General features: G+C 41.0%; 35 protein-coding genes and 2 pseudogenes. 33 read left to right on the forward strand and 4 right to left on the reverse strand.

Annotation, left to right across the window (positions count from 1 at the left end; all coding sequences use genetic code 11):
- The first annotated feature begins 1,044 nt into the window (after window positions 1-1,044).
- From ABHC48_RS17840 to ABHC48_RS17940, 21 genes are all read left to right on the forward strand, one after another.
- Entirely contained in the window at window positions 1,045-1,614 is a 570-nt protein-coding gene (locus tag ABHC48_RS17840; RefSeq protein ID WP_272067041.1) for a hypothetical protein, read from the forward strand.
- Window positions 1,615-1,631: 17 nt separating this feature from the next.
- Window positions 1,632-3,983: a leucine-rich repeat protein gene (locus tag ABHC48_RS17845; protein WP_195700026.1), complete on the forward strand. Its 2,352-nt coding sequence runs from the start codon at window positions 1,632-1,634 to the stop codon at window positions 3,981-3,983.
- 67 nt (window positions 3,984-4,050) lie between these two features.
- The gene (locus ABHC48_RS17850; RefSeq protein ID WP_195700025.1) at window positions 4,051-9,291 is read left to right on the forward strand and encodes an Ig-like domain-containing protein; all 5,241 of its coding nucleotides are present in this window, start codon (window positions 4,051-4,053) and stop codon (window positions 9,289-9,291) included.
- Window positions 9,292-9,562: 271 nt separating this feature from the next.
- Window positions 9,563-11,173 carry a hypothetical protein gene (locus tag ABHC48_RS17855; RefSeq protein WP_195700024.1) on the forward strand — a complete coding sequence of 537 codons (1,611 nt, stop codon included), beginning with the start codon at window positions 9,563-9,565 and terminating at the stop codon, window positions 11,171-11,173.
- A gap of 163 nt (window positions 11,174-11,336) precedes the next feature.
- On the forward strand, window positions 11,337-11,858 hold the full coding sequence (locus ABHC48_RS17860) for a DUF4430 domain-containing protein (RefSeq protein ID WP_195700023.1): 522 nt from the start codon (window positions 11,337-11,339) through the stop codon (window positions 11,856-11,858).
- Window positions 11,859-12,194: 336 nt separating this feature from the next.
- A complete protein-coding gene (locus tag ABHC48_RS17865) occupies window positions 12,195-13,079 on the forward strand; it encodes a leucine-rich repeat domain-containing protein (RefSeq protein WP_177968197.1) in 885 nt (294 codons plus the stop codon).
- Window positions 13,072-14,112: an energy-coupling factor transporter transmembrane component T gene (locus ABHC48_RS17870; RefSeq protein ID WP_243284564.1), complete on the forward strand. Its 1,041-nt coding sequence runs from the start codon at window positions 13,072-13,074 to the stop codon at window positions 14,110-14,112. The genes ABHC48_RS17865 and ABHC48_RS17870 overlap by 8 nt, the downstream gene beginning before the upstream one ends.
- Window positions 14,109-15,869 (forward strand): ABC transporter ATP-binding protein, encoded by a 1,761-nt coding sequence (locus ABHC48_RS17875; RefSeq protein ID WP_195700022.1) that lies wholly within the window; start codon window positions 14,109-14,111, stop codon window positions 15,867-15,869. Before ABHC48_RS17870 ends, ABHC48_RS17875 begins: the two co-directional genes overlap by 4 nt.
- Window positions 15,848-16,753 carry an ECF transporter S component gene (locus ABHC48_RS17880; RefSeq protein ID WP_243284563.1) on the forward strand — a complete coding sequence of 302 codons (906 nt, stop codon included), beginning with the start codon at window positions 15,848-15,850 and terminating at the stop codon, window positions 16,751-16,753. Before ABHC48_RS17875 ends, ABHC48_RS17880 begins: the two co-directional genes overlap by 22 nt.
- A 52-nt stretch (window positions 16,754-16,805) precedes the next feature.
- Window positions 16,806-17,783 (forward strand): prenyltransferase/squalene oxidase repeat-containing protein, encoded by a 978-nt coding sequence (locus ABHC48_RS17885; RefSeq protein ID WP_195700021.1) that lies wholly within the window; start codon window positions 16,806-16,808, stop codon window positions 17,781-17,783.
- Window positions 17,784-17,835: 52 nt separating this feature from the next.
- Window positions 17,836-18,774, forward strand: coding sequence for a MoxR family ATPase (locus ABHC48_RS17890; RefSeq protein ID WP_187564947.1), 939 nt, complete (start codon window positions 17,836-17,838; stop codon window positions 18,772-18,774).
- Complete coding sequence (locus ABHC48_RS17895; protein WP_187564946.1) at window positions 18,771-19,937, forward strand: DUF58 domain-containing protein; 1,167 nt, start codon at window positions 18,771-18,773, stop codon at window positions 19,935-19,937. Before ABHC48_RS17890 ends, ABHC48_RS17895 begins: the two co-directional genes overlap by 4 nt.
- Complete coding sequence (locus ABHC48_RS17900) at window positions 19,862-22,195, forward strand: transglutaminase domain-containing protein (RefSeq protein ID WP_195700020.1); 2,334 nt, start codon at window positions 19,862-19,864, stop codon at window positions 22,193-22,195. The genes ABHC48_RS17895 and ABHC48_RS17900 overlap by 76 nt, the downstream gene beginning before the upstream one ends.
- A gap of 18 nt (window positions 22,196-22,213) precedes the next feature.
- Complete coding sequence (locus ABHC48_RS17905; RefSeq protein ID WP_195700019.1) at window positions 22,214-23,611, forward strand: DUF4430 domain-containing protein; 1,398 nt, start codon at window positions 22,214-22,216, stop codon at window positions 23,609-23,611.
- Window positions 23,612-25,453 (forward strand): hypothetical protein, encoded by a 1,842-nt coding sequence (locus ABHC48_RS17910; RefSeq protein WP_195700018.1) that lies wholly within the window; start codon window positions 23,612-23,614, stop codon window positions 25,451-25,453.
- A 24-nt stretch (window positions 25,454-25,477) separates the two neighbouring features.
- Window positions 25,478-29,440: a cadherin-like beta sandwich domain-containing protein gene (locus ABHC48_RS17915; protein WP_195700017.1), complete on the forward strand. Its 3,963-nt coding sequence runs from the start codon at window positions 25,478-25,480 to the stop codon at window positions 29,438-29,440.
- 93 nt (window positions 29,441-29,533) lie between these two features.
- Window positions 29,534-30,277 (forward strand): sugar phosphate isomerase/epimerase family protein, encoded by a 744-nt coding sequence (locus ABHC48_RS17920; RefSeq protein WP_187564942.1) that lies wholly within the window; start codon window positions 29,534-29,536, stop codon window positions 30,275-30,277.
- Window positions 30,278-30,637: 360 nt separating this feature from the next.
- Window positions 30,638-31,099: a hypothetical protein gene (locus ABHC48_RS17925; RefSeq protein WP_195700016.1), complete on the forward strand. Its 462-nt coding sequence runs from the start codon at window positions 30,638-30,640 to the stop codon at window positions 31,097-31,099.
- 24 nt (window positions 31,100-31,123) lie between these two features.
- Window positions 31,124-31,408, forward strand: a complete 285-nt coding sequence (locus ABHC48_RS17930) for a hypothetical protein (RefSeq protein ID WP_147422319.1) — start codon at window positions 31,124-31,126, stop codon at window positions 31,406-31,408.
- A gap of 138 nt (window positions 31,409-31,546) precedes the next feature.
- Window positions 31,547-32,110 carry an RNA polymerase sigma factor gene (locus ABHC48_RS17935; protein ID WP_118580693.1) on the forward strand — a complete coding sequence of 188 codons (564 nt, stop codon included), beginning with the start codon at window positions 31,547-31,549 and terminating at the stop codon, window positions 32,108-32,110.
- A complete protein-coding gene (locus ABHC48_RS17940) occupies window positions 32,100-33,170 on the forward strand; it encodes a DUF4179 domain-containing protein (RefSeq protein ID WP_195700015.1) in 1,071 nt (356 codons plus the stop codon). The genes ABHC48_RS17935 and ABHC48_RS17940 overlap by 11 nt, the downstream gene beginning before the upstream one ends.
- Before the next feature lie 134 nt (window positions 33,171-33,304).
- On the opposite strand, the gene ABHC48_RS17945 is transcribed toward ABHC48_RS17940, so the two are convergent.
- The 3 genes from ABHC48_RS17945 to mobC form a co-directional block, all read right to left on the reverse strand.
- A complete protein-coding gene (locus tag ABHC48_RS17945) occupies window positions 33,305-34,513 on the reverse strand; it encodes an IS110 family transposase (protein WP_195700014.1) in 1,209 nt (402 codons plus the stop codon).
- A gap of 253 nt (window positions 34,514-34,766) precedes the next feature.
- Complete coding sequence (locus ABHC48_RS17950) at window positions 34,767-34,931, reverse strand: hypothetical protein (RefSeq protein WP_330634160.1); 165 nt, start codon at window positions 34,929-34,931, stop codon at window positions 34,767-34,769.
- Window positions 34,903-35,340 (reverse strand): plasmid mobilization relaxosome protein MobC, encoded by a 438-nt coding sequence (gene mobC, locus ABHC48_RS17955; protein ID WP_195589465.1) that lies wholly within the window; start codon window positions 35,338-35,340, stop codon window positions 34,903-34,905. The genes ABHC48_RS17950 and mobC overlap by 29 nt, the downstream gene beginning before the upstream one ends.
- Window positions 35,341-35,761: 421 nt before the next feature.
- Between mobC and ABHC48_RS17960 the strand changes: the two are divergent.
- From ABHC48_RS17960 to ABHC48_RS17970, 3 genes and pseudogenes are all read left to right on the forward strand, one after another.
- Window positions 35,762-35,961: pseudogene (locus ABHC48_RS17960) on the forward strand (DUF5348 domain-containing protein).
- 306 nt (window positions 35,962-36,267) lie between these two features.
- Window positions 36,268-38,439 (forward strand): extracellular solute-binding protein, encoded by a 2,172-nt coding sequence (locus ABHC48_RS17965; RefSeq protein ID WP_195589462.1) that lies wholly within the window; start codon window positions 36,268-36,270, stop codon window positions 38,437-38,439.
- An 84-nt stretch (window positions 38,440-38,523) separates the two neighbouring features.
- Window positions 38,524-38,754: pseudogene (locus ABHC48_RS17970) on the forward strand (ISNCY family transposase); the annotation flags it as partial.
- A gap of 329 nt (window positions 38,755-39,083) precedes the next feature.
- Here ABHC48_RS17970 and ABHC48_RS17975 read toward each other — a convergent pair.
- Window positions 39,084-39,992: an AraC family transcriptional regulator gene (locus ABHC48_RS17975; RefSeq protein WP_195589454.1), complete on the reverse strand. Its 909-nt coding sequence runs from the start codon at window positions 39,990-39,992 to the stop codon at window positions 39,084-39,086.
- Between the two features lie 172 nt (window positions 39,993-40,164).
- Here ABHC48_RS17975 and ABHC48_RS17980 point away from each other — a divergent pair, with 172 nt between their 5' ends.
- From ABHC48_RS17980 to ABHC48_RS18020, 9 genes are all read left to right on the forward strand, one after another.
- Window positions 40,165-41,094, forward strand: a complete 930-nt coding sequence (locus tag ABHC48_RS17980; RefSeq protein ID WP_195589452.1) for a sugar phosphate nucleotidyltransferase — start codon at window positions 40,165-40,167, stop codon at window positions 41,092-41,094.
- The gene (locus ABHC48_RS17985; protein WP_195589450.1) at window positions 41,095-42,195 is read left to right on the forward strand and encodes an aminoglycoside phosphotransferase family protein; all 1,101 of its coding nucleotides are present in this window, start codon (window positions 41,095-41,097) and stop codon (window positions 42,193-42,195) included.
- 58 nt (window positions 42,196-42,253) lie between these two features.
- Window positions 42,254-43,270: a UDP-glucose 4-epimerase GalE gene (gene galE / locus ABHC48_RS17990; RefSeq protein WP_195700013.1), complete on the forward strand. Its 1,017-nt coding sequence runs from the start codon at window positions 42,254-42,256 to the stop codon at window positions 43,268-43,270.
- A gap of 499 nt (window positions 43,271-43,769) precedes the next feature.
- Complete coding sequence (locus ABHC48_RS17995) at window positions 43,770-44,798, forward strand: extracellular solute-binding protein (protein ID WP_195589448.1); 1,029 nt, start codon at window positions 43,770-43,772, stop codon at window positions 44,796-44,798.
- A gap of 35 nt (window positions 44,799-44,833) precedes the next feature.
- Entirely contained in the window at window positions 44,834-45,838 is a 1,005-nt protein-coding gene (locus tag ABHC48_RS18000; RefSeq protein ID WP_195589447.1) for an ABC transporter ATP-binding protein, read from the forward strand.
- A gap of 14 nt (window positions 45,839-45,852) precedes the next feature.
- A complete protein-coding gene (locus tag ABHC48_RS18005; protein ID WP_195589446.1) occupies window positions 45,853-47,604 on the forward strand; it encodes an iron ABC transporter permease in 1,752 nt (583 codons plus the stop codon).
- Window positions 47,601-48,425, forward strand: a complete 825-nt coding sequence (locus ABHC48_RS18010) for a glycerophosphodiester phosphodiesterase family protein (RefSeq protein ID WP_226855062.1) — start codon at window positions 47,601-47,603, stop codon at window positions 48,423-48,425. The genes ABHC48_RS18005 and ABHC48_RS18010 overlap by 4 nt, the downstream gene beginning before the upstream one ends.
- Window positions 48,426-48,433: 8 nt before the next feature.
- Complete coding sequence (locus tag ABHC48_RS18015; protein ID WP_195589445.1) at window positions 48,434-49,141, forward strand: MBL fold metallo-hydrolase; 708 nt, start codon at window positions 48,434-48,436, stop codon at window positions 49,139-49,141.
- A gap of 120 nt (window positions 49,142-49,261) precedes the next feature.
- Entirely contained in the window at window positions 49,262-49,951 is a 690-nt protein-coding gene (locus ABHC48_RS18020; RefSeq protein WP_195589444.1) for an MgtC/SapB family protein, read from the forward strand.
- The last annotated feature ends 301 nt before the right edge of the window (window positions 49,952-50,252 follow it).

The raw sequence follows: 50,252 nt of genomic DNA on the forward strand, positions 1-50,252 counted from the left end.
AATTGTTTTGTTGATGAATTCATTTTTTTCATATGAGCCCTCTCTTAATTAATTATAGCAGATAATTAAGAATTATCCTGTATTCAGTTCCAAAATATAAAGTATTATGAATTTTGAGGAGAAGTAGACGAAAAACGATCAAAAAAGTCAGAAGGTGAATTATAAAAAAACAGCACAAATTTTCATTTCTCCATATAAACTACATAATATTGTCAGGGAAATCCTGGAGCAGCATAATGCCTGGTATGAAATGACGAATACAAAGGAGGGCGTTTTGTTCCAGTTTAAAATAGAAAACGGAACCTGCACTTTATAAAAAGCAGAATTTGATAAATTGTTTTATATTATCAGAAGAATACGGAAATTATAGGATAATCGGTTTGATAAAATGGTGGATAAGCCCCCGATAGTATGGATCTATATAACTATGCTGTCGGGGCTTTTGTAGTTGCGGATGTATATAAGACATTAAGATACAGATTATAAAATATTTTATCAGATATGCAAATGGTTATTTAGAATTACAGGATCTAAGTAGATTACGAAAAAATGAATCAATAGGTTAATCAAACAAGAAAGTGATTTTCATTTATATGTAAAAATTACTGAAAAGTAAATTAGAGATGTTATAAATATAATAAATTTTTAAAAAATCTTTTAGAATGATTGACAAAATTATAGATAAATGTTATGATTTTAACAACAAGAGAATAATTATGTGGTCGGCTCCTAAAGAGCCTGTTTAAGACAATCCAGTGGAATTCTGGAACTAGACCTTTGTGTTTACCTGTGTATAGCATTTTGTATCATGAGTGCTTAAGTCAGACCATACTACACGTAGCGAAGACTCCTATATCTATTTATAAGGGGACTTCGCTTTTGTTATCTAAATGTGATTTTTCACGGTCAAGATCTGAGTTATAGGCAGACCTTGATTTGGAGAATAAAGAAACAGGAAGGAGGGCCACAGGTCGGATTAGCAACAAAATGATAACTAAAAATTACAAAAAGAAAAATGGTTTTAAATTGAAAGGAGACAACACCATGAAAAAGAATTTTAAACGAGTATCCGCTATTATCTTAGCAGCAGCAATGTCAATGAGCTCAAGCGTAATCGCTTCCGCAGCAAAGATGAATATCTATGTTAGAGATTACGATCAGAAAGTAACAAATATTTATCAGGAAACTTCAACTACCCCAACAATTGTACTTGATACGAATCCTGGTGAGTCTATCTATGAAGCTATTGCAAAAGGAAAAGTAGCAAGCGATTCTAATAATGCGTTAACAGCAAGCATTAGTTCTGATTGGAATAAAGTAACCAATAAAGATGGCTCAATTGACTGGTATTTGATTTCTATGGGAATTAATAATCGTGCTAAGACATCGTTTGCTACAAAAACAAATGACAATAACTATTCAGATTTGGAATACGATGATGAAGGCAATATCATTCATGGCGTATGGAGCGGACATTCTTGGATGTGGCTGGAAGGTGGTATGGAAAGTATTAACAGTACAGCGTATCCGGAATATACAATGAGTGATGCTGTGTGCCCGGCAAGTGATTTTTCAATCATCTTAAGCTATGATCATTCTGAATTAAAATGGTAAGTAGGTGACAGTGAGAGATGAAACGTAAACAATTTTTTTTCATTCTTTCTACTTGCTTAGCCTTATCTGCATATAGTCCAGTAAGTGCAGCAGAAGCTACATTTAGTAGTTTTGAAGAAGATGAGACATTTGTATCAGAAGATGAGGACTCTTTTTGGGATGAAAATTATGATATTATAGATGATGAAAATGATGACTATAATTTCGTTGATTCTGAAGAATGTGGAGAGACTGAACAGGCTGAAATATTTGCTGATGAAGCTGATACAGGATATACAATAGTAAAAAATGGGGTACCAATCGAGTTTAAATATGATGGGACAACATTATATTTTAGGCTAACGGAGGGTGCAACAGAAGGAAAATTACCAGATTGGGGATCTGTTGCTGGAGCAATGTGGTGTCGTGGCAAGCTACAGACAAGTGCACAGAACGTAACGAAAATCGTTATCGGTGAAGGAATAACAGCTATTGGCAAGAATAATTTTTGCAAAGGCGGAAATAAGTTATTTGAAAACTTAACAGAGGTTGATGTGCCGTCAACACTTTCTGAAATCGGTTTCGGAGCATTTCAGAATGACACTAAATTAGTGAAGTTTGATTTTAATAATATAAAATCAATTGGTGATGTTGCGTTTGCTGGCACTGGATTTACTGACGTTACAATTCCTTTAGATGGTGTTATTCTTGGAAGCAATGCTTTTTATAATTGCAAGAATTTATCATCAGTTTCCATTGGTGATTCTGAATTATCAGATGGAATATTTTCAGATTGTAATTCTTTAGCTGATATTCATTATGCGAGTAAATTAGTGAATATTCCAGCAAATGCATTTCAAAGAACTGCACTATCCTCTTTTAATTTTGATGGAGTTGAATCTATCGGTAAAACAGCATTTCAAGGAACAAAATTAGAAACAATTAGTCTGCCAAATGTAAAAGATATTAGTTCTTATGCATTCTTAGGATCATCGGTGAAAAAGATTTCATTCGGCAATGCAGAAATAAATGTTGCTGAAGATGCATTCTCTAATTGTAATGATTTGACAGCAATTTGTTATGTTGGAAGCAGAGAACAGTGGAAAAATCTAGCAATCAGCGCATCAGTTTCTGAGAATGTTCAAATTCATTGCAAGGCAGATAGTGTAGAACCTAAAGTTGCTACTTGTACCGAAACAGGATTGAAAGAGGTTGGTGTTTGCGAAGTATGCGGTGATCATTATTCATATGCAGACGATGAAAACGTACTTCCTGTAGACACTGTGAATGGACACAACTGGTCAGAGGATTATGTGGTGGATCAGGAAGCAACCTGCACAGAGCCTGGCTCCAAGAGTAAACATTGTACAAGAGAAGGCTGCGATGCGAAAAATGATACCCAGGAAATTAAAGCTCTCGGACATGATTATGTTTCCAAAGTAACAAAAGAAGCAACCTGCACAGAGAAAGGAATTCTTACTAAGACTTGTAGCAGATGCAACGACGTTGTAACAGAGGAAATTCAGGCACTTGGTCATGATTTTGCGAAAGACTATACCGTAGATGTGAAAGCTACTTGCACAACTGACGGTAAGCAGAGCAAGCATTGCTCCAGATGTGATGCGAAAACAGATGAGCAGAAAATTCCAACACTTGGACATGATTTTACATCTAAAGTTACCAAGGAAGCTACTTGTACAGCTGATGGCGTGATTACCAAAACCTGCAGCAGATGTGATGCAACTGAAACAGAAGCAATCAAAGCAACTGGACATAAGTTTGGTGACTGGAAAGTAGCTGCTGACGCAACTGTTTTCGTACCAGAGCAGCAGGAGAGAATCTGCGAGACTTGTGGAGAAAAGGAGACAAAGACAGTAGGAACTGCTTTAAAAGCGACAGCCACTGTAAATGCTTCTACATTAAAACTGAAAATAAAGCAGTCCACATCGGGTCTTAAAGTTACTGGTCTTGCAAAGGGGGATTCCGTAAAGACATGGAAATCCACCAATACTAAGATCTTTACTGTAAAGGGAAGTGCAAACGGTACCTGCAAGCTTACAGCAAAGAAGGCTGGTACTGCAAAACTTCAGATCACTCTTGCAAGCGGCCTGAAAAAGACTGTAACTGTGAAAGTGCAGAAAGCTGCTGTAAAGACTACAAAGGTTACTGTAGCAAATACAAAAGTAACAGTTAAGAAGGGCAAAAAAGTTACCCTGAAACCAGTGGTAACTCCATTTACCTCCAAACAGAAGGTTACTTACACAAGTTCCAATAAGAAAGTGGCAACGGTTTCCACTAAGGGCGTTGTAACTGGAAAGAAAAAAGGAACAGCAAAGATCACAATTAAATCTGGTTCCAAATCAGTAAAAGTTACTGTTCGGGTAAAATAAGTATTAGGATCAAGGCTCTTCTTCCGTGAGAAAGGGGAGCCTTTTTTAGAAGGAGTGGCTGAAAAAAATGAAAAAAATAGGACTATGGAAAAAAATAGCCAGCTGGCTGCTTGTTTTTTTATTGGTACTGCAAATTCCAACCGACGTATTCGCAGAAGGTTGGATCAGTGAGAATGATATTTCTATATCTGTAGATTCTGTAGAGAATGAAGACGCTGATTATAATGAAGAGGAAGAAAACACTGATTTTTATAGTGATGAAAATATAGAAGAATCAGAAGGTGATAGTTTTACTGATTCAGAAGAGTTGTCAGAGGCAGATATTGCTTCCTTTAGTGATGAAACCAGTCTGTCTGAAGATACAGAGACACAGGAAATTCAGGTTACTGTGAGTGTAAGCAAAGACGGTAAATTTTTAAATGACAAAGACGGTAAGCCTATGGCTGGCCGTACCGTATTGCTTAGTGGCAAGGCGTCTTACACTATGGATGATGCCCTAAAACTAGCGCACGACTTATATTATCCAGGTGGTTCTGAAGCGGGATATGATTATCATGCAGATGATAGTGGTTTATATTATGGGCTTATTTACAAATTATGGGGAATTAATCGCGATGCTGTTCCGTTTATAAAATCGGTATTAAACAATGATAGCGCAAATTATCAAACTTCTTTAAATAGATTGATTCATGACGGTGATGATCTTTGTTTCTTTATTCAAAAACGAAAAAGTGTGGATTCTTATGCATATTTTACAAGGAAAACACAAACGGTTTTTGCAGGGCAGGATATAACGTTACAGCTGAAAGAAACAAGTGATGCACATATTTATAGTAATTGCCAAAGCGCATCTATTTATATTGACGGAGAAAAGGCAGAAGGTTTAATTACAGATGAACAGGGTAAAGTAACTATATCAGGATTGGAATCACGGGAGAAACCATATTTTATTACGGCAGAGAAAATGGAAGAAACTGCTGATGGTGATAGAGCTACTTTAATATCAGCAGCTTATTCCTATATAACAGTTATTCCAAATGAAAGTGTTAAACAATCTTGCATAGATACAGTAACACTTCATTTTGAGACGGAAGAAAAAGAAAAAGATATTGCTCTTAGTGTATTAGATGGAAGCCAGGCATTTATTGTTCCAGCGGAAATGACATATGTAAATACGCATACTAACAAAACCGATATGTATGTTAATGTAGGCATGAAAGATGTAGTGAGTGATGACTGTCATGTTTATGCTGTTTATACAAGTCCGCGAGATCAAGCGGAACATAGAGTAAGCTTAATCCAAAATAAATATGTATATTTAAGCCAGGCAATTTCTAAAGATGCTATATTGGATCAAGGAAAAGGATATAATTTGGCTATTCGATCAATACGGATAGAAGTAAGTAAGAATGGCAATGTTATTGATTCTTGCGATCTTGAAATTCGTTATCGTAATCATTTAAAAGAAATAAAAGTTATTGACCCAAAAAATCACGAAATCCCGTCCAATCTAGAAGATTCATTGGATAACCAAGAACTTATTGTCAATATGCCAGAGAATATTGAACATATTAATCTTGAACTAGAAGCATACGGATATAACTCTTCTCTTAAAGTAATGTTGGAGAAAGAGGAAATTAAACCGGATTATTTAGGCAAATACTGTATTGTACCAAATTGGGATAATAAAGAAGAGTATATAGCGACAATAGAAATTATTGAGGGTAGCGACGTATATTGTCAGGAAACAGCCAAATACTCTTTGATTATAAAAAAGAGTGGAATTGACTATACTCCAGATGTTACATTTAAAGAACCATTTACTAATATAAAAACATTACATTTGGGAGATACACCTTTAACGATAAGTGTGCAAGCGTCAGTGCCAGGCAATGGAGAGGGAAAATTTACTTATCAATGGTATTATTTACAGAGTACAGAGCGGTATTTTAGAGCATGGAATTATCCAAAAACAGCTTGTAAAATCATAGAAGGGGCTACAGAACCTACTTATACTGTAGATACAAATGAAGCTAGTTCAGAAAAATGTTATTGCTGTGAAGTTACTTATGAACTGAATGGAAAAAAATATAGTGAATGGAGTTCGTTTGGTCAGTATGAAGTACTTCCGGAAACTGTTTCTTCCCCTGTAATAACAAAGCAACCTGAAAGTATTATATATGTAAAAGGTAAGCCGATAACTTATCAGCTCAAAATAGAGACGGAAAAATCGCAATGGTTTACAGAAGACACTTTATATCAATGGTATAAAAACACTGAAAATAATTCCGAAAATGGAACTTTGATTCCAGGTGCTACAAAAGATTCTTATATCCCACCAATTCCAGACGATGGCACGATGTACTATTACTGTAAAGTAAAAACAAAAAGACTGGAAAATTGGTTTGACTCGTTTTATAGTGAGGAAATCTGCTCTGATGTTGCAGCTATGACTGCAGTGGATGAACCACTTCCGTGGGAAGGAAATGGCACTGAGGAGTCTCCTTATCTAATTCAAAATCTGTCTGATCTGGAAGCTTTGCAAAAGAAAGTCAATGTAGATGGATTTGATTTTTATGGAAGCTATTTTTCTTTAAAAGAAGATATCAATCTTCCGTCAGACTGGAAACCAATTGGTACAATCCAACCTGGAAATACCAGCACAGGGAATGGAAAATATATTTGGCCATTTTCTGGCATCTTAAATGGCGAAGGTCACACGGTCACAGTCGCGACTAATGGAAAGCCGCTGTTCAATTATGTCCGTGATGCAGTGATTGAAAATCTCAATCTTTTGGGAGAACAGATTAATGGATATGGTCTGGTTGACCGTTATACGGTTGACTATGGTCCTGATGGTGTCTATAATACAGGATGTCCGGATGCAGTTACGATTCGGAATGTTACGTTAAAATCTGGCATGAGTACCAAAAAGGCAGGACTGATTGGAGGATATGCTTCCGGAGCCAACTCAATTGTAATTGAAAACTGCAAAGCAGAGAGTGGTGTCCTGATCGGATATACAGGTCAGGAATCCAGTATTGGAACTTTTGCTGGTACAATTAATGGAATTATTCGTAACTGTAGCAGTTCAGCAACTGTAAGAGGATTAAACAAAGCCGGAGGGTTAGCAGGTGCTAAAGGCCAATCTATGGGTTCCTGTACCATTGAAAACAGCAGCTTTACTGGAAGGGTAAACGCTACTGGCAAATGGGTAGGAGGAATCCTTGGAAGCGGCTATGAGGCAGATTCTGCTCCGAATACTCCGGTTGCTTCCGTGAAAAACTGTTATGTAGCAGGAACCATCAGTGGTGTATCAAACGTTGGCGGAATCTTTGGTGGGGAGCCAAGCTGCATGCAGTGCTGGGGAAATGGAAGCGGATCCGTTTCTAACAACTTCTTCTACGGGACTGTTTCTGGAAAATCAAATGTAGGGGCTATTGTCGGATATTTAAAGAGCTTCGATAAATTCCAGGGGATTTCAAACAACTATTATTTGGATTCCTGTGGGGCATCTCAGGGAATCGGTGAAGTAGAAAACATCCTGACCGTAGAAAATGATTCCAAATATGGAATCGACTACGAGTTTAACCAGAGCGATTACTGCTTTGCAAAAACCGCCGGGGAATTCGCCGATGGCACCGTAAAGGATGGATTAAACAGCGGCAATTACCATAACTGGGAGCAGGGAGAGCGTTATCCGGTTTATGGAGCTGGCGCTTACCCGACAGGACTTACCCTTACCGGAGATTACAAAACAGAGTATTACATCGGAGAAGAATTGGATCTTTCCGGCGGTATCTTTACCGTTACCTGGAGTGATGGAAGCAAGACCAATCCATCTTTTGAAGAGATTACAGTGATCGGTTATGATCCCCAGACCAGGGGTAGCCAGATGCTTCAGTTAAAGTATGGGGCTGTTGAAACAACTATTACGGTGAAGGTTTTGGTAAAAGCAGAGAAGATCACCGTTTCCTTTAAGCTCCTTGGAGATAAGGCCCATGACAGTGATTCGGACGGTGAGGTGCATACCTTAAAGGCAGGAAACCTGGAGACCTGGATCCAGGAGACCAGTGTAGATACTGACAGCAACGCAACGGTACTGGATGTACTGGAAAAAGTGCTTGCAGACAATCAGCTTGAATACAGCAATCCCAAAGGCAACTATATTGATTTTATCACCAAAGATGGGGAAAAGCTTGGAGAGTTCACCAATGGAAAGAATTCCGGCTGGATGTACACCTTAAACGGAATCCATTCCGATCTTGGTGTCAGTGAGCAGTTTTTAACAGATGGAGATGAAATTGTCTTCCATTATACCGATGATTACAAACAGGAGCACGACCATAAGTGGGTGGAAGGCTGGACTTCCGACGCAGAAGGCCATTGGCATGAATGCAAATCTGATTATGGAACCTGTGATATTACCGATAATACGAAAAAGGGCGGTTATCAGAATCATACCTACGGAGATGGAAAGGTAGTAACCGCAGCCACCTGTAAGTCAGAAGGCCAGATGGAATATACCTGTCTGGTGTGTGGCTATACAAAGACAGAAGTTATTCCAAAAACCAGTCAGCATTCTTATGATACTGGAACCATCACTAAAAAGGCCACCTACACCGCTGCCGGGGAGAAGGTTTATACCTGTACTGTATGCGGGGCAACCAAGACGGAAGTGATCCCGATGCTTACTCACGCCCATAACTTCACCTGGACGGTCATTTCCAAAGCGACTGTTTTTTCACCAGAGAAACAGGAGGGAATCTGCTCCATCTGCGGTGCGAAACAGAGCCGTGATAACGGAAGCAAGCTCGTCGCAACCATGAAGTTAAATGTAACCTCCATCAAGCTTCAGAAGAAGCAGACTACAACGAAAGTAAAGGTTACTGGTCTTGCAAATGGCGATTCCGTGAAGTCCTGGACTTCCAGCAACAAGAAGATTGTGACCGTGGATAAAAACGGCAAGATCAAGGCTGGTAAGAAAACTGGAAGCGCGAAGATTACCATCACCTTAAAGAGTGGCAAAAAAGCAACCCTGAAGGTGAAAGTACAAAGCGCGAAAGTAAAAACGACTAAGATTACCGGATTAAAGACGAAGCTCACCCTGAAAAAGGGCAAAAGCCTTACCTTAAAGCCTGTGGTTGCGCCAATCACCTCCCAGGAGAAGGTGACCTACACCACTTCAAATAAGAAAGTGGCAACCGTTACGAAAAAGGGTGTGATAAAAGCCAAGAAAAAAGGTACCGCAACGGTCACAGTGAAATCTGGAAAGGTTACAAAGAAAATAAAAGTAACAGTGAAATAGCAATCGGAACATCCACCAATGCCGGACAGAGATTATCTGGTGTTGGTGGATCTTTTTATAGGAAAACACAGAGTTCATCCTCACATTGGAATTGCCGCAAAGAAAAAAATGTCTTAAAATATGGGAAAATGTAAAGTTTTGTTATTGCATGAATATAATAGAAATGCAAACACATTATCACTTTTTTATACTGCTAGGTTATGAATTTAATTTGTGCGGAGGGAAAAGAAGCCGCTCATATATTTTGGGTAGAGAAAGAGAGGAAATTTACATGGAACCAGAAAAGATGGTTTGGGATTTTAAAACTAAAATCATAAATGAAGCCAGTGAGAGTAAATGTCCGGAAAAACTGCTTAGTAGGCGTTCTCTAATAACTGCTTTTTGGCGATTTGCAAGAACGTGGGGAAAAGAAGAAACCGAATACTATTTAAGACAATACGAAGAAAAAAGCAAACATGATAGAACATTAAAAAGGAGTGATTATACATATTACTTTGTTTTACATTTTGAACATAATAGTGATGTGGCAAAAGAATATCTGAAGCTGAAAGCGGCTAAGGAAATGAATGAAAGAACGTTACAGGATAATCAAAGAAAATTCGAGGAAAAATTACAACAAATAGGTGGAAATAGAGAGCAGAAGAAAGATAATAAAACTGTATATTTAAAGAACAGAAATAAAGACAAATTAAAAGCTCTGAAGGAAAAAGATAACAGATTTTTAATAAAAGCAGCATGGGAAAATTGTGATGTTTTATGTTGGCCCTCATTTTTTAAATTTCTGTTTCCGATATATATGGCTTGGGAGGAAAATTCACTTATGGACGAAGTGGACAAGATTCTTTTATCGGAACTGCCGGGAAGGGAATTTGAAAACAGGCTGTTGTTGAAAGAAGAACATGCAGATGAATATGCAAGAGCTTTAATGAACGATGTTATGAATTTACATATTGCAGAAAATGTTTTGAAAATTGTTAGGGAAAATATATATGTAAACGATAGATGGAAAATTATATCTACAGCAATTGAATTATTCAAAAAAGGTGAATATTTTCTTTTTGTGTATTTGATTACCCCACAAATTGAAGGACTTTTTAAAGTTTTATTGAGATCTGTACTAAAAGATAATTCAAAGAAAACTGATTTAAACAATATAGTAAAAGAGATAAATAAGAAAAAGGAACTGTGGGAATATGCTTATTTCGCATATGATTTTCCACAGATTAGAAATCATATTGCACATGGAGACATAATCGAAGTGGATACAAAGCTCGCCTGTGAGATCCTGATGGACCTTAACTGGGTTTTGAAAGTAATTGATTCAGAGGAACAGGACTACAAGAAATTTATGGCGTTTTTAAATGATGTCAGTACAGCTGAGTTGGAAACTCTGGCAAGTAGATTAAATTATTACTTCAGTTTCCTAAATAATGAAGAATATTGTGGCTTGTTTGAACGATATTTAAAAGGTGAGTTTGATGATGTTATTCAATGGTACCAGCTTTCTGACAAAGATTGTGAATTTAAGAAAATCATTCAATTGGATGAATTTTATCAATCCATATGGAACGAGGATCCTCTGTTTACTACGACTGTTGAGAAAGTACAGGTACTGGACGGATCTGTAAAAGATATAACGGTAAATCATTATTCGGAGTCTTTACAGTATGAAGGAATGGTACAGTTATTATATAGGCTTTTGAATGAGAGGGGTAAAAGCCATAAATATAAGCCCGTTCCGTTGAACTGGTATGAAAAATACAGTGCGTTTGTTAAGCAGGCGAATGAGGCAAAACACGATACTTTGAAAAAAGTCGGAATTGATCCGGATGCAATAGAAGCAGAAGTTGACAAATTAATGGAGCAGAAGCCAAAAGATTAAATCTACTTAGTGTCTGTGTAAGCGTGTGTGTTTGTAGGGAAACAGGATTAAGGCATAAAATTAACTTCCGTTGGTGGCTGATCGTTCCTTTGATTCCAGATGACAGTCCCCAAAAACAATGCTACAATACCTGTAGAGAAAGAATAAAAAGAAAGGAAAGCGTATGAATCCAAAACGAAAAAAGTGGTTGACCTTGTTATTAAGTCTGTTACTGCTTCTATGTGGCAGCGTGTTTACTGGCTGTGGGGGAGAGTCCTCTTCCGGGGAGACTGCGACCTGTACGATCGAGATCTCCTGTGAGACGATCCTGGATCACATGGAGGAGTTAAAGGAAACCAAAAAAGAGTTTGTCCCGAAGGATGGACAGATCCTAAAAAAGACAACGGTCTCATTTACCACAGGGGAGAGTGTCTTTGATATTTTAAAAACTATCTGTGGGGAAAAGGGGATTCAGATTTCTTCGAAATACACCCCATTATATAACAGCTACTATGTGGAAGGAATCAACCAGCTCTATGAGCTGGACTGCGGAAAAAATTCTGGCTGGATGTATAGTGTCAATGGGACATTTCCAAATTATGGGGCATCTGCGTACAAGCCAAAAGACGGGGATGTGATCTTGTGGGTGTACACCTGCGACCTTGGAAACGATGTGGGAAATCCCTACCAGGAAGACGAAAAATAGTAAGGTAAGCCCACCTGGTTCTAAACCACTGATCATGCAAAAATATTCATAGATTGCCAAAATTTGACAGATGCCATTTCAAATGCTATAATACTAATATTTGATATAGGTAGAAATATCAGAGAACGAAAAATCAAATAACCAGACATGGTTCAGCCAGATAAGGCTGATTTAGGAAAATTCGGTGCGATTCCGGAACCATAATCACTGTATGAAATCAGCGGTACATAACAGCGCATTTTAAGTCAGCATATTCCACTTGTCGTAAAGGACGGAGGCTCATCGAAGTAATGGGGCTCTGTTTTTGTTACCCTAAAAAGCGGAGGAAAGAAAAGAATGCGTGTTTATAAAGATGAAGAAATGCGCTGGAGTATGTTGCGGTATGACAGCCGGACATTTACAGCACAGCAGGCAAAAATGTTAAAGGGGGATGTTACAAGGAAGGAGATCCCGGAAAAATATATCTACATTGACGATGGCTGTTTTCGGGCAGATGGACGGATGCGGGAAGTCATTCTCCCGCCAAATTGTAAGATCATTGGACGGGAAGCCTTTTTCCAGTGCCAGATCCGAAAGGAAGTTGTTCTTCCTAAGACAATGAAGGAAATTAAACGGCGGGCGTTTTCAGAAAATCACAGCCTGCGTGCAGTCCATTTTCCAGCGTCTTTAAAAACCTTAGGACCAAAAGCTTACCGTGATTGTACCAATCTATTAAGAGCCGTGTTTGCAAAAGACTCAGAGTGCCGGGAAATTCAGGAGGGAGCATTTGATTCCTGTTCCAAGCTAAAAAGACTGGTGCTGCCAGACCACGTTGAAGTGATTGGAAGTAAAGCGTTCTTTCGGTGCAAGGAGTTAAAAAAGGTAATTTTCCCAGATACCTTGAAGGTAATCGAGGCAGAGGCGTTTCGGTTTACAGGCCTTGAGGAATTAAACCTTCCGGAAGGTTTAGTAGAACTTGGCGATAGTGCCTTTTTCAAATGCAACAACTTAAAACATGTTGTGATCCCGGAGAGTGTGGATGTGATCGAACGCTGGGTATTCCATGGCTGCAACCGGCTGGAAAGTGTGGAAATCCGTCACGATCCGGAGTATGTCGGTCCGTGGATCGTTAATAAGAGCTGTACCATTCGCTGTTATAAAGGCAGCAAGATGGATGCCTATTGTGATGAGTATGAACTGAAGAGGGAGTATATCGGTGCCGAGAGTGTTGTCAATGAATAAAGAAAATAACAACAGAACGTGTGCAAACCTTACGGTGATGGATACTTTTTCTGCCTGCCATCCTTTTTTGAATTTTTTCTATTTTACAGTGGTACTTTTTTTTACCATGTTCAATCAACACCCGGTGTTCATCGGGATCTCTTATATTGGAGCATTTTCCTATTCGTTTTTGCTAAACGGATGGGAAAAGACTCTGAAACAAAGCTTTCTTCTTACTCTGCCAGGTCTTCTCATTGTGGCACTATTAAATCCCATGTTTAATCATTACGGGGTTACCATGCTGTATTATGTAAAAAGCAGCGGCAACTGGATCACCCTGGAAGCACTTGTGTACGGCGTGGTGCTTGGCGCTGTGATGTTCGTGGTCATCCAGTGGTTTTCCTGTTACAACAAGGTTATGACAACGGATAAATTTATCTATCTGTTTGGGCGGATCATTCCGGCGCTTTCCCTGATCTTATCTATGGCGCTTCGGTTTGTGCCAAGGTTTACCGCGCAGTTAAAAGTGATCCGAAGCGGGCAGAAAGCCATGGGACGGGATGTATCAGAAGGGAGCCTTTTTGCACGTATCCGCCATGGGCTTAACATGCTCTCCATCCTGGTTACCTGGGCGCTGGAAAATGCCATTGAGACCTCTGATTCCATGCGAAGCAGAGGATATGGTCTGAAGGGAAGGACTGCGTTTTCCATTTACCGTTTTACAAGAAAAGATAAGTATGTCCTGGGACTCATGACCGGACTGTTTGCCATATTTACAGGGGGGTGTATCAAAGGGGCTGCCTATGCAAGTTATGATCCCAGAATCCTGTTAGCTGGCTTTACCATTCAGGGATACGCGGCACCTGTTTCGGTTTCCCCGTTACTTGCCCTGCTTACCTATCTTTGTTTTGCAGCCTTTTGTTTTCTTCCGGTGCTGCTGGATGTGACAGAAACCATCCGCTTTTCCTATAGCAGGAGAAAAGAAACGACAGACCTTGAAATGACGTATCAAAAAATTTACCAGACGCTGGAACAGGAAGGAACAGACAGATGAATCTTGTAGAAATAAAGGATTTCGGGTTTTCCTATCCGGAAAGTTCCAGAAAAGTTCTGGAGCATGTAAACCTGAACATAAAAGAAGGAACCTTAAATGTCATCATGGGAAGGAGCGGCTGCGGAAAAAGCACCCTGCTTCGCCAGTTAAAAAGCGTGCTTGCACCAGCTGGAGAAAAAGAGGGGGAGATCCTCTACCGGAATATTCCGCTTAGGGATACCGACCACCGCACCCAGAGCCAGGAGATCGGGTTTGTGATGCAAAATCCGGACAACCAGATCGTGACCGATAAGGTATGGCATGAGCTGGCGTTTGGACTGGAAAGCCTTGGGTATGACAATGCCACCATCCGCCTTCGGGTGGCAGAGATGGCAAGTTATTTTGGCATCCAGAAGTGGTTTTATAAAAATGTATCGGAATTGTCAGGTGGGCAAAAACAGCTTCTAAACCTGGCTTCCGTGATGGCTATGCACCCGTCTTTACTGATCCTGGACGAGCCAACCTCCCAGCTGGATCCCATTGCAGCCTCCGATTTTTTGGAGACCGTGAAGAAGATTAACCGTGACATTGGAACCACGGTTTTACTGACGGAACACCGCCTGCAGGATATCATTCCGTATGCAGACCGGGTGTTTGTCATGGATGAGGGAACCTTGTTTTTGGAAGGGACTCCCAGGGAGATTGGAACCAAATTAAAGGAACAGCACCACGGTATGTTTTTATCCATGCCGGTTCCCATGCAGATTTATGCAGGGACAGAGAGCGCCCTTACCTGTCCCCTTACCGTAAGTGAAGGCAGACAGTGGATCCGGGAATATATAGAAGAAAAAGGAATAAAAAAAGAACAGATCCAGCAGGCCAACCAAAGGTTGGAAAGACAGGGGGAGAAAAACAAAAACGAAACGGCAGGGCTTTTTGGGCATTTCAAGCGCCAGAAAGAAAATACGCCCCCAGCCATCCAGATGAAGGATGTCTGGTTTCGGTATGAAAAGGACAGCCCCGATGTCATTCAGGATCTGTCACTGGAAGTAAAAAAGGGAGAATTCTATGCCCTGGTAGGGGGAAACGGAACCGGAAAGAGTACCACCTTATCCTTACTTGGACGAGTACACCAGCCGTATAGCGGCAGAATCTACCTGGATGGAAAAGATCTTCGTTCCTTTTCCGACCGGGAGTTATACTGCGGGTATCTAGGTGTTATGCCGCAGAATCCCCAGAGCATCTTTTTAAAAAAGACGGTACTAGAAGACCTCTATAGCGTGGTCGGCGGAAAAAAAGAAAAGCCTTCCAGCGAGTATCCCATTTCCATGAAAAAGGAAAAAGCCATTGAGGGGATTGTAAGCCTTACCCATTTGGAGGGGTTGCTTAACCGCCATCCCTATGATTTAAGCGGCGGGGAACAGCAGCGGCTTGCCCTTGCAAAAGTGCTTCTTCTTCGTCCGAAGATCCTTCTTATGGATGAACCGACCAAGGGAATGGATGCGGAATATAAAGAAGAGCTTGGGAGCATCTTAAAGAAGCTGCAATCCCATGGAATGACGATTTTCATGATTTCCCATGACGTGGAATTTGTAGCCGAGTATGCGGATACGACAGGCCTGTTTTTTGAGGGAAATGTGGTGACAAGTAAAAAGACAAGAGACTTTTTCGCTGGAAATAACTTTTATACCACTGCTGCAAACCGTATGGCAAGAGGGCTGTTTCCAGAGGCAGTTACCGGAAAGGATGTGGTGTCATGCTTGACGAATCCCAGTTAGATGAATTTCTGGACGAATTCTTTGGGGAAGAAGCAGCTTCGGATGCCGTCCGTTTAAAGAATTCGGGAAAACAAAATCCTTTCCATCGAAAAGAAGTTCCTTCTGAAGAACTGGAAGAATACACCCTTCCGTCCGACGGAATGATTATCCGCCAGATGGAACGCCAGGGAAAGGTAAGCCGCCGTACCTGGTTTGCATTTGCGGTCATGCTGATCGTGGTACCAATCCTTCTATTCTTCTCGGTGAAGATATGGGGAGGGCGAAAATACCTGTTCTGCAGCCTGATCGTGGTAATGGCAGCCATGCTTCCCTTTTTTATGATGTTTGAGGGCAGGAAGCCAAAGGCAAGGGAGATCATGGTGATCTCCGTATTAGCTGCCATTGGCGTAGCAGGACGCGCCGCCTTTTTCATGGTGCCAAGCTTCAAGCCTGTGGCTGCCATCGTGATCTTAACCGGGATTTCCTTTGGCGGCGAGGCTGGATTTTTAGTTGGCAGCCTTACCATGCTGATCTCCAACATGTTTATGGGGCAGGGCCCCTGGACACCCTGGCAGATGTTTGCCTTTGGCATGATCGGATTTCTGGCAGGGATCCTGTACCAGAAGGGGATTTTAAAAGCCAGGAAGTTCGATCTTTGTATCTACGGATTTTTAAGTGTCTTTTTAATTTATGGAGGCATTATGAATCCTGCCAGCATCCTGATGTCCTACGGATATATTACAAAAAGCAGCCTGATCGCCTACTACATTTCAGGCGCCCCCGTGGATCTGGTACATGCAGCTTCCACCGTGATCTTCCTATGGCTGCTTAGCCGCCCGCTTCTGGAAAAGCTGGAGCGGATCAAGGTGAAATATGGGCTGATACAGGAATCAGAGAACCGGTAATAGAAAATAGATGTAAGTGGAATTTGATTTTTAAAAGAAGGAGAAACGAAAAATGTTAAATCCCAAAAAGAAAAGGACTGGATGCTATCTTGCCGGAATTCTGGCGGCGGCAGCAGCCATCAGCCTGTTATCTGGCTGCGGTGGTGGGACACCGTCCTTAGAGGAAGCATTAAAGAAAACTGCTTCCTATGAACAGACAAGTATTCCCTCCCCAGCTTCCGATTCCCTCGGCGGAGAGTGGACGGTGATCGCACTGGCACGCTCCGGGAAAGCGGCAGAGGACGGCTATTACGAAAAATACAGGGCAAACTTAGAAAAGCGCGTCAAGGAGCAGGAAGGGGTATTAAGTGAAAACCGCTATACCGAGTATGCAAGGGCTGTCCTGGCTTGTAAGGCCATCGGGATCGATCCTTCCGATATTGGAGGGTATGACCTTATAAAGTCCCTGGAAGATTTTGAGGCTGTAACCGCGCAGGGGTTAAATGGAGCCGTGTATGCCCTTCTTGCCTTAAATGCGGACCGCTCGGATGTAGACGGGGAGCTGGAACAAAAGTATCTGACCTACATTGTGCAGCAGGAAAAGCCATCCGGCGGATTTTCCTTAGATGACAGCTCTGATACCGCAGATGTGGATCTGACTGCCATGACCTTACAGTGCTTAGAGCCCTATGCCACAGAGGAAGAAATCAGTGCCATCATTGACAGAGGCGTGGAATTTTTAGCGGATGCGCAGGCAGAGGATGGCGGCTATGAGGCGTATGGAGATAAAAGCTCGGAGTCCATTTCCCAGGTAATCCTTGCGCTTAGCACGTATGGGATTGACTGCAATAAAGATGAACGTTTCCAGAAAAAGGAAAAAGGGCTTTACGACAACCTGATGGAGTATTATAAAAAAGATGGAAGCTTTTCCCATCTATTAGACGGGGACAGCGATCCCATGGCTACCGACCAGGCGTTTTGTGCAATGGCGGCATACAGCCGGTTTTTAAATGGCAAAACCAGTTTTTATGATATGAGCGATACCAATTGACACATAAGAAAAAGAATCTGGATCAGCCAGTAAAAAGGGCAGGAGGAAAGAAATGGCAGATAAGATCACACAGCTTCAGAGGGAGCTTGGAACCATTATAAAAGGAAAAAAAGAAGTTACGGATAAGATTATCATGGCAGTGCTGGCAAGAGGACATGTGCTTTTGGAAGACGTTCCTGGTGTTGGAAAGACAACCACAGCTTTGGCACTTTGCCGTCTTATGGGAATGGATTTTAACCGGATCCAGTTTACGCCGGATGTAGTTCCTTCCGATGTAACCGGATTTACCATGTACGAAAAACAGACGGGCAGATTCATCTACCGCCCAGGCGCGGTGATGTGCAACATGCTTCTGGCGGACGAAATCAACCGTACCTCCAGCAAAACCCAGGCAGCCCTTCTGGAAGTCATGGAAGAGGGAAAGGTAACGGTAGATAACGAGACACATCCGGTTCCGCAGCCCTTTGTAGTCATTGCTACAGAGAACCCTACCGGCTCTTCCGGAACCCAGATGCTGCCGGAATCCCAGTTAGACCGATTTATGATAAGCCTTTCCATGGGCTACCCGGATCACGAAAACCTGGTAGAGCTGCTTCGGGACCGGCAGACAAAAAATCCGTTGGAGAACGCGAAAGCAGTTATTACCAAAGAAGAAGTTGTTATGCTTCAGGATCAGGTACAAAAAGTATATATGGCAGATTCCATCCTGAACTATATTGCAACCCTTGCAGAGGCAACCAGAAACCATCCGATGATCACACTTGGTCTTAGCCCCCGTGGAACCCTGGCTTTATGCCGTATGACAAAAGCGGCAGCATTCATGGAAGAACGGGATTACGTGATCCCGGAAGATGTAAAAAGAGTATTCACAGATGTAACCGCACACCGCATGATTCTGGATTCCAGAGCCAGATACCAGGAACAGAGTGCGAAGGATATTTTAGAAGAGATTTTAAAGGATACAGAGGCACCGAAGGTAGAGGGAGAATGAAAAACAGGATTTTACTACTTATATGGTTCATACTGCTTGCCCTGGCTGCCATCTTTACTGGAGCCTGGGTATATGCCGTCCTGTTGCTTTTATCTGCCCTTGCGGTAGTGGCTTTTTTGCTGCTTGGTTTCTTTTGTGGAAAAAAGGTCACCATGAAGCTAAAGCTCCCCAAAGCTGCGGAACAGGATGGAATCTGGAAAGGAAAGCTGCAGATCGTAAATGACTCTGTCCTTCCGGTATTTCTTGGAAAAGGCAGCCTGCATTTGGAAAATCATTTTACCGGGGAGCAGATGGAGCTTCCGTTTTCGTTTTCCCTTAAAGGAAGAGGGAAAAAAGCCATTGACTTCCAGGGAAAAAGCCAGTGGTGCGGCTGTATTTACGCCACCTTACACACCTGGCGCTCCTATGATTTTTTCGGTATCATAGGGCAAAAGAGGAAGGTCAGGCTGTCCGCTTGTACGGTGGTGATGCCCTGTGAGCAAAAGGAAGATTTTCAGTTTCTCACAAAAGAGGGCTTTGACATGGAGAGCTTCCGCTATTCGGGAGCCCGTCCTGGGGATGATCCGGGGGAGACCTTTGATATCCGGGAATACCAGGAGGGGGACAGCATTCGTCAGATCCACTGGAAGTTGACCGGCAAGTTAGATAAAATGATGATCCGCCAGAGAAGTTTCCCGGTGGATGATACGGTCCTGATCCTGGCAGAGCCCTATTTAAAGGAAAAAGCTCCAGCCGTAGCACAGACGCTTGGTGAAGTGTTTGCCGCAGTTTTAAATAGTTTTATGGAACAGGGCATTTCCTGTCAGGCAGGCGTGTTTGACCACAGCACCGGACATTTTTACATTGAAAAAATACGCACCCGCGAGGATTATGAAAATATTCTCTATTTATTCCTCCGCCACGGAGGGGAGGGGGAAAAGCCCTGCACCATCACAGAATATCTTCACACTCCGGGACAACAAAGATTTGCAAATTATATTTATATTACAGGCACCCCAGAAGAGGAAGATCTTAGAAGCCTTCGAACCCGGGGCGAGGTAACCGTTGTAGGCTGCGGAATCGCAGCGGATAAAGGAGAAACCATCACATGGAAGTATGGATCACAAGACAAGAAGAAAAACATAGAAGATACCTGCCCGGTATCCTGCTGGAAAGTATCCTGATTTTTCTGGTAAACGGCGTTGGGACCTTTGCGCTTTTGCATACCCTGATTCCGTCTGTGAATGGGATTCCTTTTTTGGTGAGCGTCGCTGTCACCGCCCTTTTCTGTGGCTTTCTTTTCAGGCTTCGGGAACATTTGGTTGCTGCGGTTTTCTCGTTAAGTGCAGCTGCCGGGATCTGCCTGTTTGCATTTTCTGGCATGCTCTTAAATGGATTCCTTTCGCTCTGGAACCAGCTTGCAGAAGTTCTTGGGAAAAAAGCAGGGATTTATCTTACCATCTACCAGCTGAAGGATTCTGGAAAAGCAAATGGGGAGCTGGCTGCTTTTATTTTCCTTGGCATTGCATGTGGGCTGCTTGGCTTCTTAATCCTGAAGCTTCGGTGGTATGTGCTGCTCCTTCTTTTTGCGGCAGTCCTTCCGGTGGTTCTGGTAAAAACCAGCCTGCTTCCAGATACCAGGCTTTGTCTTTGCTTTTACGCTGGAACCCTGTTAGAATTAAACTACATGACGAAAAATAAAGGGGGAAACTTAGGTAACGCTGCCGATGTGTCCGCTTTTATTGCCGGGGCATTTGGTCTTCTTCTGGTTTCCGTTTTCGGGGGTGTGTTCCTTCAAAGCCTGGTGCCAAAGAATGAGTACCAGGACTCCCAGCTTGTGGCAAATGCCAAAGAAGAGGCATTAAGTGGACTTTCCAGGCTCCGCTACAAAGGGCAGGGGGCAAATTCCCTTCCAGATGGAAAGTTAAAGCAGACCGGAGCCTGGAGTGCGTCATCGGATACGGCACTTGAAATTACCATGGAGCATCCGGCTTCTTTGTATCTGCGTGGCTTTGTGGGAAGCGTTTATGACGGCTCTTCCTGGACGGAGATTTCCACGGAAGAGGCCTATGAAGAAAAAGACTTGTATTACTGGCTTCACCAGGAGGGCTTTTATGGAGAAACCCAGCTTCTAAATGCAAGAAATCTGATCCAGGACGATTCCCTCTCCAGTGAAAAAGGAATCATTTCGATAAATAATAAAACGGCAAGCAGTAAATACCTTTATACCCCGTATGAGCTCTCAGGTCTGCCAGACGGCTACACAGGCGAAAACGCCCAGGCGGACAGCACCCTGTACGCCAGAGGACTGTTTGGAGAAAGAACCTATCGTTTTTCCTCCCTTGGAAATCTGGTAAGTGATTTTACCACCCTTGGAGCAAAGGTCTATCAGACATTGACCGCTGGAAATAATGCAGGGGATGGCGGCGCGGATGCCGTCAGTTCCTACCGAAGCCAGGAGAGTTATTACAATACCTTTGTTTATCAGGAAGATACCGCTCTTCCAGCGTCCTTAAAAACCCTGTTTCAAAAGGAACTTGGAGACGGCGGAAACCGGGAGGAAGGACATACCGATTACTACACGGCAATCACCAGGATCCGCTCCTATCTGGAAAAGAACATGACCTACAGTTCCCAAACGGATGTCTTTTCTGAAGACGGGGATTTTACAGAGAATTTTTTAACCACCTCTAAGATCGGGCACAGCGTTCATTTTGCAACAGCGGCGACGCTTATGTTCCGCTATTATGGCATTCCCGCCCGGTACGTGGAAGGGTATCTGATCACCCCTCAAGATGTAGATGGGAAAACAGATGGCGAAACTATCGAAATCCCGGGAACTAACGGACATGCCTGGACAGAGATCTACATTGATGGACTTGGATGGGTTCCGCTTGAAATGACACCTTCCTATTACGGTATCATGGAAGAAGCCAATTTAAAAACAGGGCTGGAAGCAAAAGGAAAGCTGGCTGCTTCAATCCCAGAGACAGAATCACAGCCGCCAGTGGAAGAGAACATCCGTACCAATTTCAGCCTGAAGCTGGCATTGTTTGGAATCGAAAAATTCCTTCTTCTGTTTTTGATCGTATTTGATACGTTTATGTTTCTGTTTATCCTGACGGTGATATTCTTAAGAGCGTTTACAAACCGAAAGAGAAGAAAGTGCTTTGCCTCCCAGGACACCAAACTGGCAGTGAGGGCCATGGCTGGTTATGCCAGAGCGTTATACGAGCATGGCACACAGTATTCAGATGAGACCACATTACTCTATGAAAGAGTAAGAAAGATTGGACAAAAGGCAGCGTTTAGCCCCCATCCGGTATCGGCCTCCGAACGCCATGATACGGCAAGCTGTATCCGGCATTTAAAAAAGGAATTAAAAGCATCTGCAAGCTGGTATGACAGATGGATCATGAAATACATTGAAAGACTTTATTGACAGGAAAGGAGGCTGTTTATGAAAGAAAAAAAGAAAAGAAAAATACTGGCAGCGCTCATTCCTGTGGCAGTGCTTTTTCTGGCTGCTGTCGTTTTTGCACAGGGCGTATTAAAAAGTGAGTCCGAGGCAGTACCAAACCCGGTTCAGGGAATCAGTGCAGACAGCTCCTTAAAAGGGTATCTGGGAACCGGTTTTGCCTATGCAGGATCTAAGACAGATGGAAACGGCGAGGAAGCGGAAGAGCAACAGGAACAGGCACAGCTTCTTCCGGAAGAGACACCGACTCCTACGATTACGCCAGAGCCGACAAAGGAACCGGTACCCCAGACGGTGACACCAACGCCTAAGCCGGAGGAAAGCGTAACGCCCACCCCACAGGCAACTGTGACAGAAACGCCGCCAGAAAATAATAACAATACAAACCAAAATCAAGAGAATCAAAGTAATACGATTGAATATGATAACCAGGATGAACCAGACAATTCCGAACAGCCATCGGAAACACCAGATGCGGATGATAACCGGAACCAGGACGGGGCGCAGACTCCGGATGAGGATCTGCCACCTGTTACCCCGGCACCGGAAGAGCCGCAGATCACTGCGACACCTGCCCCTACGGAAAGTCCAGAGGAACCGGTAGAAGATAATTACCCGAAGATTGCCACAGACCTTACCGATGGGGAGACGGTCAATGCTTCTTACCGTACCTTTTACATCCAGGCAACCGACCATTATGGAAACAGTCTGGGCGCAGCTGCCCTTACGGTAACCGGAAATGGGGAACGGCTTTCCTGCCAGGGAGAACCGGCTGCTGGAATCCTGGCATATCGCCTGGAACTGGCAGAAGGTGCCAACACCATAGAAATCAAGGCGACAGACGAAGAAGGCTATGCCACTACCTTACCTCCTTTTACCCTGTATAAAGGAGAAGACGCAGGTCCACAGGTGGCAGGTTCTATCACCATCAGCATTGAAGCGGGTACGGTAGGGCTTGGAACCATCCTTCCGGCAACCTCTATTGAATATTACCAGGGAGAACAGTTATCTTCTGTGCTGCTGCGGCTTTTGCAGAACACAGGCTTTGACTGGAGAAACAATGGGGATGCCACCAGCGGCTTTTATTTAAAAGCAATCGGAAGGGGCGGCATTTCCGCAAATGCAGCTATTCCGGATGACCTGATGGCGCATTTGCAGGAAGTAAACTGTCAGTTATCCGATCACGATTCCAACTGGCTTGGAGAGTTTGATTTTACCATGGACTCCGGCTGGCTGTATTCCGTGAACGGTGAATACATGAGTGTTGGAATGTCTTCCTATTTCCCGGCGGACGGGGATGAGGTAAGGCTTCGATTTTCCCTTTATTCCGGTGCCGACGTAGGCGGCGGAGTAAACGGCGAGACATGGGGGGACTGGTAAATGAAAAAAAGATTGGTAATGGGAACCCTAACGGCAGCTCTGATTGCTGGAAGTGTTCCTTATGAGATACATGCACAGCAAGAAGTGATGATACAAAGCGAAGAAGGAGGACCAGAAGAGCCTTCGGAACCGGAACAGCCAGAGCCTGCTCCAAGTGAGGAACCACAGCCGACCATGGAGCCAGAGCCCACTGTGGCACCACAGCCGACCGTGGAGCCAGAGCCTACACAGGCACCAGCTCCAACTGAGACTCCACAAGAGCCGACTGCAACACCGGTTCCGGAGCCAACTACGGCACCAACAGAAACTCCGGCTCCAACCGAGATTCCACAGCCGACTGCGACTCCAACCCCGGCTTTGGTGAGCGTGGGACTTCAAATTGAGCCGGGAGATGCCAGTGTGGTGATACTGGATGCAGAGGGAAACCCGGTTTCTGCAGAAGAAAATGGACGGTATTCTCTTTTACAGGGACAGGCGTATGAACTTTATGTCCGTAAAGAAGGGTACCAGGAATTCTACCAGAAGATCACGGCAGATCCTGCGGTGACGGAATATACTATCACCCTTCTTAGCGGCAACACAGCCTTAAAGGGCTTGTATGTTTCCAGTTCCGACAAGTACGGAAAAGGAATCTTAAAATTAAGCCCGGATCTGGATCCAGATAAGGAAAAATTTGAGGCTTCCTACGATGGCGAACGGCAGAGCCTGAACATCTGGCCAGAAGTAGAGGATGAAAAAGCTTCTGTTAAGGTTTATGCCATCAGCGGTATCAAGGCAGGAACTGTAGAAAAAGATGAGACCATCACGGGAACGAAAGACAACAAAGACCGCCTCTACTGGAAGATCTTTTTTGCCGACCAGGAAAAAGAGGCGAAGGTCCGCCTGGAGGTAAAAGCAGAGGACGGGACAACCAGAGACTATTATATTACCCTGAAACTTACCGATACTACAGCTCCGGTACTAAAAAAAATCAGTGCCAGCCGTATCTCCACGGACACTGCTTCTGCTGTCTATAAAACTTCCGAAAAGGGAACCTGTTATTACCAGGTGATTGAGGCAGGGGCAAAGGTACCCGCCCTAGATACAAGTGGGAAAGGAACAGAAGTATTAGCCGGAACCAATACCATTACCCTGACTGGATTATCCTCCGGGGAAAAAGACCTGGTGATCGTGGTAAAGGATGCAGCGGGAAATGTAAGTGATTCTTTAGTCATGGGGATCCCGGATATAAAAACAGCCGGTACCCCTGGAAACCTGGTACATGGCTCCGACCATGGCGGAAATAAGTCCCAGGCCACTATCCCAGGACAAAACGGCGAGGGTTCCTTATCCAATTTAAAACAGGTGGAGGGAAGCAAAGCTGGAGGCAAAGAGGGGGAGAAAACCACTGGGGAGATTAAGGCTTCCTTAAAGCTCCAGGGGGAGAAACAGACTTCTTTGTTTGGAAATATGAAGACAGCTGACACCAAAAAAAATGAGTCCCCGAAGTGGACAGACCGGACAGGGAAGAAATATGCAAAGGATTTAAAGCCTGGCTATACCATAGCAGGGGAGAAGGTGATGGAAAAAGCCACTCCCTCCCCGGTGGTAGAAGAAAAAAGTGAGGCGTCAGATGGTTTTACAGAAGAAACGAAAACCACAGTTACAAATACAACTGGAAAGAACCAGGATCAGGAGGAATCTTTTGCAGGAAGTGTGACAAGAGGAATCCAAAAAGCAAGTCTGACAACAAAATTTCTTCTGGTGATTGCGGTATTGGAAACTGGTTTTGCTCTCTTTTTTGTAACGGCAAAGAAAAGGTTTAAAAAAGAAAGCAAGAAAAAGCCCAAAATAACGGCGTAAGCAAAGAAAAGAAGGGAGAACTGAATGAAACCAACAATGAAAAAATGGCTGACCGGACTTTTGTCTGCGGCCCTGTTAGCTGGAAATCTTCCGGTGTATGCGTTAAACACCGCTTATGCCGCAGAAGAGGATGGATTTTTTACAGATGAGACGGATTCTTTTGAGGGTGGTTCCCAGGAATCCGAAGACACACAAAGTGAGGATTCTTTTGCAAGCGTTTCTGAATTTACCGGGTTTACCTCCGGGGAAGCAGAAGAAGATTTTTCAGGAGAAGAGGACTTTGAAGCCTCTGATTCCCAGGAGGGATTTGAAGGGGAGACAGATCCTATCATCATGCCAGAAACCGATGCGCAGGATGAGGGTGGCTACCTTCAGAACCTGACCTTATATACCAGCCAGAGCGGTGCTTCTACCGTAGGATTAAAGCGTATGTCTGATCTTGATGCAGAGTTTGGTGGTAAGGTTTATGTGGCAGAATATGGTTCCAACATGGATTCCGCATCCTTCTGGATCACAGCGGATCTGGCAGGGAATGCACCGGAGGGATCCGTCCTTCAGCTGGAAACCACGGGACTGGACGGAGAAAAACAGAATGCGGAAATGTCAAAAAGCGGATACACAGATGGTATCCGTTACAATATAGCTGCCTCCGTTTTTGCAGCCGGAGAAAATGGCTCCAAAAGAGCACTTTATACTATCACCGCAGGAACAGAAGGGGACAAGCAGGTTTACCAGATCCTGGTAGAACGCCGTCTTGACCTTTCCGATCTCAAGGCCTGCCTGCCGGATGACAAGGACCTGGCAAAAAATATCCTTCCGAAATTTGACACCACAGGAACTACAAGGGACTACGAGGCAACGGTAGTAGTTTCTACTGCTTCTTTACAGGTGGTTCCAAAAGCGTTTTCCGGCAACTGGTATCAGCTTGCCATTTCCAGTGAAAATGTAACCACAGGCGAAGTAAAAGAGGTTCCGTTTTCTTCTACAGATACGGCTGTGAGCGTTCCACTGGCAGACACCGGTGATACCAAAGTGACGCTCTCCATGTCAGAGGCAAACACCTATGCGGATCCTGCCCTGGCAGAGAAAACCTATACCTCCACAGGAACTTATACTATCCTGGTGCATAAAAGTACAAGCGACAAGGTAAGTTTTCAAATTACTCCGGAGGATGCGGTCATCAGCGTATATGACAAAGATGGGGAGCGCCTTACCCCTTCTGTAGATTCCCTGATGGTTTATGAAAACATTCTCCAGGGAGAAGCCTATACCTGGAATATTTCTAAATATGGCTATATTTCCCGGCAGGGCAGCTTTACCGGTGGCGAGGTTTCCGACATTAGTGCAGAACTGGTAAAACAGGATGCTACGCAGCCGGAGATCACGGACAATGACTGGATCAATTTTCGAAACAGTGAAACAAATAACGGCATTACCGGAAGCAGCACCCCAACCAGTGCGGATTCCACCCTGTTAAAATGGACCAAAAGGATCGGAGTGGGCTGGGAGGCAGCCATCACACCACCACTGATCCTGGGCGGAGCAGTTTATGTAGCGTCTGGACAGTTTATCTATAAGCTGGATAAAAACACAGGGGAAATCCTTCAGACCAGCGAACAGCTCTCTGGAAATATGCAGTATGCCATGATCCCCCTTACCTATGCAGAGGGAATGCTCTTTGCACAGATCGGCGGCGGTCAGATCCAGGCGGTCAGTGCTACTTCCTTAAAGTCCTTATGGATCAGTGAGTCCCTGGGAGGTCAGACACTTTCCCCGATCACTTACAAGGATGGTTATATCTATACCGGAACCTGGAATTCTGAGACTACAGCAGGCTCTTATTTCTGTCTGTCTGTTACAGACGAGGATCCATCCACAGGAACGGAGATTAAACACTGCACTTGGAAATACAACCATAAGGGCGGCTTTTACTGGGCTGGTTCTTATGCCTCATCCGATTACCTGATATTTGGTTCCGACGACGGTTCTTCAGAAGGAACAGATACCAACTCCGCCATCCTGTATTCCGTAAACACACATACCGGATTGCTCATGGATAAGATGACAAGCCATGGAGATATTCGTTCTACTATCGTTTATAATAATGGTTATGTATATTTCACCACCAAAGGCGGGTATCTGTACCGCGTGCAGATGAATGCAGACGGCACCTTTGGAACTGCCTGCAGCTATAACCTTGGCGGCATGGTAACTGCTTCCCCGGTTGTATATAAGGGGAGGATCTATGTAGGTGTCTGCGGAAATGGCGAACAGTTTAGTTCCGATGGCGGTCATCATTTTGCAGTCTTAACTGAAACCGCTTCCGGGATCTCTCTGGCATATAACGTATCCATCCCAGGCTATCCCCAGGCAGCGCCTCTTTTGTCTACGGCCTACGAAAACCAGGATTATAATGGGGATGGACAGGCAGATGGAAGAGTCTATCTGTACTTTACCTACAATGCAAAACCAGGCGGTATTTATATGCTGTCCGATGAACCGGGACAGACCTCCGGAACAGCCGTAGAGCTTTTCCGCCCGGCAAGTGACCAGCAGGAATACTGCATCAGTACCATCTGTGCAGACCGTGAGGGCACCCTTTATTACAAAAACGATTCCAACTATCTGATGGCTCTGGAAACAAATGGAGCCTATCTGGACAGCGTGACAGTCACAGCAGATACTGGAAAAGTGACCTGGCCTTCTGCTTTCCGAAAAGATACCTTAAAATATAATTTAACGGTAGCAGAGAATACCGGCAAAGTGACCTTTGATTTTAAAGCACCGGAAGGCTGCACCATAACTGTAAATGGACAGGCGTATGCAGGAAGTTTTGTAGCGGATGTAAGCGGCGGCTCCACAGATGTGAAGGTAACTGTAAGCGGTATGGGAAAGAGCAGGGAATATACTTTCCATATTTCCCAGGATATTTCCACTCCGGTTCTTGCGAACATGGCACTTAGCACCAGCAATACCTACTCCAATACGGCAAACCGGATTTCGCTGTCCCCGGAATTTAGCAGTGTAACAACCAGCTACCGGGCAATCTATAAAGAGAGCCGGGAATTTTTAAATATCTTTGCAGAACCGGCAGACAGCAGCGCATCGGTTACCGCTGTGGGAGTCCGTGGCACCAGCAAGGTAACGGTTCTTGGAAAAGTAACCGGAAGTGGTGCAGCACACAGAATTGCCATGTATTTTGATAAAACAAATCCAGAGGCAGAAGCAGAGGTAAAGGTTACCGTTACCACCAAATCCGGAAAGACAACCGACTATACCATTGTGGTACAGCGTACCGATACCCCATCCCCGACACCGACTGTAACTCCGGTTCCGGCTACCCCGACACCCGTTCCGCCGACTCCGACACCGACGGAAGTCCCGGAGGTATTTGGCCCCTGGACAACCGTATCGGGGGCAACCGTATTTGCCCCGGAAACCCAGAAGCGCACCAGCAACAAGGGAAAAACGGAAACCCGTACAGTGGGAAGTAAACTTACCCCCACCATCAAGGTAACGGCCTCTAGCATTAAGCTGAAGGTAAAACAGTCTACCACAAAAGTGAAGGTAACCGGTCTGGCAAATGGGGATTCCATCAAGAGCTGGACTACCAGCAATAAAAAGATCGTAACAGTGACCAGAAAAGGTACCATAAAAGGCTTAAAGGCTGGAAAAGCAAAAGTCACCATCACCCTGGCGAGCGGTAAAAAACAGGTGATTAATGTGACTGTTCAAAAGACGGCGGTGAAGACAACCAAGATCACAGGCATTGCGTCTAAGGCAACCTTGAAAAAAGGCAAGAAGCTGACCTTAAAGCCAGTCATCAGCCCGATCACCTCCCTGCAGAAGGTAACCTATACCACTTCCAATAAGAAGGTGGCAACCGTTACGAAAAAGGGTGTGATAAAAGCCAAGAAAAAAGGAACTGCCACCATTACGGTAAAATCAGGTTCCAAATCGAAAAAAATTAAGATCACAGTAAAATAAAAAGTGGAACAGGCAGCAAGGCCTTGCGGGGCTTCTGCCTGTTCTGCCATTTAAAAGAGGCAGGAGTAGCTTCGTAAAAAAGTGAGGAAAAAAATGATATATATTAGCCATTTAGTTTTAGATGTTGACATGAAAGCATTGGTAAAAGAGTACGGAACCGGGATCGAAAGCATTGATTTTTCCATTTCGGATAACCTGGATCAGCTTTCGAATTCAATCAAAACGTACTGGGAGAAGATGAAAGAGATAGGGACCAGGGATCTGATTCTTCATGGCCCATTTCTGGATGTGAACCCCTGTGCATACGACAGCCTGGTGCGGGAAGCCACCATGACAAGATTCAACCAGTGCTATGAGGCGGGGCTTCAACTTGGAGCTAAGAAGATTGTCTTTCACTCTGGCATGAACCCGTATGTTTATTACAAAGAATACTGGGCGGAGCATGTCGCCAAATTCTGGCAGGAATTTATGAAGAACAAAACAGAAATAGAAATTGTTTTAGAAAATGTATTTGATGATGACTGGAGGCTCCTTTTGGATGTTTATGAGAGGGTGAACCAGCCGAACTTTAAGCTGTGCCTGGACATCGGGCACGCACACTGTTATTCTTCCCTGGATGTCAGGGAGTGGGCGAAAAATCTGGCTCCCTATGTAAGCCATGTCCATATCCACGACAACTGCGGAGACCGGGATTCCCACATCGGACTTGGAAGCGGAAACCTTCCCTGGCAGGAAGTGCTTGGCTATCTGCCAGAAACAAAAGAACGCACCTGGACCATTGAGTGCATGCAAAAAGAAGATATAAAAAGATGCCTTGACAGCCTGGCTGAAAAATAAGTTGTGGAACAGCACTATTGATAAATTGCTTTATATCGTCAGGAGAATATGGAAATTATGATGAGATGAGGGATAAGCCCCCGATAGTATGGATCTTTGGAACTATGCTGCCGGGGGGCTTTTGATTTACGGCTACTTATAAAACGCCAAGACACAGATTATAAACGGATCCTGTTTGTGTGCCAAATTAGGGCTGGAGGTTTTGAGAATAAAATAAATTATTTTTAGCAAGGATGCAACGGATACCGAAATTTTACGTGATATATAGTGAAAAAGGAATAACGAAACTTTGAAGGGAGGGCTCTAAAAATTTTTATTTACAACTTATAGGGAAAAATTTAAGAAAACGAGGTAAAAAGGATGAGTGGATTAAAAAAGTGGATGGCAATTATTATGACAAGTGTTACAATTATGGGAAATATGGCAGGGCAGGGTATCTCTGTAATGGGTGCGGAAAATGAAGCGCAGGAAGTAATTTCCAGTGGAAACATTTATGTAACAGAAACTGGTGCTAAGGAAAGAATTGTCAGAGTAAATGAAGATGGATCTTTTGTAACAGAACCAATTGAAGCGATTTCTTCCTATGCGACAAATGCGCCATGTGAACATCCGGCGAGATATTTAGAAGCTGTTGGTAAAAAGACAGATTTTCGAACAGTTGGAACAGCTGGAATCTGTTACAAAGAACGGCTGATTATCTCAAACAAATGTAATAAATGCCATCGTAGGGGGATAAAAACTTACACTCCATGGACATATTGCAGTAAACATAGTTATCCGTTTTTGAAGAAGACCTGTAGTATTTGTGGATATAAAAAATAATCACGGTTAAGAGAAAGGAGCAGCATGATGAAACGAAAAAAGTTTTGGATTGGAGCGGCAGCGTGTATGCTGATTGGAACAGCTTCAGTGGCTGCCAGTTCTGGAGTTGAATTACATGAATTTTTCAATGCAAATGGAGAGAGGGTAATGTACCCGCTGGCCACATTTGACGAAGATCCGGATTTAAGCACCAGCGGACCACAGGATCAGGTATCAGTGGGGCAGATTATTGAAACAGAAGACGGAAAAGAAATAGTTACTGCGGTAGATGGTCAGGGAGCTTATATGACAGAAGTAATTGACCAGTAAATGGAAATGCAGAAAAGGAATTAGGAACGAAATATATTTCATTTCCTTTTCTGCAAAAAAAATAAAAAAATTACATTTTTCATGCGACCAATTAAAATAAAATACGTGATATAAGGTGAAAAAGGAGGATAGCTTAGGATGGATGATGCACAGATCATTAATTTGTATTTTGCCAGAGATGAAAATGCAATTGTAGAGACCAAAAATAAATATCAAAATATGTGTTATATAGTTGCACACAATATTTTATACAGCAGGGAGGATTCTGAAGAGTGTGTAAATGATACATGGCTTTTTACCTGGAACAGCATTCCTCCAAGAAGACCATCTATTTTGTCTTCCTTTGTTTCAAAAATAACAAGAAATACAGCAATCGACCGTTATCGGAAAAGAAATGCGCAGAAACGGGTGGATTCACATATGGAAGATATTGCTGGGGAAGTGGAAAAAATTGGAAGTGCAATTTCTTCTGATATTGAAATTTATTTAAAAAAGAAAGAACTTGTAAAATTATTTGACCACTTTTTATCAACGCTTTCGGAACGTGACCGGGATATTTTTATTAGACGCTACTGGTATATGGATCCTGTAAAAGCGATAGCAGACCGACATGCCTGTGGGGAAAGTAAGATCAAGTCAGTTTTGGCTCGTAGCAGGAAAAAACTTTATGGTTTATTAAAGGAGGCTGGCTATGAGGGATAATAAAGGATGGGATTTTTTAACGGCATTTGAGGATATAGATGAGAAATACATTTATCAGGCGGCGAAACCGTGGAAAGAAAATAAAATCGTAAGAGTCAAGCGCTACATACGGGTTGCAGCAGCCTGTATCATATTAGTGGCTGCTATTGGTGGTGGACTTACACATCAGAATGAGGTAAAAGCAGCCTGGTATAAAATGACTTCTCTTATTGGCCGGATTTTGGGAATTGAGAAGGAAACAGATGAATATGTGAAAACAATTCAAAAGACAATCGAAAAAAATGGGATTGCGGTTTCGTTAGAGGAAGTCGCTGCGGATGCAAAAAGCCTTTGGATTGCATATTCCCTGACGGATGAAAAAGGCGAAAATGATATTTCCATGAGCAGCATTCAGGTCGCAGTTGATGGCGAGTCATTAGCGTTAGAAAATCAATATTCGCTTGATAACAGTAGCGGATCAGAAAAAGTGACTTCCAAATACTTTGCAGCGAAATTTAATCGAAGTAGAGCTGATCATTTCCAGAAGTTTGAAATTCAAATAGGAACTTTCCAAAATCAAAATGAGCAGGTTGAGGAAAGGGATGTATATAGTTTTTCATTTACAGCAGATCCAGAAGCACTGCAGGCAGACACAAAAGAAATTGACATTCAAGTGTCTATCCCAATTGAGAAGGATCAGACGTTTTTGATTTCAGAAATGAAATATAATATTTTCGGGTGTACCATTTCTGGATCATATTCCGATATGACAAATGAAGATGAATTCTGGCTTCGCGGGAAGGACGATTTAGGAAATGAATATGTTTTTAGTCTCACTTCCTATGATAAACCGAATCTAATTTTTGAATTACAAGATTGGAGAATTTTGGATCATGCAAAACAGTTAACGCTGCAGCTCTATCACTATTCAGGAACTACAGGAAAAATGGTTTCCTATGAGCAGAAAGAATCAGAAGAGGCTTACATAGAAGAAATAGGAACGGTATATGATGAAGACCAGGCACCGGAAGACCTAGCGGTTTCAGTTGGAGATGGTATTACCGTTGATTTACAAAATTAAATCGGAAATGTAGTAGCCTGCAAATAAAAAGTCAAGGCTAAATTGAAGAACATTGAAAATTTTATACAGGTTGAAAATTAGGTATCAAAATAAGACCACCACACCAGTGCTGGCCTGAAAATATTAGTGGATAATTAAGATTCTGGAAGAGATGAAAGATATTCTTTCACTCGTCCGTAGTAGATTCTTAGAAACTTGTTGGCACCTGCAGTCATATAGACATAGTAAGGCTTGCCTTGAGCACGTTTCTTATCTAAGAACTGATAAACAGGATCATCTTGCGGATGCGTTTTAATCAGGACATCCATTACCTGAAATAAAGTCTTTCTAAGATCAGAGGAGCCTCGTTTGGAAGTTGGAACACTTTTTTGTTCATAACTTCCCGATTCATTAACACCGGGATCTACACCGGCAAATGCAGTAATAGCACTTTTGTGAGTGAAACGGGAAACATCTCCGATCTCAGCTATCAACTGAGGACCAAGTGAAGTTCCAACCCCTTTCATAGCCATAACGACAGGATATTCCGGGAGTTTGGATGCAGTTTCATTCATGAGAGTGCGTAGTGACTCAACAGTTGTAGAGGCACTATTAAGCTGGTCTACAGACTGCTTAATAATAAGCTTTGTAATGGCATCCTTTGAAAGTACAGGAACAAGTTCCTTTGCTTTTCCATAGATTTCCTCAGCTTTGGATTGGCTGAAGTTGTACTTCTTACGTTTGCACCAGTTTTGATAATGGTCGATAAAGGAATTCAGGGACATTTTACGGACACAGTCTACATGCCAGTATGTAGATGCAAAATCAACCCATTTCTGGCTGCCGTCACTGCGTGCAGGACTGTCAAAGTAAGTATTGACACCAGGATAGGTTTGGTCAAGGATGCCGATAAGATTATTTTTCATAGCCGTCTTGTGTTTTATGTAAAAGCCGAACTGACGGTTCATGGTTTTGAGCTGATTGCGTAATTCATCCATAACATTATACTGTTTAAGATTTTGCCATTTGTCAAGAGCATATCGGGCAATCTTAACAGCATCTGCTTTATCAGATTTCACTTTACGAAGAGAATCATTATCAAAGTCTTTGATAAGTTTTGGGTTAATGGCACTGACGAAAATATTTGCCTCTGAAAGCTGATGAGCGAGGACTTCATAATAACGCCCTGTGTGCTCCATCACGATTCGGGACTCACCTTCAACAGAGTTGATGAGTTCTACAAGTGAATTGATACCACTGGCTGTGTGTTTGATTTCGAAAGGTGCGGAAACAATTTCACCGAAAGGTCGCATGATAGCAACCATACTCTTACCTTTTGAAACATCGATACCTACTGCGTTCATAAATTGTCACTCCTTAAGATTATTGCAATGGATAAGTACCAGTTTTACTCATTGCCTATTCAATCTACTGTGGTGTGACGCGAATGCACCTATGGCGATTCAACCTGCATAAAACGAACGCTGCGAATGAGGAGCTGGTTATCAGTCTTAATTACGGACGCGGAGTCCAAGAAAGTATTCGATATACCGATTGCTCCATCATTATACAGCTTAAGCAACAAGATGGATAATTCCTTACTGGCTGTAAGGGATATTAACCATAAATATATTGTAGTAGAAAGTATTCACTGCGTGGAATCAGCTCCTCGTTTTCATCGAGGATCGGCTTCCCTGTATATTCATCATGCTGAAACAGGAGATATTTTTGTGCTTCACCGTAATCTGCGTTTTTACTTGCTATGTGTTTCAGGATTGCCATGGAGATCTCCTTCATTCTTAACTTTAGGCTGGCCGGAGATAGAAGTAAAATCACCTGCCATTTTTAACACTTCATATTTCATTTCGTAGATTCTTGCGATACTCTGATTTATCGCTTTTCTCATTTCCTGAGAATGGATACCGCCGCTGTTGAAGTGCCGGGCAATCTGGTTCAGATTACTGCCAATCTTTCCAAACTCAGCAATCAGTTTTTTCAATTCTGGTATATCTGCCACAATCTCATATTTAACAGTGACTTTTTTATTCATTATCTGGTTCCGTGCATATTCTGCCAGTGTAAGATTTGCACTTTTGGCATTTTCTGCTACGATTTCGTATTCTGTGTCTGTGAGACGGAGCATAATCTGGTGTGTATGACGGAGCTGTCCGTCCTTCTTTGGCCTTGCCATGTGTTTCTCCTTTCCCGTGACGGCAGAGCCATCACGTTGCGACTATTTTATAGGAGCCAGATTGCACATTTAAAAAATGTGCAGCAACCGAGGGTATGGGGAAGCAGAATCCCCATCAAGATTGCCAGGTAAGCAAAACCACGAAAGTGAGTTTTGAGTTACTCTGGCGAATCTTGCTTTAAAAGAGAGAATAATTACCTTTCAAATAAAAGCCAATTAATTTATCTTAAGGGAAAGTCTGAGTTACTAATTTTTGAATATGAAATGATTTAAGATTTATGAGATGGCAATTTACAATAAATGAAATAAATTGTTTAAAAAAGCATATTGTTGTATTTTAGATTATTTTTAGAAGTAAAAAAATATAGCGAGCATGAAGGAGAAATGTAAAAACATGACAGAGGGAAGATAGGTATATAATATTGAAAGTGGCAGATATGGATTTTGGGTATCAGATTTATGGTGGCATAATGGATTTCATTGCGGTGAATGCTTGGAGGTATGCTTGATGGAGAATGGACAACTACTCGGATGGAAATAAATATCAATCAAGTGTGGTGTTTTGTTGGTACACCATATAGGGTAAGTAATTTGGAATGTGTTAGAGCAAGGATAAAATAAACGCCACCTTACAACTTTTTGAATAAAAAAATATCGTACAGGGATTTTCTGATGTTAATGACATTGCCGTGAACAGTATCAGCTAGTGCAAATATAATATGATTTAGACGTCAAAAGGGTAATTTGCTAACCGGAATTATTATATTTAGTATATTTACTTCGTGTAATGTTGTAGAAGAATCCGGTCAAAAGGACTTTTGACAATCTAATTATAGTATAATTTATATAAAAAAAAGAATGCAAAAATTCGGGAAATATTGTATAATTATTAAAACGTTATAAAATATGGAGAAATAAGGTGGAAATATGGCAACCATTCTTGATGTTGCAAGATTAGCAGGAGTATCGCAGGGAACAGTATCTAATGTGCTGAATGGTAAAGGCAATGTAAGCAGTGAAAAAATTCGTGTTGTTGAAGAAGCTGCTCAGCAGTTAGGATATACAATTAATGAAAGAGCAAGGATATTACGTAAAGGAACGGGAAAAGTTGTAGGAGTTATTCTTCCTACAGTTGAATCACGGCAGTATCGTGAATTCTATTATAGTTTAAAATACTATGTAGAAAGCAATGGCTATTCAACAGAATTATTCTTGACAAATAATAGTCCTCAGGTTGAACTTGAGATGATTCAAAAAGCGAAATCTGTTATGGTATGTGGCATGATTGTTATTACATGCCTATATCGAAAGGAGAATGTTTACAAGCAAGCTGGATTTGCAAAGGTTTGTTTTGTTGAAAGACATCCTGGTTTCGAAGCCGATTATTTTGGATTTGATTATAAACTTGCTGGTATCCAGATGGCAAAAAAAATATTGAATAATGGATATAAAAATGTATTAGTTGTTACGGAATCTGAGAAATATACTAATGAAGCTGAGTATTTAAAAGGTTTTTGTTCCGAAATTGATGAAAGTTCTTATTGCAATGTTAAAAAAATTACAACTGACTTAGGAAGAGTATCCCATAGCATTTTAAATTTATTTGCTTCAAATGAAGAGATGGATGTCATTGTGACAACAAATATGGGATTTGCTGAAAAAATAAGACAGATAATTAATTCTTTTTTTTCCGAAAAAAAAATAGATATTCATACGCTGTCTCCTGTAGTATATCTTCCAGAAAAAGACTTTAAAAAATATGAGTTAAATTATAGTTTACTTGGACGAGAAGTTGCAGCCAGAATTATTCAGAACAAGGGAAATTTGATACCAGAAACTCACATTTTTGAAAATGATGGTGAGAGAAATTGGAAAAACATTCAAGTTAGTCACGAAACAGCAGAATGTCTGAATATATTAGCGTTAGATAGTCCAGAATCTATTATTATGCAAGGGCTGGCACAATTTTATACAGAAAAAACAGGTACAAAAGTAAAAATAGCTGTTTTTGCATATGATGAAATTTATGATCAGTTTGTCAATTCAGAAACATCAGATTTATATGATGTATTCAGGATTGATGTTACATGGCTTTCGTGGTTTGCGGAAAGATTACTGCTTCCATTGGATAAGATTGAACCTGATATAAGTAAGGTGTTTTCTGAATATTTGCCTTCTCTGGAAGATAAGTATTGCTATGTAAGGAATAAAATATACGCGCTTCCAGTATCTCCAAGTTCGCAGCTTTTGTTTTATAGAAAAGATCTTTTTGAGAATGTTGCGATTAGGAGAATGTATCGTGAAAAGTATAAACAGGAATTAAAAATACCGGAAACGTTTGAAGAATATAATAGGATTGCGGCTTTTTTTACTGAAGGAAATGGGTTTGGTACAGATGTTCGGTATGGAGCTAACTTAACATTAGGGAATACAGGTGTTGCATCTACAGAATTTTTAACACGTTTTTTTAGTCATAAAGATAATCTATATAGTGATGAAGGTAAAATAATTATCAATAATGATGTTGGAAGAAAAGCACTTGAAGAGTTGGTAGAAGCTCAAAAATATGCACCAGGAAAAACTGCTCGTTGGTGGACTACAGCTGCAAAAGAATTTGCAAATGGAAATGTTGCAATGATGATTAATTTTAGTAATTACGCATCAGAAATTCTTGGATATAATTCTAAGATCGTAGGAAATGTAGGATTTGGAATGGTACCAGGAGGAAACCCAATTTATGGAGGAGGCTCTCTTGCTGTTTCTAAAAATAGTAAACATCCTGAAGATGCGCTGGCGTTCATTAAATGGATTACTATGGAACCAGTTGCATCGGCGATGGCAGCACTTGGCAGTGTTTCTCCGTGCATCAAAACATATAATAAGTATGATATAATAAATACATTTCCATGGTTGGAATTTTCAAAAAAATGTTTTTCATTATCTCGAACAAAGAGATTACCAGATACAGACTATAGACCTTTTGATGAAAAAAAGTTTTTGAATATAGTTGGTTCTGCTGTAAAAAATGTAATGTCAGGGTTGCTTAGTGTAGAAGAGGCGTTGGAAAGAGCACAGAGTATGATAGATTCTGAATTCTGATGCTATATTGAGAAAAAGGAGGGGGAGTGGTTTATAATCCAGTCCACTCCTTCTTTTTTTGTATGTATTATACTTTAGGTGTTTACCGAACCAATCTGCCAATAGCTTGGTCTTGCGCTTGGTTCCATGACTATCTTTGATACATCGGGCATCGAAGCATGGGTTACCGAAAATAATCCCAAGTATGTAAACCGCATTATTAAATACTCGAAGGCTTTTGCTAAAGCAAATAATCTTGATGAGAATTATAATTCTTATAAAGTAGCCTATGTTTCCGTGCATATCTATGTTGTTGCCAATCCGGTTATCCAGCAAATCAAAGATAGCTTTTGCATTGCCCATCGTAAAACTTAAAACGAAAAGACTCTTCGCGCAGACTTATCGTTTGCAGGCATTACATAACTTGTTACAGTGATGGTTGCTGATAAAATTCATCAGTATCAATACATCCGAAGTCTTACGCCTTTAATTGTCTGACATTTACTTTTCATAACATCTTTTTCTTAGTGGCTAGTCCGATAAGTCTTTTTGTTATGCCTGAATTTAAAATCATACACTTTCCATCCTAAGAATCCTGTATTACAGGATTCTATCCTTGTTTTCAATCAGGATTGCGAACTTGTTTTGCAATAACCAAATTCTTATTATATATCGGTTTCATTTCTTCGTTCCGAGAGCGCTTTAATGGAACTGGAATATTCCGAGGGAGTCATGCCCGTAATTTTTTTAAATTGCCGGGAAAAATAGTGGATGGACGAATAGCCTAGGAAATCAGAAATCTGGGTAAAATTCATCTGGTCCTCCCTGATAAGTTGTTTTGCAAATTCGATTTTCATCTGCAGAAAAAGCTCAATCACACCACATTGATGCTGCTCCCTGAAAAGTTTTTGCAGCTGTGAGCGGCTGATCAGATTATCGTGGCAGATTTCTTTGACAGAGACAAATTCCCGAATGTGTTCCTCCAGATAAAAAATGATTTTGTTGTATTGGGCAGAATCTCCTTTTATGTGGAAAAGCTTTGTTTCAGGAACTGATAACTGTGGGATGGTATGGCGGCGGAACATCGAGATGAGCAACTGTTCCAGATAGAGAACCAGCAATTGCTGAGAGCCAAAAAGACAGTCCGGACGCATGTTCATTTTCTGCAGGTACGGGTCATCCAAAGGGGAGGCAATACAGCGCCTTGCTTCTGCAATCAGCATGCCAAGAAGACTGCGTTCCCATTCGGAAATGGTGAGGATGCGATTTTTGAAAAATTTCATACAGGGAGAATCACATGCAAAAGAGACAACCACAATATTGGGCGGAGTTTTTCCTTCGGCCTCCATGGTGTGAAATTCATTGGGCTTATGGAAGATGACCTGACCACGGCTTAAATGGTAGATAGCTTCGTCTGTACATACTTTGGCAGAGCCCTTATCTATACATTGGAATTCCCAGAAATCATGAACTTCGCCGGGAAAATGGAAATCACTGCGATATTCAAAGTAATGAACAGTATAAACAGCGGAAATATGCAGTTCCTGATTCAACTGCAAAGCTTCATATGCCACTTTTCTGTCCTCCTATCTACTAAAGATTTTTGTTGATGTATAGTATAATGCATATGAGAAAAAAAAGCCAGATGGTTGAACGCATTATGTAAAAGAAAGAAGCAATAATGTAAATACTATTGTTTCGGACATGTTAAAATGAGGCTGATAGAACAGAAAGGAAGGGTGTTTTATGAAGAAACCAGTTTTAGTAGTTATGGCAGCAGGTATGGGAAGCCGTTACGGCGGTCTCAAACAGATTGACCCGGTGGATAAGGAAGGTCATATTATTATGGATTTTTCAATTCATGATGCAGTAAGAGCCGGATTCAAAAAAGTGGTTTTCATTATCAAGAAAGAAAATGAAGCAGATTTTAAATCTGCCATTGGAGACCGTTTGAGTAAAATACTGGAGGTTGCTTATATTTTTCAGGATCTTCATAATATTCCGGAAGGTTATGCTGTGCCGGAAGGCAGGGTGAAACCATGGGGAACCGGGCATGCCATCTTAAGTTGTTTTGATGAAATTGGCGGACCTTTTGCGGTGATCAATGCGGATGATTATTACGGAGCGCATGCGTTTAAAATGGCGTATGATTTCCTTTCCAAAGGGGAGGAGGACAACGGTGTTTATCAGTATATGATGGTTGGGTATAAGTTGGAAAACACACTGACAGACAACGGTCATGTGGCGCGAGGCGTCTGTGTGACAGATGAGGAAGGACATTTGATCACGATTAATGAGCGCACCCATATCGAAAAGAGAGAGGGCGGAGCTGCTTATACGGAAGATGACGGCTCTACCTGGGTAGAAATTCCAGAGGGTAGTACCGTATCTATGAATATGTGGGGATTTTCCGCAAGTATTCTTCAGGAATTAAAAGACCGTTTCCCGAAATTCCTGGATGAGAATCTGGAGAAAAATCCGCTGAAATGTGAATATTTCCTTCCTTTTGTGGTAGATGAGCTTTTGGGCGAGAAAAAAGCAACGGTAAAGGTTTTGAAATCCATGGACAAATGGTATGGGGTAACTTACAAAGAGGATAAGCCCGTTGTAGTAGCAGCTATTCAGAAGTTAAAAGATGAAGGTCTTTATCCGCAGAAATTATGGGAGGAAGAATAATTGGAAACGAAAAAAATTGAGGAAGTAATCGAAGAATTTGATTTTGCTGGCGAACTGACAGAGTGTATTCCTTATGGAAACGGACATATCAATGATACCTATCGCCTTACTTTTCGGGTAGGGGAAAAGGTAAATCGTTATATTTTGCAAAGAATGAACAAAAGCATTTTTACTGATCCTGTAGGACTGATGGAAAATATCAGTGGCGTGACTTCTTGGCTGAAGAAAAAAATCCTGGAAAATGGCGGGGATGTGAAGCGTGAGACGTTAAACCTTGTAAACGATAAGGAGGGCAGTTCTTACTATGTGGATAAGGAAGGAGAATACTGGAGAGTTTATCTTTTTATTGAGGGAGCCACCTGCTATGATCAGGTGAAAAATGAAGATGATTTTTATCAAAGTGCAGTTGCTTTTGGAAATTTCCAGCGCCTTTTGGCGGATTATCCGGCGGAAACTCTTCATGAGACCATCATGAATTTCCACAACACGGTAGATCGTTTTCAAAAATTCCAAAAAGCTCTTTCACAAGATGTGTGCGGCCGTGCAAAGAGTGTGCAGGAAGAGATTCGCTTTGCTATGGATCGTGAGGAACTTTGCCATACTCTTGTGGATATGCAGGAAGATGGACAGCTTCCTCTTCGTGTTACCCACAATGACACGAAGTTGAATAACATTATGATTGATGACAAAACTGGAAAAGGCATTTGTGTCATTGATCTGGATACAGTGATGCCGGGTCTTTCTGTGAATGATTTTGGGGATTCCATCCGTTTTGGGGCAACGACAGCTGCAGAGGATGAGAGAAATCTGGATAAGGTTTCTTTTGACCTTCATCTTTATGAAACATATGTAAAAGGATTTATCGAAGGCTGTGGCAAAGCTCTGACGGATATGGAGTTAGAGATGCTTCCTATGGGAGCTGTTCTGATGACTTTTGAATGCGGTGTTCGTTTTCTGACGGATTATCTGGAAGGTGACCATTATTTTAAGGTTCATAGAGAAGGTCATAATTTGGATAGATGTCGGACACAGTTTAAACTGGTGAAGGAAATGGAAGAAAAACTTTCCGAAATGAAAGCCATTGTGCAAAAATATAAATAGCAAATATAAAAGAAGTTAATGACTGAAAACAACAGCATGATATGAGGAGGAAATAGTTATGTCAATTTTAGTGACAGGTGGCGCAGGATACATTGGAAGTCATACAGTTGTAGAACTGCAGAACGCAGGTTATGATGTAGTGGTAGCGGATAATTTGTGCAACTCCAGTGAAAAATCTCTGGAAAGAGTAGAAAAGATCACAGGAAAACCGGTGAAATTCTATAAGGCAGATATCCTTGATCGTGATGCTTTGAATGAAGTTTTTGATAAAGAAGAAATCGATTCCTGCATACATTTTGCCGGATTAAAAGCCGTTGGCGAATCTGTTACAAAACCATGGGAATATTATGAAAATAATATTGCTGGTACTTTGACTTTGGTGGATGTGATGAGAAAGCATAATATAAAGAACATTATTTTCTCTTCTTCTGCAACGATTTATGGTGATCCTGCAGAGATTCCGATTACAGAAAACTGTCCGAAGGGACAGTGCACCAATCCGTACGGTTGGACCAAGTCCATGTTGGAGCAGATTCTCTCCGACATTCAGAAAGCAGATCCGCAGTGGAATGTAGTGCTTCTTCGCTACTTTAACCCAATCGGAGCACATAAGAGCGGAACTATCGGCGAGAATCCAAACGGCATTCCAAATAATCTGATGCCATATATTACACAGGTGGCTGTAGGCAAGCTGAAAGAACTGGGTGTATTCGGTGATGACTATGATACTTTGGACGGAACTGGTGTGAGAGACTATATTCATGTGGTTGACCTTGCAAAAGGTCATGTGAAGGCTCTGAAGAAGATTGAAGACAACTCCGGCTTAAGCATTTACAATCTGGGAACCGGAAAAGGCTACAGTGTCCTGGATATTGTGAAAAACTTTGAAGCAGCGACCGGTGTGAAGATTCCGTATGTAATCAAACCGCGCCGTCCAGGTGATATAGCTACCTGCTATTCTGATGCAACCAAGGCAAAAGAAGAGCTTGGCTGGGTAGCAGAAAATGATATTCGTGAGATGTGTGCAGACTCTTGGAACTGGCAGTCCCATAATCCAAATGGATATGAAGATTGATACAAACTAAGAAGTAGAACCCCAATATAAGAAAAATAAAAAGCACCTGACAGTGATGAAGATGAAAGCTGTCAGGTGCTTTTGCTTTTCTCTTTGTCAAATTTTTGCTCGCGGGTAAGTTCAAAGACAAATTTGTGGAAGGAAGGGATATTTGGAGTTTTACCATAAACTTTGAGGAGATATTTTATTTTGGCAACAAAAATTTCCGTGTTTATGCGGCTTTTGACGTTTCGCAAACGCCTATATATTATACTGTTTATTTTAGGCTTTGATATAAAGAAAGTTAGAATTCAATTTTAATTATTGAATTTTGTGAAAAATATAACGTTATAATAAATAAAAAAGGAAAATGAAGTTAAAATATACTAAAAAAACATGTTAATTCATTGTAAAATATGCAAAAATGACTATTTTAGATATTGACACGTTATAATAAAAGTGGTATTATTTGTATGCAGCAAAAAAACGTGAAACGTTATAAAATTAGGAGGAAAATCTTATGAAAAAAATGTTAGCTACATTATTAACAGGAGCAATGATTGTTTCAGCAGGTTCTGTCATGGTACAGGCAGAAGAGGTAGACAAGAGTCAGTCAATTGTTATTTACACCAACAACGGCTCTGAAGGTCGTGATGAATGGTTAATTAACAGAGCGGCAGAAGAAGGCTTCAATGTGCAAGTTGTAAGTCTGGGGGCATCTGCAGTGACAGAGCGTATGATTGCTGAAAAAAATAATCCATTGTGTGACGTCGTTTTTGGTTTGAATAACATTGAATATGAAAAACTGAAAGCAAATGATCTTCTGGAAACATGGAAACCTGATTGGACAGATGGAGTAGATGAAAGTTTGATTGATTCGGATGGATATTATTATCCTGTAACAACAACACCTCTTTTACTGATTGGAAATGTTGATTATGAGGATATGCCATCCGATTGGACAGATCTTACTGATGAAAAATATTCTGGTTTGTATCAGCTTCATGGTTTAAACGGTGGTACTGGAAAAACTGTGTATGCAAGTATTATTAGTCGTTATCAGGATCCAGAAGGTGAACTTGGTATATCTGATGAAGGTTGGGAAATTGCAGCATCATTTTTAGGAAACGCTCATAATATCGCTGAAGGTGAAGATTCTATTGGAGAAGTTATTGATGGTACATACCCGATGGATGAACACTGGGCATCAGGTGTATTAACAGAACAGAAAGAACGTGATTATAAATTCCAGGTTATGACCCCTGAAGTTGGAGAACCATATGTAGTTGAATCTGTAGCAATTGCAAAAGGCACTAAAAACTATGATCTTTGCGTGGAATTTCTTAATTGGCTTGGAAGTTCTGATATACAGCTTGAGTGGTCAAATAATTTTGGTACAATCCCATGTCAGAAAGATGCACTTGCAAATGTATCCGATGATCTGGCAGAATTGATGGAAATGCTTACTCCGCAGGATCTTGACTGGGGATTCATAGCAGAAAATATTGATGCATGGGTAGAAAAAGCGGAACTGGAATTTATTCAGTAATTGTAACTTTTTATAAGTTCAGATAGGAGCATACCATGGTAAAGTTTGAGAATGTTGAAATTAGATATGGTGACTTTGTAGCAATTAATGATCTGAATCTGGAAATCAAGGAAGGTGAATTTTTCACCTTCCTTGGTCCAAGTGGATGTGGAAAAACCACTTCATTAAGAGCACTTGTAGGATTCATTACTCCTTCTAAAGGAAAGGTTATTGTTGCTGGAAAGGATGTAACTAATCTGCCGGTAGAAAACAGAAATATCGGTATGGTATTTCAGAGTTATGCGCTGTTTCCGACAATGACAGTTTATGAAAATATTGCATTTGGTATGAAAGTGAAGAAACTGCCAAAAGCTGAGATTGACAGGAAAATCCGAGAAGTTGCTAAAAAAATTAAAATTACGGATGAACAATTACAGAAAAATGTTTCCGAGTTATCAGGTGGGCAGCAGCAAAGGGTAGCTTTGGCCAGGGCTATTGTACTGGAACCTAAAATATTATGTTTAGATGAGCCGCTCTCAAATCTTGATGCCAAGCTTAGAATTGATATGAGATTGGAATTAAAACGTCTCCAAAAAGAACTGGGAATCACAACATTGTATGTCACACATGATCAGGAAGAAGCGCTGACACTTTCTGATAGAATTGCTGTTTTTAATAACGGTTATATTGAACAGGTGGGAACACCATATGAGATTTATAATTCTTCAAAAAGTGAATTTGTTTGTGATTTCATAGGTGATATTAATCGGTTTGGAACGAAAATATTGACTTCAATTAATGAACAGCTTGGAACAAAATTAGATGTTCAAAAGACTGGTTTTATCAGGATCGAGAAATGTGTGAATAATTATATGCCTAATCATGCAAAAATCACGGGAACTGTTACTGAACTAGAGTTTAATGGGATATTGACAAAATATACTCTTTCTTGCATGGGTGAGACCATTAAGTATCTTGAGAAAAATGATGGATATAAATACTATAAAGAAGGCGACGAAGTAGATTTATATATTGACTATCAGGATATCATGCAATTTTAAAGGGGGAAAGCTCTATGGGAAAATTAAAATCGAAATTGCAGGATGGAACAATTAATATCCCTGGGCTGATTTTGAAGCTCTTTTTAATATGGTTTATTTTTTCTTTCCTGGTGTTTCCTAATGTTAATTTGCTTTTAAAAGTCTTTATTAAGGACGGGCATTTTTCATTGGATGCTATCCATAAAATTATGAAATCAACAAGAGCGATTAACAGTTTGAAAAACAGTTTTTTGCTGGCTGTTGCATCCGTTGTTACTGTGAATGTTTCAGGAATATTGATTGTTTTATTCACAGAATATTTCGATATAAAAGGTTCTAAAATTTTAAGCCTGGGATTCATGACAACTTTAATTTATGGAGGCGTTGTTCTTGTTACCGGGTATAAATTTGTATATGGGGAAACTGGTATTGTTACAAAAGTTTTAATGCAGTTCTTTCCGAATATGGATCCGCAATGGTTTGTGGGGTTTGGAGCCGTATTGTTCATTATAACGTTTTCCGGAACATCGAATCATATGATGTTTCTTACAAATGCAGTACGAAATTTGGATTACCACACAATTGAAGCTGCAAAAAATATGGGAGCTTCACAGGGAACAATTCTTTTTAAAATTGTTCTTCCTACAATGAAACCTACAATTTTTGCAATTACTATTCTTACGTTTATTGCTGCTTTGAGTACGATGTCTGGGCCGTTGATTGTCGGTGGACCTGATTTCCAGACCATTAATCCGATGATAAAGACATTTGCAAATATGACTGGTTCTCGTGATATTGCAGCATTGTTGGCAATCATATTAGGAATTGCTACTTCAATTCTTCTGTTTATTATGCAGAAAATAGAAAAAAAGGGAAATTATATTTCTATTTCTAAGACTAAAGCTAAAATGACAAAACAGAAAATTGAAAATCCAGTTTTAAATGTGATTGCACATATTGTAGCATATGTTATGTTTGTAATTTATATGCTTCCTATTATCAACGTTTTGGTGTTTTCATTTACAGATGGAATGACCATAAAAACAGGTCAAATCAGAAAGGATTCATTTACCCTGGAGAACTATGCAAAATTGTTCCGTTCCTCAACAGCATATAAGCCATATCTGGTTAGTATTTTATATTCCTTTGTGGCAGCGCTTACTGTTGCGGTTATATGTATAGCTGTTGCAAGAATTGTTACGAAACTGAAGCATAAATGGGATAAACTTTATGAGCCGTTGATTCTTATTCCTTGGTTGTTGCCTTCCACAATGATTGCGCTGGGTCTTATGATGACATATGACGAAGCACGTTGGAATCTTGCTAATAAAGTTCTTGTAGCTACCCCTGTGATTATGTTGATAGCGTACATGATTATTAAACTTCCATTTTCATACCGTATGATTCGTGCTGCATTTATCGGGCTTGATGGAAATATGGAAGAGGCTGCGCAGGTTATGGGAGCAAAGCCATTCTATACAATGCGAAAAGTAATACTTCCTATTATCATGCCTGTTGTTCTTTCTGTTGTTGTGTTGAATTTTAATGGTTTGTTATCAGAATATGATTTATCTGTTTTCTTGTATCATCCTCTGTTCCAGCCATTAGGTATTGTAATTAAGCTTGCGACAGATGAAACTGCTACTACGGACGCCCAGGCAATGGCATTTGTTTATACAGTAATTCTTATGATTATTTCGACAATTGCTCTTTGGTTGGGAAGATATGATGGAATTGCTACAATCAAAGGAATTTTTTCGAGAAAGAAAAAGGAAAATAAGGCATGATGAAATCAACTTTAGAATTAAGAAAAGAAAAAGGTATCTTAGTTGCGGCTCATAGAGGAACCTCGGGAGGAAACATTCCTCCAAATACAATTGCTTCCTTCGATATCGCATTAAAGGAAGGGGCTGACATCCTTGAGATGGACTTGTTTAAGAGCATAGATGGAGAGATATTTGTATTTCATACGGGGATGGAACCGGCTCAATTGGATCGACATATAAAAGTTGAATCAATGACATCTGAAGAAATAAGAAGACTTAGATTGTGCAATGTTGATTTGACAGAAACCTTTTTGCCTTTAAATACTTTTGAAGAGGTATTGGAACACTTAAAAAATAAATGTATTTTGAATCTTGATAGAAGTATTAAAATACTGGATGATGTCATGAAAATTGTAAATAAACATAATATGGCAGATCAAGTTCTTCTAAAAAGTGATCCTTCGGATGCATCTTTGAAAATGGTAGAGACTTTTGCTCCAAAAGTGGATTATATGCCAATTTTTATGGAGGAAGATGTTGCTTCAGAAAAGATAGAGAATATGAACATCAATTATATTGGTGCAGAACTTGTTTTTAAAAGTGAATCATCTTCTATTGCACAGGATTCTTATATTGACATGATGCATAAAAAAGGAAGAATTTTATGGGGGAATTCAATTGTGTATTCAAGTCGTGTGCCATTAGCAGCAGGACATAACGATGACATATCTCTTACTGGTGACCCGGAAGATGGATGGGGATGGTTGGCTAAAAAGGGATTTGATATTATTCAAACGGACTGGACACATCATTGTGTAAATTATTTACGTAATCGTTATTAGAAAAGGCGGTGGTAAAAATTATTACATTTTTAGGTTCTGGATCTGCGTTTAATCCTCTTTTAGGGAATACGAGTGCTTATTTTGTGAGAAATAATAAATTTTTTCTTATTGATGCAGGAGAAACTGTTTTTACAAAATTGTATGAAATGAAATTGTTAGAACAATATAATGATATTTATATCATTATAACACATACCCATGCTGACCATGTGGGAAGTCTTTCTTCTATCATTTCATATAGTTATTTTGTGTTGGGGAAGAAGGTTAAAATTATTCATCCTGAGAAATCATTGATAAAATTATTAGAAATGATGGGAATTACATCGGATGCATATGAAATGCTAACAGATGAAATTAATCTTATAGGGGATGTAAGAATAGAAGCGGTTTCGGTAAAACATGCTGATGATATAAGATGCTATGGTTATGTATTGGACTTTTCTGATGAAAGAATCTATTACAGTGGAGATTCTTATGAAATTCCAAGTATGATTGTGAAAGATTTTTTTGCAGGAAAAATTCAGACAATATATCAGGATACGACAGAATTTTCTTCTGATCATTTGTCACATTGTCCATTAAGCACATTGGAGAATGTATTTCCTATCGAGAAGAGAAAAGATATTTACTGTATGCATTTTTCAAATGATTTTTTGAAAAAAATCGAGGAAAAAGGATTTAAGTATGTTCAAGTAAAAAATATTTCTGCTAATTAGGAAACTCAAAAGAATTTCGGGGCCGCCGTACTAAAGAGATTTAGTACGGGCAGCCCTTTTTAATTTTGTGACTTATGAATGGATAGAAACAGATAATTAATTGGATGGAGAGGTGTTGAAATGAGCGTAGAATTATTAGGTAAGTCTTTAAGCGATTTAAGTATTGTTACAATGATTTTCCGCATTATATTATCCATGGCTTGTGGAGGCGTTATTGGTCTCGAAAGAGGAAAGGCGAATCAACCTGCAGGTATGAGAACATATATGTTGGTAAGTCTGGGATCATGTGTTGTTATGATTACTGGGGAATTTTTATTTTATAAATATGGTGCAGGGGATCCGGCTAGATTAGGTGCACAAGTTGTCAGCGGAATTGGTTTTTTAGGTGCAGGAAGTATTGTAATATCTGGAAAATCAAAAATAAAAGGCTTGACTACTGCGGCAGGACTGTGGGCATCAGCTTGTATAGGACTTGTAATAGGAATCGGTTTTTTTGAATGTGGTATAGTTGCCACTCTTGCAGTTTATGTTATTATTAGAAATTTTAAAAAATTGGAAGACAGAATTACGTTTAACGATGGTTGGTTTAGCGTTTATGTTCGTCTTGAAGATGTTTCTAATCTTTCAGATTTTTATACTGGTATAAAAGATATGGGAATGAAAGTTGGAGAGGTTCAGGTTTATGATAAAAAACACGAATTTAAGGGAGCCATAGTTTCTATTCAGAATTGTGCTCATAGAGATAGAGAGGATGTGTTATCTCTTCTGAATTCGTTACGAGGAGTGATAGATGTCAAATATATTTCTTGACGGTATATAGATATACAAAATGAGGAAAATATAATGACAAGAATATATATGTTTCCTCATTCCTGTTTTTGATATTTTCAGAGCTCTCTTGTAAGTAAAATAGATAGACAAGCGCTAATACTTGTGCAGGAGGGGCACGAATTGCTATGTAGAATTTTAAAAAGACTATACACTCATAATCGTAGGTTGAAAGTATGTTCTGCTAAACAAGGTACTCATTCGGGCAATGTCATTAAGTTATCATAGGCAAGCTGATTTGGCTTTTGCCCGGAAACAGGTTGAGGAGTTCTCTTCAGCCTGT

Origin of the sequence: Ruminococcus sp. 1001136sp1, from assembly GCF_039841815.1 — a bacterium.
In the GTDB taxonomy this organism is placed as follows: domain Bacteria; phylum Bacillota; class Clostridia; order Lachnospirales; family Lachnospiraceae; genus Blautia_A; species Blautia_A faecis.

Excerpts from the sequence above, each read along its gene's own strand:
- ABHC48_RS17915 (WP_195700017.1), top strand. The coding sequence starts at position 25,478 with ATGAAACCAACAATGAAAAAATGGCTGACCGGACTTTTGTCTGCGGCC.
- ABHC48_RS18005 (WP_195589446.1), top strand. The coding sequence starts at position 45,853 with ATGGGAAAATTAAAATCGAAATTGCAGGATGGAACAATTAATATCCCT.
- ABHC48_RS17850 (WP_195700025.1), top strand. The coding sequence starts at position 4,051 with ATGAAAAAAATAGGACTATGGAAAAAAATAGCCAGCTGGCTGCTTGTT.
- ABHC48_RS17840 (WP_272067041.1), top strand. The coding sequence starts at position 1,045 with ATGAAAAAGAATTTTAAACGAGTATCCGCTATTATCTTAGCAGCAGCA.
- ABHC48_RS18020 (WP_195589444.1), top strand. The coding sequence starts at position 49,262 with ATGAGCGTAGAATTATTAGGTAAGTCTTTAAGCGATTTAAGTATTGTT.
- ABHC48_RS17885 (WP_195700021.1), top strand. The coding sequence starts at position 16,806 with ATGTTAAATCCCAAAAAGAAAAGGACTGGATGCTATCTTGCCGGAATT.
- ABHC48_RS17895 (WP_187564946.1), top strand. The coding sequence starts at position 18,771 with ATGAAAAACAGGATTTTACTACTTATATGGTTCATACTGCTTGCCCTG.
- ABHC48_RS17965 (WP_195589462.1), top strand. The coding sequence starts at position 36,268 with ATGGCAACCATTCTTGATGTTGCAAGATTAGCAGGAGTATCGCAGGGA.
- ABHC48_RS17950 (WP_330634160.1), bottom strand. The coding sequence starts at position 34,931 with ATGGCAATCCTGAAACACATAGCAAGTAAAAACGCAGATTACGGTGAA.
- ABHC48_RS17900 (WP_195700020.1), top strand. The coding sequence starts at position 19,862 with ATGGAAGTATGGATCACAAGACAAGAAGAAAAACATAGAAGATACCTG.
- ABHC48_RS17845 (WP_195700026.1), top strand. The coding sequence starts at position 1,632 with ATGAAACGTAAACAATTTTTTTTCATTCTTTCTACTTGCTTAGCCTTA.
- ABHC48_RS17945 (WP_195700014.1), bottom strand. The coding sequence starts at position 34,513 with ATGAACGCAGTAGGTATCGATGTTTCAAAAGGTAAGAGTATGGTTGCT.
- ABHC48_RS17875 (WP_195700022.1), top strand. The coding sequence starts at position 14,109 with ATGAATCTTGTAGAAATAAAGGATTTCGGGTTTTCCTATCCGGAAAGT.
- ABHC48_RS17860 (WP_195700023.1), top strand. The coding sequence starts at position 11,337 with ATGAATCCAAAACGAAAAAAGTGGTTGACCTTGTTATTAAGTCTGTTA.
- ABHC48_RS17870 (WP_243284564.1), top strand. The coding sequence starts at position 13,072 with ATGAATAAAGAAAATAACAACAGAACGTGTGCAAACCTTACGGTGATG.
- ABHC48_RS17865 (WP_177968197.1), top strand. The coding sequence starts at position 12,195 with ATGCGTGTTTATAAAGATGAAGAAATGCGCTGGAGTATGTTGCGGTAT.
- ABHC48_RS17935 (WP_118580693.1), top strand. The coding sequence starts at position 31,547 with ATGGATGATGCACAGATCATTAATTTGTATTTTGCCAGAGATGAAAAT.
- ABHC48_RS17855 (WP_195700024.1), top strand. The coding sequence starts at position 9,563 with ATGGAACCAGAAAAGATGGTTTGGGATTTTAAAACTAAAATCATAAAT.
- ABHC48_RS17930 (WP_147422319.1), top strand. The coding sequence starts at position 31,124 with ATGATGAAACGAAAAAAGTTTTGGATTGGAGCGGCAGCGTGTATGCTG.
- ABHC48_RS17920 (WP_187564942.1), top strand. The coding sequence starts at position 29,534 with ATGATATATATTAGCCATTTAGTTTTAGATGTTGACATGAAAGCATTG.
- ABHC48_RS17940 (WP_195700015.1), top strand. The coding sequence starts at position 32,100 with ATGAGGGATAATAAAGGATGGGATTTTTTAACGGCATTTGAGGATATA.
- ABHC48_RS17980 (WP_195589452.1), top strand. The coding sequence starts at position 40,165 with ATGAAGAAACCAGTTTTAGTAGTTATGGCAGCAGGTATGGGAAGCCGT.
- ABHC48_RS17890 (WP_187564947.1), top strand. The coding sequence starts at position 17,836 with ATGGCAGATAAGATCACACAGCTTCAGAGGGAGCTTGGAACCATTATA.
- ABHC48_RS17905 (WP_195700019.1), top strand. The coding sequence starts at position 22,214 with ATGAAAGAAAAAAAGAAAAGAAAAATACTGGCAGCGCTCATTCCTGTG.
- mobC (WP_195589465.1), bottom strand. The coding sequence starts at position 35,340 with ATGGCAAGGCCAAAGAAGGACGGACAGCTCCGTCATACACACCAGATT.
- galE (WP_195700013.1), top strand. The coding sequence starts at position 42,254 with ATGTCAATTTTAGTGACAGGTGGCGCAGGATACATTGGAAGTCATACA.
- ABHC48_RS17910 (WP_195700018.1), top strand. The coding sequence starts at position 23,612 with ATGAAAAAAAGATTGGTAATGGGAACCCTAACGGCAGCTCTGATTGCT.
- ABHC48_RS17995 (WP_195589448.1), top strand. The coding sequence starts at position 43,770 with ATGAAAAAAATGTTAGCTACATTATTAACAGGAGCAATGATTGTTTCA.
- ABHC48_RS18000 (WP_195589447.1), top strand. The coding sequence starts at position 44,834 with ATGGTAAAGTTTGAGAATGTTGAAATTAGATATGGTGACTTTGTAGCA.
- ABHC48_RS18010 (WP_226855062.1), top strand. The coding sequence starts at position 47,601 with ATGATGAAATCAACTTTAGAATTAAGAAAAGAAAAAGGTATCTTAGTT.
- ABHC48_RS17925 (WP_195700016.1), top strand. The coding sequence starts at position 30,638 with ATGAGTGGATTAAAAAAGTGGATGGCAATTATTATGACAAGTGTTACA.
- ABHC48_RS17880 (WP_243284563.1), top strand. The coding sequence starts at position 15,848 with ATGCTTGACGAATCCCAGTTAGATGAATTTCTGGACGAATTCTTTGGG.